The sequence below is a fragment of the Mycobacterium sp. 852002-50816_SCH5313054-b genome, from assembly GCF_001667185.1.
Classification (GTDB): Bacteria; Actinomycetota; Actinomycetes; order Mycobacteriales; family Mycobacteriaceae; genus Mycobacterium.
The window spans coordinates 1-54,875 of record NZ_LZIC01000057.1 but is presented as its reverse complement, the minus strand read 5'-3'; the positions used below and the strand labels follow the sequence as shown (position 1 = coordinate 54,875).

The window sequence follows — 54,875 nt, the reverse complement described above, 5'->3', positions numbered from 1 at the left end:
GGCGGGGGGCGGCGGGCGGGGCGGGCCGCGGCGGGGCCGCGGGGCGGGGGCCCCCGGGGCGGGCCCCCGGGGGGGGGGGGCGGGGGGGGGGGGGGGGGGCCGCGGGCCCCCCCCCCCCCCCCCACCCCCCGCACGCCCCGGGGGCCGTGCCCGCCGGCCCCGCCGGCGCCGGCGGTTCCAGTGGTGGCGTCGCCGCCGGTCCCGCCGGCCCCGCCGATGCCCGAGAAGAAGCCGGCGCGGCCGCCGGTGCCGCCGGCCCCGCCGTTCCCGGCGCCGGCGGCGGCCGCACCGGCCGCGCCGACGCCGCCGGAGCCGAGCAGTAGCGCGTTGCCGCCGGCCCCGCCGGCCCCGCCGCCGGTCCCGCCGGCACCACCGATACCGCCGTTGCCCCAGAGCCAGCCGCCGGTGCCGCCGTGGCCTCCCGCCAAGCCGGGACCGCCGGTCCCGCCCATGCCGCCGACGCCAATCAGACCGGCCGCGCCTCCGGCGCCACCGACCTGGCCGACCCCGCCCGAGCCGCCGTTGCCGCCGCGGCCCCACAAGATCCCGCCCGCACCACCGTTCTGTCCGGTCCCCGCGGCGCCGTCGGTGCCGGGGCCGATCAGCGGGCGGCCCAACAAGGTGTTGGTCGGCGCGTTGATGACGCCCAGCACGTCTTGCTGCAGCGTCTGCAACGGCGACGCGTTCGCGGCTTCGGCGGCCGCATAGCTGTTGCCCGCGGCGCTCAACGCCTGCATGAACTGGGCGTGGAACGACGCCGCCTGAGCGCTGAGCGCCTGATATTGCGCGCCGTGGCTCGCGAACAGGGAAGCGATCGCCGCCGACACCTCATCACTGGCAGCGGCCAGCAACCCGGTGGTCGGGGCCGCGGCCGCCGAATTGGCGGCGCTCAGCGATGAAGCGATACCCGCAACGTTCTCTGCCGCCGTGGCCACTGCGTCCGGCACTGCAACCAAAAACGACATCCGACAACCTCCATTGACCCGTCCGACGGGCCATCGTCACGGAAACCGCGCTACGCGGATGCTAGGCGCCGCGGGCCGCTAATTCGACACGTTTACAACAATTGACAGGAGGTTGTCAGAAGGCGAGCCGAGCGCGGATGGTCTGTTCGGAACGTCCAACGATTTAGGAGTTAGATGAGCGTCGTGGCCCCGTTGCTCACGGCCTGCAGCGGCTTCCTGCTCGCCGTCTTGTGGATGGATCTGATCTTCGACGTCCAGGTCTTCCAATACCGAAGTGCGGGTGAGGAATTGCCCGAGCCCGCGCTCGCTTCCATGGCGGATTACTACCACCGCGCGACGACGACGTCGCGACCGATGGGCCACATCATCGCCGCGGTCATGCTCATCTTGTTGGGCGCGTTGGGGTTTCAGGCCGCTCGGGGTCACGATCCGGCATGGCTGATGGGGACCTCGGCCGCGCTCGCGGGGGTGCCGGTGGTGCTCGCTCTGGCGCACACGGTCCCGAGCGCCGTGCGGCTCGGACGCCGGGCGGACGGTCCGGCCGAACAAACCAGGCTGGCGCGGGCCATCTGCCGCGACCACCTGGTCTGCTTCGCGGGCATGCTGGCGTTCCTCGTCGTGTGGACGGCCCGCGCATGCACCTGACAATGGCCTGAAACGTCGTAGTGCCGAAGAGCCGGCCGGGGGCGGCTGGCCACGTCAACGCTCTCCGTACTAAACTAGAACACGTTTCAATTCTGCGAACGCCCCAGGAGTAGGCATGCACACCGCGATTTGCGACGAGCTTGGTATCGAGTTCCCGATCTTCGCCTTCACCCACTGCCGTGATGTCGTGGTCGCTGTCAGCAAGGCCGGTGGTTTCGGCGTGCTCGGTGCCGTCGGCTTCACGCCCGAGCAGCTGGAGATCGAGCTCAACTGGATCGACGAGAACATCGGCGATCACCCCTACGGGGTCGACATCGTGATCCCGAACAAATACGAGGGCATGGACTCCCACCTCTCCGCGGAGGAGCTGGCCGAGACGCTGCGCAAGATGGTGCCGCAGGAGCATCTGGACTTCGGCAAGAAGATCCTCGCCGACCACGGGGTGCCGATCGAAGACAGCGACGGAGACAGCCTGCAACTGCTCGGGTGGACCGAGGCGACGGCCACCCCACAGGTCGAAGTGGCGCTCAAGCACCCGAAGGTGAAGATGATCGCCAACGCGCTCGGCACTCCCCCGGCCGACATGATCAAGCACATCCACGACGCCGGACTCAAGGTGGCCGCGCTGTGTGGTTCACCGTCGCAGGCCCGCAAGCACGCCGACGCGGGCGTCGACATCATCATCGCCCAGGGCGGCGAGGCCGGCGGACACTGCGGCGAGGTGGGCTCAATCGTGTTGTGGCCCCAGGTCGTTAAGGAGGTCGCCCCGGTGCCCGTGCTGGCGGCCGGCGGCATCGGGAGCGGTCAGCAGATCGCGGCCGCGCTGGCGCTGGGCGCCCAGGGCGCGTGGACCGGCTCGCAGTGGCTGATGGTCGAGGAATCCTCGAACACGCCGGTGCAACAGCAGGCGTACGTCAAGGCGGGCAGCCGCGACACCGTCCGGAGTCGTTCGTTCACGGGCAAGCCGGCCCGGATGCTGCGCAACGACTGGACCGAGGCCTGGGAGCAGCCGGACAACCCGAAGCCACTCGGAATGCCGTTGCAGTACATGGTTTCCGGGATGGCGGTGCGCGCCACCAACCGGTATCCCAACGAGTCCGTCGACGTCGCGTTCAACCCGGTGGGTCAGGTGGTCGGTCAGTTCACCAAGGTGGAGAAGACGGCGACCGTCATCGAGCGATGGGTGCAGGAGTACCTGGAAGCGACCAACAGGCTGGACGAGCTGAACGAGGCCGCCACCGTCTAGCGGCTACTCCTCGTCGACGTCGGCGTCCTCCGCGCCGGTGAAGACCTCCTTCGTGCGGTCCACCGCGTAGGTGCCGATGTCGATCGAGTTCTGGACGATGCCGCTGGCGCCGCCGGCGATGTCACCCCGGATGATGTCGCCGGCGTGCTCGACGATGTCCGAGGCCTTTTCGACGGCGTTCGTCGCGATGTCCTTGGCCGCGTCGACCGCATCCCTGGGATTGAAGCCCATCGGAGTCCCCTTTCGTTGCAACAGCTTTGATACGACTCTAGTGGCGATCGCAAGCGCGGCGTATCCGGGCGCTGCGGGTCGCCACCGTCGGCCTAGACGTGGAGCCCGGGCGTCAGTAGTTGACCAGGGTGCGCCAGTAGTCCTCGGGAATCTCGGCGCCGGACCGCAAGACGCGCGCCAGTCCGACGGCCATCGCGACGCCGAGCAGCCCCAGCCACAACCCGGCCAGCCCGATGACAGCCCACAGCACGGCGGTGACCGCCGGCCACGGCGACAGGACGGCCAGCACCGGTGCGAAGAAGAAGCCGGCCCCGATGTACCACGCCGAGCCGGCGCGATCGGAAGCCAGGACAAGGCGCAGCCAGCGCGGGATCGGCGCCTCGGGGGGCTGAGCCTGGTTCATGGGGTCATCCGGCCGGTTATCCCGACGGGGGGAAGAACCCCGCCCCGGTGAACCATCCCTCTTGCCAGCCCTGATCCCCGAGGCAAAGCATCGGGAGGCCGGCCTCCGACTGCGCGGCTGCCTGCGAACCCGGGCACTTCGCGCCGGCCTGCTGCACGCCGTACAACGGATAGGAGATGACCCAGTAGCCGGTGGTAGCCGCGGGGAATTGGTTGGGCGGCGGGAAGTGACAGGCCTCGGCCTGTCCGCTGGGGCCGCGTCCGAAGATGAAGCGCTCGTAGTTGTCGCAGGGCGCACCCAGCGAGGCCTGATAGTTCATCCCCGGCACGTCGCCGTTGTAGTGCTGATCGGCCGCGGCGGACGGCGCCATGCCGATCGTGATGCCCGCTATGGAAGCGGCGCTGAGCAGTTCCCGAATCATGTTCCACCCCACCTGTCGCCGGTGACCTGCACCAAAGCATATGGGACCGTCACTGAGGCCGGTAGGTGCAGATCAACACCCCGGTCCCGGTTGCCGTCGTCGACACCAGCTTCAGCGCGCGGGCCCGGCCGTCGCCGGGAAACAGCCGCTTGCCGCCGCCGAGCACGATCGGCTCGATCATCAGCCGGTATTCGTCGACCAGGTCGTGTTCGATCAGCTGGGCGGCCAGCGACGCGCTGCCCATCACCTGGATCGCCCGGCCGTCGCGGGCGCGCAGCTCGCGTATCGCACCGATCGCATCGTCGGGGGGTAGCAGGGCCGAGCCGGTCCAGCTCAGTTCGTCCAGGGTGAGCGTGCGGGACGCCACGTACTTGGGGATCTCGTTCATGCGGTCGGCGAACGGGTCGCCGCCGCGCGTCGGCCAGGCGGCCGCCATCGTCTGCCACGTGCGACGCCCGAACAGCAGCGCATCGGTGCCGGCCATGGTTTCGGCGACGGCGGGTCCCATCGTCTCCGGTTCGAAGTACGGCATCGACCAGCCCCCGTGCGCGAATCCGCCGTCAGTGTCCTCACCCTGGCCGCCCGGGGCCTGGACGATGCCGTCCAGGCTCATGAAGTGACTGAGAACTATGCGCATGCGCTCCCTTTTCGGTCGATCGGTGCGGTTGCTCCCCATACAGACCCGCGAGGCTCGCGAAACTCATCGCCCCGACTGAACGTGTTGCAGTTCGGGCCGTCGATCTTGCTTCAGCGCTTCCCAACCGTGGTGTAGCAATGGTTTCCTTGCACAAGGATGCCTAGAGGACTTCGTATCGAGGAGCGCGCCATGTCAACCGCAGAGCCGACGGCCAATCCGGTCCCCAATCTGCCGCCGGGGTTCGATTTCACCGACCCGGACGTCCACGCGGAGCGGCTGCCGGTGGAAGAGCTCGCCGAGTTGCGACGCACCGCGCCGATCTGGTGGAACGAGCAGCCGATCGGGGCGGGCGGATTCGACGACGGCGGCTTTTGGGTGGTCTCCAAGCACAAGGACGTCAAAGAGATCTCGCTGCGCAGCGACGTCTTCTCCAGCCTGGAAAAGACCGCGTTGCCGCGTTACAAGGACGGCACGGTCGGCGAGCAGGTCGAACGTGGCAAGTTCGTCTTGCTCAACATGGACGCGCCGCAGCACACCCGGCTGCGCAAGATCATCTCGCGCGCCTTCACGCCCCGTTCCATCGAACGCCTGCGCGACGACCTGGCCGAGCGCGCCCGGCGCATCGTCGAGGAAGCCGCCGCCGAGGGGCGCGGTGACTTCGTCGAGCAGGTCTCGTGCGAGCTGCCGTTGCAGGCCATCGCCGGGTTGATGGGTGTGCCACAGGAAGAGCGCAAGAAACTCTTCCACTGGTCCAACGAGATGGTGGGTGACCAGGACCCCGAGTTCGCCAACAACGACGCCATCACCGCCTCCGTCGAACTCATCATGTACGGCATGCAGATGGCCGCCGACCGGACGAACAACCCGGGCGAAGACCTGGTCACCAAGTTGGTCCAGGCCGACATCGACGGGCACAAGCTCTCCGACGACGAGTTCGGCTTCTTCGTCATTTTGCTTGCGGTGGCCGGCAACGAGACCACCCGCAACTCGATCACCCAGGGCATGATGGCCTTCACCGACTTTCCCGATCAGTGGGAGCTGTTCAAAAAGGAGCGCCCCGGCACCGCGGCCGACGAGATCGTGCGGTGGGCCACCCCGGTCACGTCCTTCCAGCGCACCGCGCTGGAGGACTACGAACTGTCCGGCGTGCAGATCAAGAAGGGCCAGCGGGTGGTGATGGTGTACCGCTCGGCCAATTTCGACGAGGAAGTGTTCGACGACCCGTTCTCCTTCAACATCCTGCGCGACCCCAACCCGCACGTGGGATTCGGCGGCACCGGTGCGCATTACTGCATCGGGGCGAACCTGGCGCGGATGACCATCGACCTGATGTTCAACGCTATCGCCGACGGCATCCCGAACCTGGAATCGATCGGAAAGCCCGAGCGGCTGCGGTCGGGCTGGCTCAACGGGATCAAGCACTGGCAGGTCGACTACCACACCGACGGAGCGAAATCACCTGCCGCGCACTAGCATCGATCGCATGGCTACCCATCGAGCTGTTCACGTCAAGTCGGCCGGGGCACCGTTAGAACTGGTCGATGTCGAAACCGAGCCGCCGGGCCGCGATGAGGCGCGCCTGACGGTCACCGCCTGTGGGATCTGCGGCACGGACGCACACTTTGTCGCAGGTGGCTTCCCGGGCATGACGTGGCCGTTGACGCCCGGGCACGAAATCGCCGGAACGATCGCCGAGCTCGGTGCGGGCGTCGAGGGTTTCGAGGTCGGCGATCGCGTCGCGGTCGGGTGGTTCGGCGGGTGCTGCTACCACTGCGATCAGTGCCGCAAAGGGCACTTCATTCACTGCGAGTACGGAAAGGTCCCGAGTTACCAATATCCGGGCGGATACGCGGAGTCGGTGACTGTCCCGGGGAGTGCCCTCGCCCGGATACCGACGGGGCTTTCCGACGCTGAAGCCGCGCCGATGGGCTGCGCCGGCGTTACCACCTATAACGCCTTGCGTCATACCAAGGCGGTGCCCGGCGACCGGGTCGCCATCCTCGGTGTCGGCGGGCTCGGCCACCTCGGCGTGCAGTTCGCCCGGGCGATGGGTTTTGAGACCATCGCCATCAACCGTGGCAGCGGCAAAGAGGAGGACGCCCGGAAGTTGGGCGCCCACCACTACATCGACTCCACCGCCGCCGACCCCGCAGAGGCGCTGCAGGCCCTCGGCGGCGCGGCCGTCGTCCTGGCGACCGCGGGCAACTCGGCGGCGATGGCGGCAACCGTCGGCGGGATATCGCCACAAGGCGAGCTTGTCACCATCGGCGTCACGCCTGAACCGTTGCCGATCAGTCCCATTCAGCTCATCACGCCGGGGGTGAGCATCGTCGGCCATCCCTCCGGCACGGCCAAAGACGTCGAGGACACCATGCATTTCGCGGTCCTGTCCGGGGTTCGGGCGTGGATCGAGGAGCTGCCGCTGGCGCAGGCGGCCGAGGGCTATGCCGCGCTGGAGCAGGGACGAGCGCACTACCGCACCGTTTTGACGATGTGACTACAGTCGGTCTCTGTGACCGAGCTATGGACCCTGACCGCATCCGACGGTGAGTTGTCGATCCGCACCGGCGTCACCGGCAGGGCCGCCCGGATGGGCCACCGGCTCACCATCGCGATGACGCGCTGGGAAGCCAGCGTGGCGTGGGCCGCCGGCGAACCGGTCACCGCGGAGCTGACGGTCGAGGTCGATTCGTTCGAGGTGCTACAGGGCGAGGGCGGGGTCAAAGGATTGTCCGGGCCGGAGAAGGCCCTGGTGAAGTCGAACGCGTTGAAGTCGTTGGACGCCAAGCGCTATCCCGAGATCCGCTTCGCCGCCGACACAATCGACAAGGCCGAGGACGGCTACCGCCTGACCGGGAAGCTCCACATTCGCGGCAAATCCCGCAAGCACGTCATCGACTTGCGCACAACCGATCTCGGCGAACAGTGGCGAATGTCGGTCGAATCCACCGTTCGGCAAACCGATTTCGGCGTCAAGCCCTACTCGCTGCTGATGGGCTCGGTGAAGGTCGTCGACGAGGTGTCGGTGTCTTTCACCGCGGTGCACCCCAGGGCCTGAGGTCCGCTGCCTACCGCTAGGGCATCGGCGTGTGGGGCGGCGTGGGGTCACCGGTGTCGCCGGGGATGTGCTCGAGCACCCGCGTCAAGTAGGTTTGGCGGCCGCCGGAGTCCGGCTGCGGCTCGTCGGGAGCGCCTTGCTGCTCTCCCCCGGCCCCGGACTCCGGGGCGGATTCGCCCGCCGGTGCCTTCGGCTTTGGCGCGGGCGGGACCACCTCCGGCGGCGGCGCGACCGCGGGTGCGACGGCCTCGGCGATCTGCGGGGGCGGCGCGTGTACGACGCGCTTCGCCGGCGCGGACTCACTTGCCGGGGCAAGCTGAATACCCAAAGCGAGCGACAGCGACGAGACGAAAGTTATTGCACCGGCGGCCAATGCCGTCGCGGCGCCGGTGTAGGACAACTTCCGGGGCCGCGCCGCGGGCGCGGCGACAGGCTCGCTGACGTGCGCCACCAGCTGTTCGTCGGTGAACTCGGTGCTGTTGGCCGCGGCGAGCGCCGCGCCCCGCGCGATGGTCACCTGGGCCATCGTCTGGGCGAAAACCGGGACGGGCAAAGCCTTTTCGAGCTGCCACGAGAACCCGTTGAGATCGCTGTCCGCGCCGACGACCACCACCCCGCCGGGGCGCCAGCCATTCGGTCGGTCGAACATCCCGCTCAGCCAGGACCTCAGCCCGTCGAAGCCGCCGCGCACATGCTTGACGGCCGTTTGCGTCTCGCCGTCGTGGGTGTCGACCATGACGACCGTCGCCCACTCATGCTCGAGGATGCAGACGGCGGTCTGCTCGTAGCCGATGACCGGCGCGATCGCGCGGGCGAGGGTCTCGACCGCCTCGAGCATCCGGACCGGCACGACGTTGTCCAGTCCGGCGTCGGTCAGCGCCTCCAACACCAGGGCCGCCTGAGCGGACGCTTCGTCGCTCCAGGTCAGCCCGATGACGCGCACTCGACGCTCGCTCGTGGCCGTCAACGCGTCGACCCGCAGCACCTCGTCCGCCACCAGTTCCGCGGTACTCAGGGCGCGCACCCCACGGCCGCTGGGCAGGCTCAATTCCTGATGGTCCAGGATCGTGCCGTCGGCGCCGTGTCCCTCGGCGAGGACCCACCCGACGGTGGTCGGCGTCAGTGATAGCCCCAGTACCGTGTCCAAACTTGCACCTCAATCGGCCCGGACCCGCGTCACCCTCACCCGCGATTGCGCACCAAAAGCTCGTCGGCGCGGCAGTTCGTGAGGGCCGGAACGGACCGGATGTGTGGTCTCCATCGGCTTGCTCCGTGAGAGCCTACGCGGTCCGCGCAAGTTCGGCTGCCCCGGTATTGAATTGGCGTTGAACTCGCAGGCCACGCCCGCGCGCGCCCCGGCGCTGCGCCCTTCGGCCGCCGCGCCGGGCCCCGAAATCGCCTTTTGTGGCAGCCGAGCTCGGCTGACCGGCGGCCCGCGGGGGCGTGACTCGCCATTCGACTCGCCATTCGACGAGATTCCTTTTACATCGGGCGTGGCCGCGGTCGCCGCAGCTCCTTGCGTTTGTCATCGCGGTCCCGCTGCCTGGCGTTTCGGGCGGTTGGACCGTCGACGCGCCTTTGTCCGCAATGGGAAATTCGGTCGGAAACCGATATGAAACCGAGACAACACCGCGTCCCAATCGACATTTGGCCGAATAACCCGGTAAATTCCAGCTGAGACCGCCATCACATACGGACAAGGGGCAGGTATGACAGACGTGAGCGAGAAGATCCGGGCCTGGGGGCGCCGGCTTTTGGTCGGTGCAGCTGCGGCAGTCACCCTGCCGGGCCTGATCGGTCTTGCCGGTGGCGCGGCGACCGCGGGGGCGTTCTCGCGCCCGGGCTTGCCGGTCGAGTACCTGCAGGTGCCGTCCGGCGCGATGGGCCGCAACATCAAGGTCCAATTCCAAAGCGGTGGAAACGGCTCGCCGGCGGTGTACCTGCTCGACGGGTTGCGGGCCCAGGACGACTACAACGGCTGGGACATCAACACCCCCGCCTTCGAGTGGTACTACAAGTCGGGTCTTTCGATCATCATGCCGGTCGGCGGGCAGTCCAGCTTCTACAGCGACTGGTACGGCCCGGCCTGCGGGAAGGCCGGCTGCACGACCTACAAGTGGGAAACGTTCCTTACAAGCGAGTTGCCGCAATGGCTGAACGCCAACCGGAGCGTCAAGCCGACCGGCAGCGCCGCCGTCGGCATCTCGATGGCCGGCTCCTCGGCGCTGATCCTGGCCGCCTTCCACCCGGGCCAGTTCATCTACGCGGGCTCGCTGTCGGCCCTGATGGACCCGTCGTCGGGGATGGGGCCCAGCCTGATCGGCCTGGCGATGGGTGACGCCGGCGGCTACAAGCCCGACGCCATGTGGGGCCCGTCGAGCGACCCGGCCTGGCAGCGCAACGACCCCACGGTGCAGATCCCGAAGCTGGTCGGCAACAACACCAGGCTCTGGATCTACTGCGGTAACGGCACGCCGTCGGAGCTGGGCGGGGCCAACATGCCCGCCGAGTTCCTGGAGAACTTCGTGCGCAGCAGCAACCTGAAGTTCCGGGACGCCTACAACGGGGCCGGCGGCCACAACGCCGTGTTCAACTTCGATGCCAACGGAACGCACAGCTGGGAGTACTGGGGTGCGCAGCTCAACGCCATGAAGGGCGACCTGCAGGGCACCCTGGGCGCGACCCCCGGGGGCGGCGGCTAGGCCGGCCCACCCAACCTAAGGTCGCTACTGCGCCTGACGACGACGTCAGGCGCAGTAGCGCGTTACGGGGCCCTGAGCCGGTCGGTGACGTCGACCCAGGCGGTCGAGTCGCTGCGGTGGTCATTCATGTTCCGGCACTGGCCGTAAACGCGGACGACACCCACGCTCGGCTCTTCGCTTTGCAGATAGACGATCGCCGTGGCGGCGTCCTTGGTGAGGGACTCGGCGAACGCGTGATCGTTCGGCGGCAGGCCGCGGGTCCAGCCGTGGGCGGCGAGCGTCGCCGCGATCGTCGGGAAGAAAGCGTCGGGCCGGGCGCCGGCGGGCAGCGCGAAGGTCAGATAGATCGCGCCCTGGTACGGCGGCTCGTCCCGGTTTTTGCACGACATCAGCGTGTAGCCCGCCGAGGCCGTCTGCAGCCGGGCCAGCGCGACGACCTGCTGGGCCGACTCGACCACCTGAGTCCGGGACTGATCGTCGGTGACCGGGTTGGCGGGGTGGTCCACGACGTCGGCGGGTGTCGTGTGCAGCCTGTCCACCGCCAGGAAAGCTCCGCTCAGTAGCAGCGAGGCCGTCAGCGCGGCGCCGATCAGCGCGCGAACCTGTGCCGAGCGCAACCATTCTCCGCGGTTGGCGTCGTTCTCGCGGGGGCGGCGATTCCCGGCGGCCGAAGACATCAGTGGCATCAGCGGCCAGGCTAACTCCGGAAGAGGCAGGCGTCAGGCCAGAATCATCGTCATGGGTTGCGGTCGAGCTGTCCTGATCGGCTGCTGGGCGGCGGCGACAGTGCTGGCGACGCAGGCACGAGCCGATCCCGCCGGCGCACTGACCGCCTTGGTTGACGCCGCCGCGCAGCGGCTGCAGGTCGCCGAGCCCGTGGCCGCGTTCAAGTGGAACACCCACGGCGCCATCGAGGACCCGGGCCGCTTGCAGCAAGAGCTCGCGCATGCGCGCGGCGAGGCTGACGCCGCGCGCGTCGACGCCGATTACGTCGCCCGGGTGTTCGGCGATCAGATCAACGCCACGGAGGCCATCGAATACAGCCGGTTTGCGGGATGGAAGCTGAAGCCGGCCGACGCGCCATCCGCGGCGCCGGATCTCTCGGCGTCGCGGGCGACCATCGACGGCTTCAACCGGACGATGCTGGCCCAGATCGTGGCCCGCTGGGACCTGTTGCACTCGCCGGCCTGCGGCCCAGAGCTGGACGCCGCCAGAGGCGACGTCATGCGCGCCCGCCAACTGGATGACCTTTATCAACAAGCGCTTTCGCTGGCGACCCAATCGTATTGCCAGGGCTAATTTATCTAACTCTCACGATTCTCTAAAGCTGCGAATCCGCAGCTCACAGCGGTGATTTCGCTGCTAGAGGGTATATCTCGCGACATTTTCGAATCGGTAACGCTTCGGACACGCTCCGCGAAATGCCTGACATGAGAAAACTCTGCAAGCCTCTCGTCAAGTCCGCGATGGTCGGCGGGTTCGTTGCAGCGTCGCTGACTTTCCCCTCCGGAGTGGCAGGCGCCGCTCCCGCCGCCCCCAACTGGGACGCCGTCGCGCAATGCGAGTCCGGTGGCAACTGGCAAGCCAACACCGGAAACGGCGAATACGGTGGGCTGCAATTCAAGCCGAGCACCTGGGCCCGGTACGGCGGCGTCGGCAACCCGGCGGCCGCGTCCAGGGACCAACAGATCGCGGTGGCCAACCGGGTCCTGGCGGACCAGGGTATCGAGGCATGGCCGAAATGCGGTACGGCGTCGGGCCTTCCGATCGGGCTGTATTCGCATCCCGCGCAGGGCATCAAGCAGATCATCAACGGGATCATCCAGGCGGCGATGCCCCGCTGAGAGGTTCGGGGTTGTGCTCTATGACCCGGCGCCAAGCTGTGTTTGGATCAGCCCATGGAAGGTTCGGCGACGGTTCACATGGCGGCGCCCGCGGACAAGATCTGGGGTCTCATCGCGGACGTTCGTAACACCGGACGGTTCTCCCCCGAAGTGTTTGAGGCGGAGTGGCTGGGCGACGCGACCGGTCCGGCCCTCGGCGCCAAATTTCGCGGCCACGTCCGGCGCAATGAGTTAGGACCGGTGTACTGGACGACGTGCGAGGTCACCGCGTGCGACCCCGGCCGCGAGTTCGGGTTCGCGGTGCTGCTTGGCGACCGGCCGGTGAATAACTGGCATTACCGGTTGGCGCCCAGTGATGGCGGCACCGACGTGACGGAGTCGTTCCGGCTCACCCCGGCGCCGTGGCTCGGCGTCTATTGGTTGTTCGGGGGCTTCCTGCGCAGGCGGCGCAACGTTCGGGACATGACCAAGACCCTCAACCGCATCAAAGATGTGGCCGAGGCGGGCTGACGCGTCGTGAAATCGGTCTTCATCACCGGCGCGGGCAGCGGCATGGGCCGCGAGGGCGCCAAGCTCTTCCATGCCAAGGGTTGGCGGGTCGGCGCGGTGGACCGCAATGAAGACGGCCTGGCGACGCTGCGGCAGGAGCTGGGTGACGATCGGCTCTGGACGCGGGCGGTGGATGTGACGGACAAGGCCGCCCTGGACGGCGCCCTGGCGGACTTCTGCGCCGGCAACGCCGGCGGCGGGCTCGACATGATGTGGAACAACGCGGGCATCGGGGAATCGGGCTGGTTCGAGGATGTGCCGTACGACGCCTCGATGCGCGTCGTCGAGGTCAACTTCAAAGCGGTGCTGACGGGCGCCTACGCCTCGCTGCCCTACCTGAAGAAGACACCCGGCAGCCTGATGTTCTCGACGTCGTCGTCCTCGGGCACCTACGGAATGCCGCGCATCGCGGTTTACTCGTCGACCAAGCACGCGGTCAAGGGGCTCACCGAGGCGCTGAGCGTGGAGTGGCAGCGACATGGCGTCCGGGTCGCCGACGTACTGCCGGGCCTGATCGACACCGCCATCCTCACCACCACTACCAACCACTCCGACGACGGCGGCCCGGCGATGTCCGGCGAGGAGCTTCGCGCGCGTGCGCCCAAGAAGGGCATGATGCGGCTGATGCCGGCGAGCAGCGTGGCCGAGGCGGCGTGGCAGGCCTACCACGACCCGAAGCGACTGCATTGGTACGTGCCCAAGAGCATCCGGGTCATCGACCTGCTCAAGGGGCTGAGCCCCGAGTTCGTGCGGGGCCGCATCGTCAAGTCCCTACCGGCGCTGATGCCGAAGCGGCAGTGAAGGAGATGGTTCCGTGCATAACCGTTTGCTTGCAATCGCTTTCACCCTGATCGCCGCGGCGGCCGTCGCGGGGTGCGGGCAGGCGCAGACCATGCCCCGGAAAGCCGCCCGCGTCACCGTCGACGGCACCACGCACACCGCCCGTCCGGCGGCGTGCAGCCAGGCCCAGTCGTATCGGACCCTCGACATCGGTGACGAGAATGGCCGCGTCGAAGCGACGGTGTTGCTCACCGGCTACCGCGTCATCCCGCAATGGGTGAAGATCCGCAACGTCGACGGGTTCACGGGCAGCTACTGGCAGGGCGGGGTGGGCGATGCGCACGCCGACCTCACCAACAGCGCCTACACCATCACCGGCAGCGCCTACGGCATCAACGACAGCAATCCCAATAAGACGGTGACCACGGACTTCAAGATCACAGCTGAGTGCTGAGCCTGTCGCGGCTTACCCTGGGTGAAGAGCCGAGGTTAGGGAGGCGCGGTGAAAGAACGGTTGCACTGGCTGGCGATGCATGGCTTCATCCGAGGCGTGGCGGCGTTCGGGGCGCGCCGCGGCGAACCCCAGGCGAGGCTGATCGCCGATCCCACGGTGGCCGCCGATCCGGTGTCGTTCTATGAGGAGTTGCGTGCCCTCGGTCCGCTGGTGAAAGGGCGCATCAACTACCTGACGACCGATCACGCGCTGGCGCACGAGTTGCTGCGATCCGACGACTTCCGCGTGGTCAACATGGGCTCGAACCTGCCGGCGCCGCTGCGCTGGCTGGAGCGCCGCACTCGCGACGACTTTCTGCATCCGCTGCGCGCGCCGTCGCTGCTGGCCGTCGAGCCACCCGACCACACCCGCTATCGCAAGACGGTGTCGGCGGTTTTTACGCCAAGGGCCGTCGCCGCGCTGCGTGACCGGGTGGAGCAGACCGCCATCAGTCTCTTGGACAGGCTGGCCGGCCAAGGCGGCGTTATCGACGTGGTCGACGGGTACTGCTCGCAGCTTCCGGTCGCGATCATCAGCGACATCCTGGGAGTGCCCGAGCGGGACCGGCGCCGCGTCCTGGAGTTCGGTGAATTGGGCGCACCGAGCCTGGACGTCGGCCTGCCGTGGTGGCAGTACCGGAACGTGCAGAAAGGCATTGCGGGGTTCGACACCTGGCTCACCGGCCATCTCCGCGAATTGCGGCGCGCCCCCGGTGACGCTCTCATGAGCCAGTTGATCCAGATGGCCGAAAGCGGTTCCGCCGAAACGCATCTCGATCCGAACGAATTACAGGCGATCGCCGGCCTGGTATTGGCGGCCGGGTTCGAGACCACGGTGAACCTGCTGGGCAACGGGATTCGCATGTTGCTGGACAAACCCGAGCATCTCGAGACGTTGCGTCAACGACCCGAGCTGTGGCCCAACGCAGTCGAAGAGATTTTGCGCCTGGACTCGCCGGTGCAGCTGACCGCGCGGATGACGCTTCGGGATGTCGACGTGGCGGGCATGCATATCGCGCGCGGCAATCTGGTGGTGATCTACCTGGCCGCCGCCAACCGGGATCCGTCGGTGTTCGGAGATCCGCACCGCTTCGACATCGAAAGGCCCAACGCGGGAAGGCATCTCGCGTTCTCCGGGGGACGCCACTTCTGCCTGGGGGCCGCGCTTGCGCGTGCCGAGGGGGAAGTCGGGCTGCGGACGTTCTTCGATCGTTTTCCGCAAGCGCGGGCGGCCGGCACCGGAAGCAGGCGGGACACCCGGGTGCTGCGGGGTTGGTCGACGCTGCCGGTGACGCTGGGGCCGGCGCGGTCGATGGCCCCGGTGGACGTCTAGCGACGATCGCAAGCGCGGCGTAGCCGGGCGCGGCGGGTCGTCGCCGTCAGGCTGTCAACGTCAGCGGCGGCGGTGCCGCCGCCGGCTCGGCCAGCCTCCCCTGCCGGAAGAACAGGCCGCGATGAGCGCGGTCGGGCCGGCCGTGACGCCGACGAGCGCCAGTCGCCGGATGGCCTCGCGCCGGGTCAGCAGGCCGTCGGCCTGATCGGCCGCAGTCTCCTCGGGGGTATCGCGCTGCAAGGTCACGTCGCCAAGTATGCGGCAAACTCGTGGCGAGCAGCGAGATTTCCTCGCTATTGCGCGGCGAGATAGCGGCGAACCAATCCAGCAACCGCTGCCCTCAGGAGTATTCGCCGCGGCGCCGTGGTTGACACGCGTTCAGCAACCTAGTTTATTTGCCGCTATGACAGAGGTTTCTGAGATCGCGGTCGAGGGCGTCGTCGTCGGGATGTGGCAGGCGCTATCGCGTCGCGACTGGGATGCGGTCAAGACGTTCCTGGCCGACGACTGCCTCTACGTCGACATGCCGGTCCCCGCGCTGTCGGCGCGCGGTCCCGAAGACATCGTGAAGCGGCTCAAGATGGGGCTCGAGCCGCTCGCCGGCTACGAGAACCACGACGGCGTGCTGGTGTCCAACGGCTCCGACGTCATCTACGAACACTCGGAGACTTGGACTTTCGCGACCGGCGAGCAGGGCGTGCTGAGGTTCGTCACGGTCCACAAAGTCGACGACGGCAAGGTCACGGTGTGGAAAGACTATTGGGACATGCAAAGCCTCGTCAGCTTCGCGCCGCCCAACCACTTCGAGGCGCTCGCCACGGCGGACACCAGCTGGGTGTTTGACGCGTCAAGCCTGGTCTGACCCGCAGCCTGCCGCGCCGAACCGCGAGCTCGTCAGAGGTGCTCCATGAGGCGGGACATCAGCTCCGTCTCGAGATAGCTGGCCTCATGCAGCGGGTAGAGCCGTCGCGGCTCGGAGGGGCCGAGGTGAATGTGCCCGATTGCCTTGACGAACGCCGCGCCGGGCCAGTGGTGATGAGATGACGCAGCTGGCTCGACATCGCGCGCCGGGGTAGCGGGCAGTGAATGGGGCTTGGGCAGCAAGTGCAACATGGCGGATGCCTTCGGACGGTCAGTGACCCCTACCGGAAGTCACAGCTATTAGACGCACGTTAGATAACCGTCACGACGTCGGCAATATTCCCGAATGCATCCCGTCGGGTCAGAGCCAACCGGTACGGGCCGCGGCAACCGGCTCGGCGGGGGCCGGGGCTAGTTGCCCGTCCCGCACGCCGTCCAGCATGCGTTTCGCCGCTGCGACGATCTCCGGGGCCGCGGCGGCGAGTCCGGTCACATCGGCGTGGGTGAACTCGTCGGGATCGACTCCCGCGCGCGCCAGCACGGCCGCCGGGTCCGCCAACTGATCGGCCAGCCAGGACAGTGGGTCGGCTGAGAGTTCGGGGACGAACTGCCGGCGTCCGGGTTCCCAATCGGTGAAACGGGGGTGGTGATGGGCCCGGTCCAGCGTTCCGGGCGGGCTCTCGGTCGATCCGAAAAGGTCGACCCGCCAAACGGGTCGCGTGAACGCGATCGGGATGCCGGCGTAGATCGATCCCTGCGGTGCGGCCCGGTCGATGAGGCGCAGTTCCAGCCTGACTCCCCGCTCCGGGGTCTCCTGACCGGCGAGCGGGGCCGGATCCACGAAATACATGTCGCCGACGACGACGCCTAGGGCTTCGAATCCGAACGCTGCGAGCATCGCGTGCCTTTCCCTCGTACTCCTCGAGGGTAGACCTAGGAAGCGATGGGCAGGCCGGCGGCGAGCGCGCGTGTTTGCACGGCGGCGCGCCGGTACCGCTGACATTCTGCGCGCGTTCGCGGGCCAAGGCGGGCCCGGCTAGGACTCGGCCAGCCTCCTGAGGCACTTCAGGGTTTCCGACAGGTTGCGGCCCACCTGACGCACGGCGATGCGGTCGGCGATGTAACCGATCAGGCCGCCCGGGGCCTGGTAGGACAGCCGGAACGTCACTTTCGTCCTGCCGTCGGGGGCGTCGCGCAGCCGGATCCGTCCACGCAGGGTCACGCCGGTGATGCCCACCCACGCCAGGTCGCGGCGTTCGTCGAATTCGACCACCTCGATCAGGCCGCCGACCGGCACCGACCCGATCTTCCAGTGCACGGTGTAGCGCGCACCGACGCCGGCGGGCTTGTCGTTCGACGACTCCCATCGCTCGAGGCTCGTCATGAACGACGGGTAGCAGTCGGGGTCGCCGACGATCTTCCAGACCGCGTCGCGGTCGGCGTTGATCACGCAGCGGCGTTCGACGCGCATCAGCCGATCACCGGGAATCGGCGTTCGGCGGCGAGGCGATCGACACCGCTCTGCAGGCTGGCCATCACCTTGTCGTGCACCGCCTGGTCGTCGCCGTCGACCTCGATCGGTTCCTGCACCTCGATGACGATCTTGGTCGGCAGCGGGATGTGCCCGGCCAGGTCGCTGACGTTGATGCCCCACGGCAGCGCCAGCGATATCGGGATGCTCTTGAGCCGCAACAACTTGTCCGCCATCAGCAGCTTGGCCAGCCACTGCCCGCGGTTGAGGAACAGCGCGCTTTCCTGGCCGCCGACGCTGGAGACGGGAACGATCGGCACGCCGGTCTCGCGGGCCAGGCGCACGTAGCCCATGCGCCCGCCGAAGTCGACCTTGTGGCGTTCCCACGACGGGCGGAAGACCTCGTAGTCACCCCCGGGATAGACCAGCAGCGCCGCCCCGGACTCCAATGCCAGCCGGGCGTTCTCGGGGTTGGCCGCGACGGTGCCGAATTTGCGCAGCCAGCCCAGCGGCGGCGCGGAGACGACGAGGTTGTGGGCGAGTTGGTAGAAGGGCCGCTCGACGCCGAAGTAGGAGCAGAAGGCGAGCGTGAAGACGAACGTGTCCGGCGGCACGTTGCCGCCGCTGTGGTTGCCGACCAGCAGCACCGGCCCCTCCGACGGGATCCGGTCCAGGCCCCGTACGTCCGCCCGGAAGTACAGCGACGCCAGTAGCCAGGTGCCGGGCAGCTGGTCGCGGATGTAATCAGGGTCCCGCTGGTCGAGGTCGGCTTTGGGAACCCGCGATACCACCTGGTTGCGGGCCCACTCCAGGACGTCCCCCACGGTCGCCATAGCAGCGGGTATACCCCGCTGTCACCGGGAGTCAAACGCCGTAGATGCGGGCCGCGTTCTGGTGGGCGATCAGGTCGACCACCCGGATGGCGTCGCCCTCGCTCCAGTCCCCGTTCTCGACGAATCCGCGCAGCGCGCGGTGAATCCCGTTGCGCCACAAGGCGGCACCGAGAAAATGCAGTTCCGCTGGGCCATACCCGTCCGACGAGTACAAGATCCTGCGGAACGGCGCCATCTCCAGCAGCCGGGCGAGGAACGCCGGGGCGCGCGCTCCCAGATAAGTCACGCTCAATCCGCCGTCGACGTAGACGTTGTTGAAGGCCTGCGCAAGGTAGCCGGCCTCGCGCTCGTAGGGATAGCAGTGCAACAGCACGATCGGCGTATCGCCGGACCCCCGCAGGAAGTCGAGCAGGTAAAGCGGATTGGCCTGGTGCAGGTCGGCGTCGCGGTCGCCGAAGCCGACGTGGAATTGCAGCGGCTTGCCGAGCCGCAGCGCCCGGTGCAGCCCGAAGCGCAGCAGCACCCGATCCCGCAGCCGGGTGCCGCCGTCATCGCGCCACCGGCCGGCGGCCTCGGCCACCTGCGCCGCCGACGGCTCGCTCAGGTCTGCGTTGAACCCGCCACGGTAGGCCAGAATCGATTTGGTGCCGACGGCCGTGGCCGCGCGCCGGTGCAGGATCTCGTCGAACGCCGAGGCGTAGTCGCCCGGCGCCCGGGCGGCCTGCTCGGCGACCTGCTCGAGCCGGACCACCTCGTGGGCGCGGCTACCGGACCATTCGGCCATCTCGGCTGGGCCGGCCGTTTCTGCGCCGATTCCGGTGTCGACCAGCCAGTCGCTCACCTTGGCGGCAGGCAGGAAGAGCCGCGCCAGGTCGGTCTCGCCCAGTTGCCGACGCCGTTCCCAGTAAGCTTGCGGTTCAACGTGTTTGGGTAGACCCAAGATCGGTGCGCAATGGGCGCGCACGGCGAAGCCGAGCTGGGAGTCGAATCCCGAGTCCACCAGTGGATCGGTGTTGGCCTCGTTGAGGGCGTTCTCGAACCGCTGCCGGTCCCCCGCCGTCGACCAGCATCCGTGCGCGTGCTGGTCGATCAGTGCGACGCCGTCGATGTGTTGCGCCAGCGCGGACTCCTCGGACACCCTGACCGACCCCGTCACAGGCTCCAGGCCATGCGGAACTTGTCCGCCAGTTGCTCCGCATCGAGATCGCCGTAGCGCTCATGCTCCAGGCGGCGGACCGCGACCACCATGTCGATCGCGGCGTCGCCGATGATGCGCCGCAGCAGGGCCGAATCATCAAGGGCGGCAATGGCCTCCGACTGGGACTCGGGCAGCAGCACGATGCCCGCGTCGTCGCGATCCGAATCCGACAACTTCGCCGGGTCCACCGTGATCTCCGGTGGAAGCGCCGCCCGGCGCTTGATCCCGTCCAGCGCGAGGCCAAGAATTGCCGCCGACGCGAGGTAGGGGTTGGCCGACGGATCGACGATCTTGACTTCCACGTTGGCGCCGCGCGGGGTGCCGGGACCGCCCTTGACGAATCGCACCGCCGCCTCGCGGTTCTCGGTGCCCCAGCACGCGTATGCCCCGGCCCAGTTTCCGGGCCGCATCCGCAGACCGGACACGATCGACCCGCACAGGATGCCCTGGGCTTCCGGGAGCCCACTGATGACCCCGGCGACGGCGCTCTCCCCCGCCGGCGTCATGCCCGCCCGGCCGGTGCCGTCGGAATACAACGGACCCTCTGTCGTCGTCAGCGAAAAATGCTGGTGCGCGCCGGATCCCACGCTGCCCGCGAACGGCGCCGGTGACAGGCTGACCCGCAGCCCGTGGCGGCGGGCGGATCGGCCGATGATGAGCCGGGTCAGGGCCAGCTGGTCGGCGGCGGCCACCGGCGGCAACGGCGACAACGAGATCTCGAACTGGTTGGCCCCGTACTCGGGATGAAACTGCTCGATCCCGACGCCCGCGGCCGTGGCCGCGGCGTTGACGTCGCGCACGAACGCCTCGTGTTCGAGCACGCCCGCCAGGCCGTACTGCGCCCACAGCACGGCCGGCAGGCGTCCACCGTCGGGGTCGACGAGAAGGAATTCGATTTCGTGGCCGATCGCCGCCTCGAGGCCGGCGTCGGCGAGGGCGGCCTCGATGCGCCCCAGCGTTCCCCGGCCGCACGCGGCGACGGGTGTGCCGTCCTGCTCGAAGAACGAGGCCGGCGCCCAGGCCACCCCGTCGCCGATCATCCGCAAGGCCGCCAGGTCGAGGCGCAGGCGCTGGTCGCCGACCACCCCGACGTCGTCGGTGAACGCGATGCCGCTCTGGTCGATGGCGAAGGCATGCCACGACGGGCTGGCGCCCAGGCCGGGATCGGCGAACGTATTGGTCTTGCGGATGGGGACCGTCTTGGCCTGGGTGAGCCCGGCGGCGTTCACGACGGTGCCGATCACCGTATCTACGCCTTCGGCCTCGAGCTGCGCGATCGCGGCGGCGGCGAGCGGGGTGGCTGTCATGGCTGCCATTGTGGCAACTCGATCAGTTCTGGCGGGTGATTAGCTCGGCGACGAACCGGTCGATGAAGGCGTCCAGGGGCTGCTTGCCCGCGGGCCGGATGACGAACTTCGTCAGGCCCGCGTCGATGTAGGCGTCGAGCTGCCGGTGCAGCTGCTCCCAGCCCGCGGCGATCAGCGCGCCGGGATCGACTTCCGGACGACGGCGGCGGACCGCCGCGGCGAGCTCGGCCGGCAACTCGCCGTCGGAGACGGCCAACGAGATGCCGAAGTGATCGGGTTCGATGCGTCGGCCGGCCTGCGCCGCGGCCCGTTCGATGGCCTCGCGCCCGGCCCGCGCCTCGGCCGGCGTGAGGAAACTGCCCAGCCAGCCGTCGGCCAGTGCCCCGATGCGACGAAACGCCGCCGGCGCCGATCCGCCCAGCCAGATGTCCAGCGGCGGCGCCGGCCGCGGGGCGACCGCGGCCCCGCTCACGGTGAAGTAGCGGCCGTGGTAGGTGGCCGCGTCGTCGACCAGCGCCGAGCGCAGCACGCGCAGGGATTCGTCGAACACCGCGGCGCGCTCTCCGTCGGGGACGACGAACACTTCACGCTCGGCCGGAATCGCCGGGCGCAGACCGAAGACCGGCAACACCCGCTTGGGCGCGACGGCCGCCAGCGACGCCAGCTGTTTGGCCACCAGCACCGGATGCCGCCCGGGCAGCACCGCCACCGACGTGCCCGCCTTCAACCGGGTCGTGCGGGCCAGCGTGTAGGCCATGCCGACCACCGGATCGACCGCCGGCGAGTACACCAGCTCGGAGAACCACAGCGAGTCCACTCCGCTGCTCTCCAGGTGGTCGACGACGCCGGCCAGCTGATCGGGAGCCGTGTCGGCGCCCAGCCCGACGCCGAAGCGAACCTTCACTATGTCCTCTCTGACCGCTCCTCGGTGCCCGCGAAATATAAACGCCTGCGACGCTTTCCGGCGTGTCGTCGCAGACGTTTACGTGTCGCGGTGCGGTGGCCGCTGTCGGGTGCCCGCGCGGCGCGTGACGGCTAGGCGCGGCTGGGCAGGGTCAGCATGCAGGACTGGCCGATGTCGAGGGTCCGGAGCATCCGCCCCATGCCGATCCACAGGGCGCACGACATGGCGAGGTCGGCCAGCAGCTCCTCGGAGAAGTGCTCGTTGCACCGGCTCCAGAAGTCTTCGTCGTCACGCAGCTTGGTGTGCTCGGTGCCGAAGCGGTGCGCGAATTCGGCGGCCAGGCGCTCCTGCTCGCTGTACCCCGGCCAGGTGCGCCACTCCAGCGCGTGCTCATACAGCTCCTCGTCGACGCCGGCGGCGGGCCCGTCGGCGTCGCGGGTGTTCATGCACACCGTGCATTCGTTGTCGTGGGCGATGACGGCCCGGGCCAGTTCGCGGGTGCGCAAGGGCAGCCGGTTCTTGGTGTAGACCGCCTGGCTGAAGTTGGCGATGGCGCCGCCGAGATCAGGCGACTTCGCGGCCCAGCTGTAGATGTCGTCGTCAGCGAACGTTCCGATTCGGCTCATGGCGAGATGGTACGCCCCACCCCTGGATCCAACGTCCTGATGGCCACCGTTGGCTGCTCGTCATTCCAATCGCGTTGAGCCAGAACCCGATGCGCGACGCGTTCGAGCGCGGCTTGCACCTGTCGCCGGTCGGGCCGGCCCTCGAAGGCGGGCGAGCGTTCCAGCTTGTCGACCAGCCAGGCCAGCAGCAGCGACTGCACGTAATCGACCTGCTGCGCCCCGGCTGGGGTCAGCCACATTTCGTCGCCGTCGAGCTGGACGTAGCCGGTGGCGACGAGGCGCGAGAAGGTGGGCTCCAGCACTTCGAAGGGGATGCGCAAATAGTCGCCCATGTCGGTGATCCGCGCCGCGCCGTACATCTGCCGGTAGCGGTTGATGCGTAGGACGCCCCACAGTCCGGCCACGTCGAGGCGGCAGTCGGGTCGCATGGCGATGCTGCGCAGTCGCATACCCGGCGCCCCCCGCAGCAGCCGGCCGATCGCGGTCTCCAGCATCTCGTCCGGCGACTGGCTCGTCGGCATCGCGAACGCCTCGCCGATGTCGCCGCGGTTGTTGCCGATGCCCCGCAGCGGCACCTCGCGCAGGAACAACGCCAGGATGAACCCGACCAGTGCGACGGGCACCGCCCAGAGGAACACGCGTGTGAGCGAGTCGGCATAGGCGGCCACGATCGGGGCGGCCACCGCGTGCGGCAGCCGGTGCAAGGCCTCGGGCGACGCGGCCGCGGCGGCCGGCGCGCGGCTGGCGACCATGGCCGGCCCGATCCGGCTGTGCAGGAAGTTGGTGAACAGCGAACCGAATATCGCCGCGCCGAAAGAACTTCCGATCGTCCGGAAGAAGGTGACCCCCGAGGTGGCGACGCCGAGGTCGTCGAAACTCGAGGTGTTCTGGACGATCAGGACCAGCGTCTGCATGCACATCCCGATCCCCGCGCCGAGGATGACGAGGAACAGCGACTGCAGCAGGGCCGAGGTCGACGGGTCCATGCGCGACATCAGGAGGAACGCCACCGCCATCACCGCGGTGCCGGCGACGGGGAAGACCTTGTATCTGCCGGTGCGGCCGACCAGGACACCGCTGCCCATCGAGGTGGTCAGCATCCCCACCACCATCGGCAGCGTGCGCAGGCCCGAGGTGGTCGCCGAGACGCCGTCGACGAATTGCATGTAGGTCGGCAGGAATGTCAGCGCACCCAGCATCGCGAACCCGACGATGAAGGACAGCCCGCAGCACACCGTGAAGACCGGGCTGCCGAACAGCCGCGTCGGCAGAATCGGCGCGGCGGCGCGGCTTTCCACCCAGCCGAAGACGGCCAGCGCGGCGACGGAGGTCGCGAACAGCCCGATGATCATGGGCGATCCCCACGGGTAGGTGGTCCCGCCCCAGCTGGTGGCCAGCGTCAGCCCGGCGGCACCCAGGCCGACCAACACGATCCCGGTGTAGTCGATCACCGGTTTGGTTCGGTCGGCCAGCGCCGGGATGGCGGCGGCCGCCACGAAGAAGACGACGACCGAAATCGGCACGTTGATCCAGAACGCCCAGCGCCAGGTGAAGTGGTCGGTGAAGTAGCCGCCGAGCAGGGGGCCGATCACGGTGGTGACGCCGAACACCGCGCCCATCGCGCCCTGGTAGCGACCGCGGTCGCGCAGCGGGATGACCTCGCCGATCAGCGCCATGGCGGTGACCATGAGCCCGCCGCCGCCGATGCCCTGCAGCGCGCGCGAGGCCACCAGCATGCCCATCGAGGTCGAAAGCCCGCACAGCACCGACCCGGAGACGAAGAAGACGACCGCCGCCTGGAACACCCTCTTGCGCCCGAAGAGGTCACCGAACTTGCCGACCAGGGCGGTGATGATGGTCGAGGCCAGCAGGTAGCTGGTGACCACCCACGACTGATGGCCCGCCCCGCCCAGATTGGCGACGATGGTCGGCAGCGCCGTCGCCACGATCGTCTGATCCAGCGCGGCCATCAGCATGCCGAGCAACACCGCCACGAAGATGAAATTGCGCTGCTGCGGATTGACCGCGACGTTGCCGGGTCCGGCTTCGCCGGATTGGCCGGTCGAAACCGCCGCCGGTGTCGTGCTCGTCATGCCTGCCTTTCCCTGGGCGCTCGATGCCTATGAATGCCCAGGGTTAACCGATGGCAACCAAGCGTTACCTCGGCAGGGTCAGGTCGGCGGCCGCGACACGCACTGCGCGGAGTACAGCTCCTCGCCCAGCTTTTCCATCAACTCCAACTGGGTCTCCAGATAGTCGACGTGCTTTTCCTCGTCGGCCACGATCTTTTCGAGGATGTTCGCGCTGGTGCTGTCCTGCTTCTCGCGGCACATGATGATGCCCGGCTTGAGCCGGTCCAGCACCTCGTATTCGATGGCCAGGTCGGCCTCGAACTGCTCGCGCAGCGTCTGGCCGATGCGCAACGAGAAGAGGCGCTGGTAGTTGGGCAACCCGTCGAGCAGCAAGATGCGATCGGTGATCTCCTCCGCGTGCCGCATCTCGTCGAAGGACTCTTCGCGGGTCTTTTCTGCCAGCTCGGTGAAGCCCCAGTTGTCCTGCATCTTGGAATGCAGGAAGTACTGGTTGATCGCGGTGAGCTCGCTGGTCAGCTGCTCGTTGAGCAGCCGCAGAACGTCCGGATCGCCTTGCATGATCGCTCCTACGGTGTGAATGCTGGCATGGCTCGCCGCGGCGGGTTGGGCTGAAACACCGGGCTCTAGCAGCACTTTGCCATGCCGATTTGGAATCTTCCAGGAAGGTATGGCTGTGCTCAGTGTGTCGCGTGAGTCACGCGTCAAGGGTTAGGCATCGCTAACCTACTTAGGCTAGACTTCACTAACATGCGGCTTGTTCGCTCCGCCTACGTCCGCCCCCGGGGGGTGGGCTGATGTACGTCTGCCTCTGTGTCGGGGCCACCAACCAAACCGTCTGCGATGCCGTCGCGCGGGGTGCCTCGACGTCCAAGGAGGTTGCCGAGGCGTGCGGCGCCGGCGGCGACTGCGGGCGCTGCAGGCGCACGCTGCGCGCGATCATCGCGGCCTCACGCGAATTCGAGCCGGCTCAGTAGCGGCCGGGCTTTCCGTCAGCGCCGGTTGGTGAAATCGGCCAGGGCTGCGGCGTTGGCCTGGGCACCCATCAGTTCGGCGAAGTGGGCGTTCTCGCGCGCGCTCGCCGCGGTGATCTCGGGACGGATCGGCTCCATCATCGTGTGCTTGACGGCCATCAGGCTCGAGATAGGCCGGGCGGCAAGGACTTCCGCGTGCCGACGGGCCTCCGGGAGCAACTCCTCCGGGTCGCAGACCCGCCAGACCAGGCCCATCCGCAACGCCTCCTCGGCGCCGACCCATTCCGAGGACATCAATAGCCAGGCGGCGTTCTGCCGGCCCACCAGCTGCGGCAACAGATACGACGAGGCCGCCTCGGGAGCCACGCCCAGGCTGGTGAACGGGCACTTCAGGCGGGCGGCCGACGACATGAACGCCAGGTCGGCATAGCCGAGGATGGTGGCGCCGATGCCGACCCCGACACCGTTGACGGCGCAGATGAGCGGCTTGGGGAACGCGCTGAGCGCATCGATCAGGCCGGGAAAGCCGTGCTTGCCCGGCGCGAAGCTCGGGTCGGTGATGCGCGCCTGCATCTCGGCCAGGTCGGTGCCCGCGCTGAAGCCACGGCCCGCGCCGGTGAGCAGGACGACGGCGACCTCCGGATCCTCGGCGGCGGCCAGCAGCGCGTCGGCCGTCGCGTCGTAGAGGGCCTCGTTGAACGCGTTGAGCGCCTCGGGCCGGTTCAGCGTCAGGGTGCGCACCCGATTTTGGTCGTCGATCTGCAGCGTCACCGCTGCAGCCTAACGGGTGGGGTTCAGCCGTTGCTGTAGACGCGGGTCGGGGCGATCAGCACGACCGCGCGCCGCTCCTTGGCCATCACGCGGTCGTATTCGTCCCAGTCGTCGTGGGAGCCGCCGGCGGCGGTGAAGACCTCGCGGAGCAGCAGGCGCAACTGGTCGGCGTCTTTCAGCCAGGGCCGCGCGTCCTCGGGACCGGCCAGCTCCGCGCTGCCCTCGACGGTCGCCCACTGCCAGCCGTTCTTGAACGTGGCGGCAAGTTGCGGGCGGGCCCGCAGGTTGGCGAGTTTGACCTTGCCGTAGGTGGTGAACCCCAGGGCCGGCTCCCCCGTCGCCGGGTGCGGCAGCAGGCCGACGTTGACCAGCGACGCCTGCACGGTTCCGTCGGCGCGAACCGTCGAGATCACCGCCAGACCGCTTTCCCCATTGGCCAGCGCCGCTGCCTCGTCGAGAGTTGTCATGAGCGGTCCTCAATCCCGGAATGGTGTCCTGAACACGTAGCGGCTGGTCGGCACAGTGTCGATGTTCTGATTGGCGCCGAATGCAGTTGTGCTGGCGACCATCCGGCCGAGCCGGTGTTGCAGGTCGTCGTCGTCGGCGGCACCGAAGAACGCCTTCAGGTCGGTGATCGCCTCCTCGGGGAACAACTCCTCGACGATGCCGGCGATTCCCGGCGCATCCGGGGTGAGTGCTCGTACCACCCAGTTCTGGGTGTAGCCGAACGTCGACTGGGTTTCGATGGCCACCGAGGTGTGGTCGCCCTGCCACCGGGCCAGCCAGGTCGCCTGGTCCAGCTCGGCGGGGCGGCGCAGCAATGCGATGTTGGCGAGACCCGTTGTCCGACAACCGGGTTCGGTTGGCGGGGCGGCGAGCGGAACCGACTCCGTCACCAGGTAGGCGGCGACCTGCTCGCATTCCTGGCCGAGGAATTTCAGCGCCGCTTGCGTCTGGTCGCCATAGCATTGCTGGGTCCACATGCTCACCACCGCGGCCACCGGCGGGTCCAGCGTTGTCAGCGTCATCAGCGAGTGACGCACTGCGCTGTCACGAACGTTCACCTGCAGTCCGTACAGGCCCAGTTCCAACAGCGCGTCGGCGACGTGACCCCGCTGCCGGGCACACCAGTCGTCGTCCGGCTCCGAGCGCATCAGCACCGCGATCACTTTTTCCATGCGCCGAACTTACCGCCGGAGCGGGATTATTTGACGGGCCGCACCTGGTGTTCTTGGCTGATGAGAGCCCCGATCATCGTGGCCAGCTGCCGATAAGAGTCGTCGCGGCCGCTCGAGGAGCGAAACACCAGGCCGATCCGCCGTCCCGGGCGCGGCGCAGCGAACTGCGCGAGCCCCAGCCGGCTTCTGGCGGCTTCCACCGGCACCGCGCTCTGCGGAATCAGCGTCACCCCCAACCCGCCCGCCACGCACTGCACCGCGGTCGCCAGCGATGCGGCGCGGGTGTTGGCAAGCTCGGCCTGCACGCCCGCCTTCTGGCAGACGTCCAGCGCCTGGTCGCGCAGGCAGTGGCCTTCGTCCAGCAGCAGCAGTGGCAGTTCGGCCAGCGCGGCCGCCGGCACCCGGCGTTTGCCCGAGAGCCGATGCCCGGGCGGCAGCGCGAGCACGAAATCCTCGTCGTAAATCGGTACCGCAGTCGTCCCGACGGCCGGCACGCCCGAGGCCGGCAACGCGATCAGTGCGGCATCCAGGGCCCCCTCGCGCAGCAGCCGCAGCAGCCGCTCGGTTTGATCCTCGACCACCCGCAAGGTCACCGGCGGCAGTTGCTCGGCCAGGCCGGACAGCACCGTCGGCAGCACGTAGGGCGCCACGGTGGGTATCAGTCCGAGCCGCACGCCGGCCCGCAGCGGGTCGGATGCGCCCGCGGCGGCGGCGGTGAACGCGTCGACGGCCTCGACCACGGCCAGCGCGCGCGGCAGGAGCTGCGCGCCCTCCGCCGTCAAAAAGACGCGTCGCGTCGACCTCTCGAACAGCTGGGCGCCGAGGCCGGCCTCCAGCGCCGCCAGCGCCTGCGACAACGTCGATTGGCTTACGCCGAGAGTTGTTGCGGCGCTGCTGAAATGCTGCTTTTCTGCGACGGCGACGAACGCGCGAAGCCCCGCCACGGTCGGCTGATAGCTCTTATCGGACATGGCTATAAGTATAGTGTGATATATCACCTTTACTTCAAACAGGCCGAACGGCATCATGGTTGACAGACGGCTAATCTTGAGTGATTCCAAATAAGGAGTGATATGTCCCTGCTGACCATCGGCGACCAGTTCCCGGCCTACCAGCTCACCGCGCTGATCGGTGGCGATCTGTCGAAGGTCGACGCCAAGCAGCCCGGCGACTACTTCGCGACCATCACCAACGAGGACCACCCCGGTAAGTGGCGCGTGGTTTTCTTCTGGCCCAAGGACTTTACCTTCGTGTGCCCGACGGAGATCGCGGCGTTCGGCAAGCTCAACGACGAGTTCTCCGACCGCGACGCGCAGATCCTCGGTGTCTCGATCGACAGCGAGTTCGTGCACTTCCAGTGGCGGGCGCAGCACGAGGACCTGAAGAAGTTGCCGTTCCCGATGCTCTCGGACATCAAGCGGGAGCTCGCGCTGGCCACCGGCGTGCTCAACGACGAAGGCGTCGCGGACCGGGTGACCTTCCTGGTCGATCCGAATAACGAAATCCAATTCGTCTCGGCGACCGCCGGATCCGTGGGGCGTAATGTCGACGAGGTGCTGCGCGTCCTTGACGCGCTGCAATCCGACGAGCTGTGCGCCTGCAACTGGCGCAAGGGCGACCCGACCATCGACGCCGGCGAGCTGCTCAAGGCTTCGGCTTAGGAGGGGGACATGAGTGTAGAAAACCTCAAGGCCGCACTGCCCGAATACGCCAAGGACCTCAAGCTCAACCTGGGGTCGATCACCCGCAGCACCGAGTTCAACGAGGAGCAGCTGTGGGGCACCCTCCTGGCCAGCGCCGCGGCCACGCGGAATGCCCAGGTGCTGGCCGAGATTGGCGCCGAGGCGGCCGACCACCTGTCGGCCGAGGCGTACCAGGCGGCACTGGGAGCCGCGTCCATCATGGCCATGAACAACGTGTTCTACCGTGGCCGCGGCTTCCTCGGCGGTTCCTACGACGACCTGCGGGCCGGGCTGCGGATGAACATCATCGCCAATCCGGGCGTGGCCAAGGCGAATTTCGAGCTGTGGTGCTTCGCGGTGTCGTCGATCAACGGATGCCCGGATTGCGTGGCTGCGCACGAACGCACGCTGCGCGAGGCGGAAGTGAGCCGGGAGACCATCAACGAGGCACTCAAGACCGCGGCGATCGTTTCCGGTGTGGCACAGGCGATTGTGACCACACAGACCCTGGCCGCCGTCGGCTGATCGCAGTGACGGCACCGGCCTGGGTAGAACACGCGATCTGGTGGCAGGTCTATCCGCTGGGGTTTGTCGGCGCGTTTCCCGCGCCGGAGTCGTCTGAGCCGCCGCAGCCAAGCCAACACCGGCTGCGGCGGCTCGTCGACTGGTTCGACCACGCCATCGCGCTGGGGGCCTCCGGGATCGCCCTGGGGCCGATCTTCGCCTCGCGCACCCACGGTTACGACACCACCGACCATTACCGCATCGATCCGCGGCTCGGGGACGACGCCGACTTCGATTACCTGGTGGCCGAGGCCCATCGCCGCGGCCTGCGCGTGCTGCTCGACGGCGTGTTCAACCACGTCGGCGTGGATTTCGCGCGCTATCGCGAGGCGCCGGACAACGAGGCGTCGGCGCGCTGGTTCCGCGGGCGCCCGGGCCGCTTCCACACGTTCGAGGGCCACTCGGAGCTCATCACGCTCAACCACGACAACCCCGAGGTCATCGACTACACCGTGGAGGTTATGGCGCACTGGCTCGGGCGCGGCGCCGACGGCTGGCGCCTCGACGCTGCCTACATTGTGCCGCAACCATTCTGGGTCGCGACGTTACCGAGGGTGCGCGAGCGGCACCCGGACGCCTGGTTCGTCGGCGAGCTCATTCACGGCGACTACGCCGCGGTCGTCGGGGCGGCGACGTTCGGCTCGGCCACCCAATACGAGCTGTGGAAGGCGATCTGGAGCGGCCTCAACGACGGCAACTTCTTCGAACTGGACTGGGCGCTGCAGCGGCACAACGAGTTTCTGGACAGCTTCGCCCCCATGACGTTCATCGGCAACCACGACGTCACCCGCATCGCCAGCCGGCTGGAGCGGCCAGAACACGTGGCCCACGCGCTGGTGATCCTGCTGACCGTCGGGGGGGTGCCCAGCGTGTACGCCGGCGACGAGCTCGGGTTCCGCGGTGTCAAGGAGGAGCGGTACGGCGGTGACGACGCGGTGCGTCCCGAGTTCGTTTCGCCCCCAATGGAACTGGATGCCTTCGGCAGCCAAATGTGGGCACTGCACCAGTTCCTGATCGGCCTGCGCCGTCGCCACCCGTGGCTGCACAGGGCGTCGACCAGCGCGGTGCGGCTGCAAAATCGCCACTACGTCTACGAGACCCGCAGCGGCGACAACGCGCTGCTGGTCGCGCTGAACATCGACGACGAGCCGATGCGCGTCGAGTTGTCGGAGCTCGGCACGAACCACCGCCAGGTCATCGGCGGATCGTCGGCGCCGCCGCACGAGCTGGTGGACACGCTGGTCGTGGAGCCGCACGGCTGGCGGATCCTAGGCGCGGTCTAGGCGGGCCAGCGTCCGCTCATCCGGCTCTCCGTCGTAGTACATATCGAGCACCGCGACGAACTCTTCGTTGTCGTCGGTGGCGCGGGAGAACAGCGTCATCGACGAGCGCAGCTTGAGGTCGTCCGGCGAACCGAAGATGTCCGCAGCGGAACGACCCTGCGCCTCGTTGACCAGCCGAGTGCACTCGCGCAGCCGGGGCCCGAGCAGCTCGTGCGCCAGGTACGCCCGCGCCTCCTCGAGTGAGGAGATGCCGTAGTGGACGGCCGTCGGGCTGCTGCCCAGGCCGCGAAGTTGCGGGAACACGAACCACATCCAGTGGCTCCGTTTTCGCCCGGCGCGCAGCTCGTCGACCACGTTGCGGTAGACCGGGTCCTGCGCGTCGACGAAACGCTTCAGGTCGAAGGGGTCGCTCGCCATACGACTACGGTTGCACACTGTGGAATCCAAAAGACGGGAGGCCGTCAGACGACGAGTGCCCAAAGTGCGTGACCTCGCGCCGCTGCTCCAGTTCAAACGGCCGCAGTTCGACGTGACCAAGCGCCGCCTCGACTCCGCGTTCACCATCGAAGACCTGCGGCGCATCGCCAAGCGCCGCACGCCCAAGGCGGCGTTCGACTACACCGACGGGGCCGCCGAGGACGAGCTGTCCATCCAGCGGGCCCGACAAGCCTTCCGCGACATCGAGTTTCACCCGACGATCCTGCGTGACGTCTCCCAAGTGACCGCCGGCTGGAACGTGCTGGGCCAACCCGTCGTCCTGCCGTTCGGGATCGCGCCGACGGGATTCACCCGGCTCATGCACACCGAGGGCGAGATCGCCGGCGCGGCGGCGGCAGCCCGAGCGGGGATCCCGTTCTCGCTGTCCACCCTGGGCACCACCGCGATCGAAGACCTGGTCACCGCTGTCCCCCAGGGCCGCAAATGGTTTCAGCTGTACATGTGGCGCGATCGTGATCGCTCGATGGCGTTGGTGCAGCGCGCGGCCGACGCGGGGTTTGACACGCTGCTGGTCACCGTCGACGTCCCGGTCGCCGGCGCGCGGCTGCGCGACAACCGCAACGGGATGACGATCCCGCCCACGCTGACCCTGCGCACCGTCCTGGACGCGGTGCCCCACCCGAAGTGGTGGTTCGACCTGTTGACCACCGAGCCGCTGGCGTTCGCGTCGCTGGATCGCTGGTCGGGCACCGTCGGCGAGTACCTCAGCACGATGTTCGACCCGAGCCTGACCTTCGATGACCTGGACTGGATCAAGGCGCAGTGGCCCGGCAAGCTGGTGGTCAAGGGGATCCAGACGCTCGACGACGCCCGCGCCGTCGTCGACCGCGGCGTGGACGGCATCGTGTTGTCCAATCATGGTGGGCGCCAGCTGGATCGGGCCCCGGTGCCCTTTCACCTGTTGCCCACCGTCGCGCGTGAGCTGGGCAAGCACACCGAAATCCTGGTGGACACCGGCATCATGTCGGGCGCCGACATCGTGGCGGCGATCGCGCTGGGAGCCCGCTGCACCCTGATCGGCCGGGCGTACCTCTACGGGCTGATGGCCGGCGGCGAGGCGGGCGTGGCGCGCGCGATCGAAATCCTGCAGGGTGGGGTGATCCGGACGATGGGGCTGCTCGGCGTCACCTGCCTCGAGGAGCTCTCCCCCAAGCACGTGACCCAACTGAGGCGGCTTGATCGCGTGCCGTAATCACCCGCCGCTACTGCAGGCGGGCGACCTGCTCGGTGCGGTTGCGCACCAGGTCGTTGAAGGCCTGGCCCGGCCCGATGTGTTCGAAGAGCTGCGGCGGGTAGTGGGTGACGTACATGGTGCGGCGGCCGCCGGCGCCGGTCGGCCGCGGCGAGGCGTGCATCAGGTCCTGGACGTGAACCGTGACGTCGCCGGGCGCGGTGTCGATGCTCACGACCGGTACCTGCCGCAGGCGCTGTTCCCACCGGTAATGAATGGCCTGACCGTGGCTGCCCGGAACCACCTGCAGGTTGCCGGTCGCGGAATCCGAGCCCGTGAGTTGGATCCCGACGCTGACCGCGGGGCACATGATGCCGTGTCCGCCCATGCCGCAGTCCTGATGCCAGGGGATGTTGGATAGCCCGCTGGTGTTCCCGGGGGCTTTGAGCAACACCGCGCTGCCTTCCATCCGGTCGGGGGCCGCGCGCAGCGCGGGATCGGTGAGAGTGCCGAGCCGGCGCACCCTGGGATCGTTTTCCAGGGCGGCCAGCACCGCTGAGCGCAACGTCGCATAGACCAGACGGCACAGCACGCTGGCGCCGTCTTCGGCGGTGGCCCACCAGGATTGGTCGTCGCCGGGGCGCGCCTGCGCCGCAAGGCGGTCGATCTCGCGATTGGCGGCCGCCATCTCCTCGGGAGCGAAGACGCCCGTGACGTGGAGGTAGCCCATGGTCTGCAGCTGGGCGGCCAGTTCGTCGTCGCCGGCTTGGAGCGTGAAGACCGCGTGTGGGTCGCGCCCCCGCAGGTCGGCGCGGGCCGGATCGTACGGCGGGATGCCGGCATGGAGATATCGCAGCACCGGATCCCAGTCGGCCAGCTGCTCGAATCCTCCGCGCTCGAAGACAAGGTCGTTGCTGAGCAGCAAATTGATGACCGTGCGGACCTGGTCCACCATGTCGTCCCAGGCCTGCCGGGACAGGCGCACGACGACATCGGCGTGGGTGGCCTGTCCTTCGTCGACGCGGATCGTCGACCCGTCGGCGGCATAGGTGATGGCGTCGCTGTCGACGCGGAACGTGATCGCGCCGGCAACCAGCTCTCTGGCCGCGGATTCGACGATGCCCGGGTCAATGGAGTTCGCGACCGGGCGAGACAGTGCCACGGACCGATTATGCGCGCAGCGAATCCCCGCCGGGGAACAAACCGGTGCCGAGCTGGGTTAAGCGCATCAGACTCAACTTTTGGAGGATTGATGGCTGAAGCCAAGTCAGTGCCGGTGTTGTTCACCGCCACGATCGTGCTGCCCGGAATGGTGGTGCCGATCGAGCTGGACGACGCCGCGCGGGCGGCGATCGACGCCGCGCAGGCCAGCGACTCCCGGGAGCTGCTGATCGCTCCCCGGCTGGACGACCGGTACCCGACGCACGGGGTGATCGCCAAGATCTTGCAGGTCGGGCGCATCGCGGGCGGTGGCACCGCTGCCGTCGTGCGCGGTGAGCGCAGGGCCCACATCGGGGCGGGCGCTTCCGGGCCGGGGGCGGCGTTGTGGGTCGAGGTGACCGAGGTCACCGAGCCCGAGGCGGCCGACGAGGTGCAGGCCCTGGCGGCCGAATACAAGAAGCTGCTGCTGGCCATGCTGCAACGGCGCGAGGCCTGGCAGATCGTCGACTACGTCAACAGCCTGACCGACCCGTCGGCGCTGGCGGACACCTCGGGGTACGCCTCATACCTGACCGATGTGCAGAAGCGCCAACTGCTGGAGACGGTCGACGTCGCCGAGCGGCTGCGCGTGCTGATCGACTGGACCGGCTCGCATTTGGCCGAGGTGGAGGTCAACGACAAGATCGCCGAGGACGTGCGGGAGGGCATGGAGAAGACGCAGAAGGAGTTCCTGCTCCGTCAGCAGCTGGCCGCCATCCGCAAGGAGCTGGGGGAAGGCGACGACGGGACTGGGTCTTCAGATGACTACCGGTCCAGAGTCGAGGAGGCCGACCTGCCCGAGAAGGTGCGCGAGGCCGCGCTGCGCGAGGTCGGCAAGCTGGAACGGGCCAGCGACCAGAGCCCGGAATCGGGCTGGATTCGCACCTGGCTGGACACCGTGCTCGACCTGCCCTGGGACGTCACGACCGAGGATTCGACGGACCTGAAGGCGGCGCGGGAGATCCTGGACGCCGACCACCACGGGCTGGACGACGTCAAGGACCGCATCGTCGAATACCTGGCCGTTCGTTCCCGGCGCGCCCAGCGCGGGCTGCAAATCGTCGGCGGGCGCGGCTCCGGCGCGGTGATGGTGCTGGCCGGTCCTCCCGGCGTCGGCAAGACGTCGCTGGGCGAAAGCGTGGCCCGCGCGCTGGGCCGCAAGTTCGTCCGCGTCGCCCTGGGCGGCGTGCGGGACGAGGCCGAGATCCGCGGGCACCGTCGTACCTACGTGGGCGCGTTGCCGGGCCGGATCGTGCGCGCGATCGGTGAGGCGGGATCGATGAATCCCGTTGTGCTGCTGGATGAAATCGACAAAGTCGGTTCCGACTATCGCGGCGACCCGAGTGCGGCGCTGCTCGAGGTGCTCGACCCCGCGCAGAATCACACCTTCCGCGACCACTACCTGGATCTGGACCTGGACCTGTCCGATGTGGTGTTCCTGGCCACCGCCAACGTGATCGAGAACATCCCGTCGGCGCTGCTGGACCGCATGGAGCTGGTGCAGATCGACGGCTACACCGAGGACGACAAGGTGGCCATCGCCCGGGACTACCTGCTGCCGCGGCAAATGGAGCGCGCGGCGCTGAGCGCCGACGAGGTCAGCGTCACCGACGCCGCGCTGCGCAAGATCGCCGCCGATTACACCCGCGAGCCGGGGGTGCGGCAATTCGAGCGGCTGCTGGCCAAGGCGCTGCGCAAGGTGACCACCAAGCTAGCGGAGAATTCCGAGCCGATCACCGTCGACGAACCGGAACTGGTTGAGTACCTGGGCCGTCCGCGGTTCACGCCGGAGTCGGCCGAACGCACCGCGGTGCCCGGCGTGGCCACCGGCCTGGCCGTCACCGGCCTGGGCGGCGACGTGCTCTACATCGAGGCCGGCGCCACCGACGGCGAGCCGGGCCTGCAGTTGACCGGTCAGTTGGGTGACGTCATGAAGGAGTCGGCGCAGATCGCGCTGTCCTACGTGCGCTCGCACGCCGCCGAGTTGGGCGTCGACCCCAAGTCGCTGGACCGGCGCATCCACGTGCACGTGCCCGCCGGCGCGGTGCCCAAGGACGGCCCGTCGGCCGGTGTCACCATGGTCACCGCCCTGGTGTCGATGGCCACCGGGCGCCAGGTGCGTTCCGACGTCGGCATGACCGGCGAGGTCACGCTGAACGGCCGGGTGTTGCCGATCGGCGGCGTCAAACAGAAGCTGCTGGCGGCCCAACGTGCCGGGCTGACCACGGTTTTCATTCCGTCCCGCAACGAACCGGACCTGGACGACGTCCCCGCCGAGGTGCTCGAGGCGCTAGATGTGAAACCGATGACCGACGTCGCCGAGATCGTCGCGCAGGCGCTGGAACCGGTGCCGCAGACCGCGACGATCGCCGCCTAGAGGTCTTGGCTGCTAGTTGATTGTCGAATAGCTGGGAATCTGCTGCGAACAATCGCAGCGCGCGCGTTTCCGGCTCTCGCGACCCGGGTAGCCGAAGGACCGGGGGATCACACCCCCGACCCTCGGCCCAACCAGGAGCTTGGGGAGACAACTGAACAACACCGTCAATGCTGTTGCGCTGCCTGCGTCGCAGCCAAGCTGGACAAGGAGTTCACATGAACCTCAACAAGATCGCCGCCACCGCCGCGATGGCCGGTGGCCTCGGGGCCGCGGCCTTCGGGATTGGTGCCGGTTTCGCGCAAGCCGATCCGGGACCGAACGTGCCCGGTCCGGGCCCGAATGTACCGGGGCCGAACGTGCCGGGCGGGGACCGGGATACGCCGGGTCCGGGCCAATATGTGCCCGGTCAGCCGATCTGTAACCCCGGCGCGCCGGGCGTCAACTGCAACCAGCCCGGCAGCCCGCTTCCGCCGGGACACGACGGATTCCCGCCGCCGGGGCACTACAACGACCCGGGCCGCTACGGCCTCCCGGCCACCTGGATTCCGCCGGTGGGTGACCCCGACGGGACCCAACTTCCGGTGGTGTTCAACCCGGACCTGGGCCAGTGGGGCGTCAACACATCGACTGGTTTCCAGGCGTACACGCCCGCGGGCGGGGCCAGCGGAAACGTCGGCGGCAACGTCGGTACCCCCCGCTAAAACCGGTACCTAACAGCCGGAATGTGGCAGCCGCCCCCGAAAGGGGGCGGCTGTTCCATATTTGGCCGTTGCGGCAGAATCGCACCCTATGACCGAGTTTCGCGACCTGAAACGGCAAATAGTCCACCGCGTTCAACGGCTGCTGGTCAACCCGGTCGGCCGGAAGATGCCGGGGGTCATCCTGGAAACCACCGGCCGCAAGAGCGGGCAGGCGCGGCGCACCGCCGTCGGCGGACGCGTCGTCGACAACCAGTTCTGGCTGGTCTCCGAGCACGGCGAGCATTCGGACTATGTCCGCAACATCGAGGCGAATCCCGCTGTCCGGGTGCGCATCAACGGCCAGTGGCGCAGCGGAACCGCTCATTTGCTGCCCGACGATGACCCGCTGCGGCGGCTGGGCAACCTGCCGCGGCTCAACAGCGCGGTGGTGCGACTGATGGGCAGTGACCTGCTGACCATCCGGGTCGATCTGGACTGACACCGGCGCCGAGCCTGTAAATCCGCAGCAGAAGTGCGAGTAAAGGCCTGCAAAATTACAGGCTCGGCGACTGTCGGTCTTCCGGGCTAAGGTCGCCCCATGGCCTACGACGAAGACCTGGCCAACCGGATCCGCGAGCTGCTCGGCTCCGAACGCGGCGTCGAGGAGAAGCGCATGTTCGGCGGCCTGGCTTTCCTGATCAACGGCAACATGTCGGTGGCCGCCAGCGGCCAGGGCGGCCTGCTGGTGCGGGTGCCGCCGGACGACACCGACAAGCTGCTGGCCCGGGACCATGTCAGCCCGATGGTGATGGCGGGCCGCGAGACCCGCGGCTGGCTGCGCGTGCACGCCGACGGCGTGCAAACCAAACGCCTGCTGCAGGGCTGGGTCGCCCGCGGCGTCGGGTACGCCCGCAGCCTGCCGCCGAAATGACCGCGCCCGGTTAGCTCCAACGCCGCCCGGGTACGCGGTGCGGTATGGACGAGCGCGAGCAACTGGTGCGACGCCTGCTCGAGGTCGCCGGGACGACCTACGCGGCCGAGGCCGGGATCAAGATCGGCGACAAACCGATGCCGCTGTTCCAGTTGCTGGTGCTGTGCATGCTGGCCAGCAAGCCGATCGACGCCGCCATCGCCATGCGCGCCGCCCATGAACTCTTCAAGGCGGGGCTGCGCACACCGAAAGCCGTCCTGGCCGCCCACCGGCAGACGATGATCAGCGCGTTCGGCCGCGCCCACTACGTGCGCTACGACGAAAGTTCGGCCACCCGCCTGACCGACATGGCCGAGCTCGTGCGCGACGAGTACGCCGGCGATCTGCGCGGCATCGCCGAGCGCAGCCGGCACGACGTGGCCACGGCGAAACGGATGCTCAAGGAATTCAAGGGAATTGGGGGCACCGGCGCCGACATCTTCCTCCGCGAGGTGCAGGACGTCTGGACCTGGGTGCGGCCGCACTTCGACGAGCGCGCCATCGCGGCCGCAAAGCAGCTGGGTCTGCCCACGCAGCCGGCGCGGCTGGGGGCCCTTGCGCCGCGCGCCAATGCGCGGCTGGCGGCCGCGCTCGTGCGGGCAGCGCTCGACGACGACGTGCGCCGGCGGGTGGCCGCTTGACCGTACGGATCGGCACGTCGGGATGGTCCTACAACCACTGGGCGGATGTGCTGTACCCGCCCGGCCTGCCGTCCGCGCGCCGGTTGGCCCGCTACATCGAGGTTTTCGACACCGTCGAACTGAACGCCAGTTTCTATCGATGGCCCAAGGAATCGACGTTCGCCGGATGGCGCGGCCAGCTCCCCGACGGGTTCAAGATGTCGGTCAAGGCGCATCGGGGGCTGACGCACTACCGCCGGCTCTCCTCCCCCGAGCCCTGGATCGAGCGGTTCGAACGCTGCTGGCAGCTGCTGGGCGATCGCCACGGGGTGCTGCTGGTCCAATTGCACCCCGAGCAACGGCGCGACGACGCGCGCCTGGACGCCTTCCTGGCGCTCGTGCCGGCGTCGATCCGGGTGGCCGTCGAGTTGCGGCACCCGTCCTGGAACGACAAACCCGTCTACGAGCTGCTGGAACGGCACCGCGCCGCATACGTGGTGATGAGCGGCGCCGGGCTGGCGTGCGTGCCGCGGGCCACCACCGACCTGGTGTACGTCCGGATGCACGGCCCGGATCAGGACGCGATCTACGCCGGTTGCTACTCGGACGACCAGCTGCGGCAGTGGGCCGACCGGATCACCGAATGGGACGGCGCCGGCAAGGACGTGTGGATGTACTTCAACAACGACCTCGGCGGCCACGCGGTGCGCAACGCGCTGTCGTTGCGTGAACTCCTGAGCTAAGTAACCTGGGGTTATGGCCGAGTCAACAACATTCGTCATCGTCGGCGGCGGACTCGCCGGAGCTAAATCAGCAGAAGCCTTGCGCGACAATGGGTTTGATGGCTCGATCATCTTGTTCTGCGAAGAAGGCCAGTTGCCCTACGAACGCCCCCCGCTCTCCAAAGAGTTTCTCGCCGGCAAGAAGTCACTGGTCGATTTCACGGTGCAGAACTCCGACTGGTATCGCGATAACCGCATCGACCTGAGGCTGGGCACGCGGGTGTCGTCGGTTGACGCCGCTGGCCACTCCGTCGGTCTCCCCGACGGCACCAGCGTGTCCTACGAGAAGCTCTTGCTGGCGACGGGATCCGCCGCCCGGCGCCCCCCGATTCCGGGGTCGGACGCCGACGGGGTTCACTACCTGCGGACCTATGACGACGCCGTGGCGCTGGATTCTGTTCTCGCCGAGGGATCTTCGCTGGCGGTCGTGGGCGCGGGGTGGATCGGCCTGGAGGTGGCCGCGGGCGCCCGCCAGCGCGGTGTGGAAGTGACCGTGGTCGAGACGGCGAAACAACCGCTGGTGGCCGCGCTCGGCGACACCGTCGGGGAAGTGTTTGCCAACCTGCATCGCGAGCACGGCGTGGACCTGCGGCTAGAGGCGCAGGTCGAAGAGATCACCGGCGGTGCCGCCGGCCCGGCCACCGGTCTGCGCATGCGCGACGGGTCGACGGTTGCCGCGGACGCCGTGCTGGTCGCCGTGGGCGCCAAGCCGAACGTCGAACTCGCCGAGCGGGCCGGATTGGCGGTGGATTCAGGCTCTCGAGGCGGGGTTCTGGTCGATGCGGCGTTGCGCACCAGCGATCCCGACATCTTCGCGGTCGGCGACATCGCCGCGGCCGAACACCCGCTGTTCAGTACCCGGATCCGCACCGAGCACTGGGCCAACGCGCTCAAGCAACCGGCCGTCGCCGCGGCCGGAATGCTCGGCAACCCAGCCGAATACGCCGAGCTGCCCTACTTTTTCACCGATCAATACGACCTCGGAATGGAATACGTCGGCCACGCGCCCAGCTTCGAGCGGGTGGTGTTCCGTGGCGACGTTGCCGGCCGTGAATTCGTCGCATTCTGGCTGGACGGCGACAATCGGGTGCTGGCCGGGATGAACGTCAACGTCTGGGATGTGCTCGACGACGTCAAAACCCTCATCCGTTCGCAGACATCCGTCGATGTCGACAAGCTGACGGATCCGCAGTCGCCGCTGGCCGATCTAGCCGGATGACGGTTCCGCTGCAGGCGGATCGACGGGGGTCCACGCCCCGTCGATGACGTCGGGCGGGCGCTGCGCCTGCAAGCGGTCCCGTTCGGCGCGGCGGCGCTTGATCCGCAACCGGGCATCGGCCGGCATGGTGACCAGTTCGTCGCACGTCAGGTAATACACATCGTCGACGGAGTCGAACAGATCCGTCGCGACCCGGCGAGATCCCAACTCCCGCAGGGTCATCCGCAGTTCGTGGGTGAACCGGATGGTGCTGTCGTGGGCCAGCTCCCGCGACGCGCGGGAGTTGGCGGCCATCCGCCGTGCAAGTGACCTCGGCGGGGCCGGCTCGGTCGGCGTGGCGGCGGCTTCCGCGGCTGCGGCCACCTCGGCGGCCGCCACGAGCAACATCGCCGGATTGTCGCTGAACACCCGGCCGGCCAGTTCGGCTTCACCGGGCCCGCGGTGCCCGATCCGGGAGACGGCGGCATCGAGAGCGGCGGCGGCCTCGGGCGACAACGCGCGGATGCTGCCGACGTTGCCCTCGGCGGCCAGCGCCCGTAGCGGCGGGTCACCGCGCAACGCCGCCGCCAGCTCGGCGGTTTCGGCTGCGATGCGGGTGCTTTCCACGATCATGCCGAGCCCCGAGATCCTGGACGCGGCCCGGGTGTGGTCCAGCGCCGCGGCGGTGATTCCGGAGTCGATCAGCCACAGCGCCGTGAGGATCCAGCCCTGGTGGATGCGGTCGCGTAGCAGCCGCACCCGAACCTCTAGCGCCGCGTCGGGCAGCGCCGCCAGCTGCGCGGCGTCGAGGTGTTCCACCCCGGCGGCCGCGCTGTAGGCGCGGGTGTCGGGCTTGAGCCGTCGCATCAGGGTCAGGGACCGCGCCGCGACGACGGCCTTGGCCATCGACCCGAGCGCTCCCTCCGCCAGCTTCGGCTCACCGAACGGCAGGACGTCGCCCACCTGCGGCTGGTCGGCCAGGGCGTGGCGGGCGATCGCGTCCTCGTCCCAGCCGGGCAGCTGCGCGGCGGCCACCACGTTGGCCGACACCCCGACATAGGCGCGGTGGCCGAAGACCGCGATCGCCCTGCTGCCCCACTCGTCGTCGACGACGCCGCCCAGGGCGAGCACGTGACCCAGCACCCGGCTGGCCGCGCGCAGACCGCTGAGCTGGACGTCGAGCGTCATCGGGGTGAGCGGGCCGGGCAGCGCGCCGGCGAGCCTGGCCGCACTGAACACCGGGAACCGCGGATCGATCCGGTCGTCGAACTCCCCCTCCAAGCCGTCGGGGGCCGCGCTGTGCAGGTCGTCGGACGCTCGGGGGCGCGGGAAGACCTCCACCGGGAGGGCCAGCTGGCGGTCGTGGCTGACCGCACCCGCGGCGTGCAGCCGGCGCCCGGCGAGCCCGCGTGCGGTGTCGGCGATCGCGTCGAGCGCGTGCCAGCCGAATTCGAAACCCCAATCCTCTTGCACCGCAGCGATGTCCATTGCCGGGGTCAATTGCGGCCAGCTGCGGACCCGGTTCAGCCGCGCCCGGGGGTCGACGGACCGCAGCAGACGCCAGGCCGTGACCACGTTGGTGGTGTCCGGGGTGGCCAGATCGACCACGCCGGTGCGGTCGGTGTTCACCGACGAGACCAGGAAGCGCACCAGGTCGTCGAGGTGCAGGACACGGGCCGGTTGGGTGGAGACCTTGGCGCGCAGCAGCGTGGCCACGGTGCGACACACCATCCAGTCGAGCTGCCGGCCGACCGGCGGCGCGATGCGGACGACCAGGCTGGGCGCCCAGCTGGTGGACACCAGCTCCTCGGCCGGCCGATACAGCTCCGGCCTGCCCGCGGCCTGGGAGACGAAGAGCAGCCGGGCGCCCGCGCGCGCTGCGGCGTCGGTGACGTGCGCGACGCCGTGGATGTCCGCGCTGCCGGGTGCGCTGGTGTCGATCGGGGCCAGGTGGACCACCGCGTCGGCTTCGTCGGCCAGCTCTCGCAGGATGGGGTGGCGCAGCGGCGCGCAAACGAACTCGACGCCGGGATCCAGGTAGGGGTGGGGGCGCTCAGCGATCCCGGTGACCGCATGCCCAGCAGCTATCAACTGCCGTGCGACCAGCCGCCCGACTGCGCCGGTGGCGTCGGTAACCAGGATCTGCACCTGGGTCCACCTCCCCCAACGTCCAGTCTTGACAATAGGCAAGTCGCTAGCACTTACGCGACCGTTACCCCGGTAACGGCGCGCTGGCCTGCGATGATGTACTCGGCCGGCTACCGCAGCGTCGCGGCGCCGTCCGGGCTGACGGCAACTTTGGCGCCACCGATATCTTCGCGCATGGTCGCTTCCGCGGCCGCGGGGTCGGCGATGACGGCCAGGGTGCGTGATCCGTCGGGCGTGCGCACCGAGACGAAGGCCTTCTCGGGGTTTCCGTCACGGTCGAACGGTGTCGTCCACGCTTCGACGGACCCGATGCCCTCCCACTCCACCAGGCCGTCGCGGGTGGGCTCGCGGTCGACCGCCGGTTGGGCGTCCTCCCAACGGAATTCGGCGGGCGGCTCGGTGCCGTAGACGCCGAAGCTGTGTTTGGTCAGGTAGCCGCCGTTGGCCGTGATCAGGGCCCGGCGTCCGGGATTGGCCACCAGCAACTCGGCCACGGTGGCGATCGAATGCATCACGTAGTTGCTCCACGGGCCGCCGGCGAACGTCAGGCCGCCGGTCACGGTGAGCGGGCGGGCGGGGTCGTCGACGCTCAGTCCGAGCTCGGCGGCGGCGACCTGAACGGCGGAGGGAAAGCAGGAGTACAGGTCGACGTAGTCGACGTCATCGGTGCCCAGGCCGGCCAGCTCGAGCGCCCGCGCGCCGGCGATCCGGATCGCCGCCGAGCGGTGCAGTTCGTCGCGCTCGGCGATGGCCGGGGTGTCGTGGGCGTCGGTGCCCGCGTGCGGGAAAACCCACCGCTCGGAGGGGATCTGCAGGCGCTTCGCCTGCTCGACCGACGTCAAGATCAGCGCGGCGCCCTGGTCGACCATGTTGTTGGAGTTCATCAGCTTGGTGTACGGCCAGCTGATCATCCGGTTCTGCGGCCCGGGCCGCCGGATTTCGTCGGCGGTCACCGGTTTGCGGATCCACGCGTGCGGGTTGCCGACCGCGACGGCGTTGAACCGCGCCCACAGCTCGCCGATGCGGTCGAGGTGGTCCTCGATCGACTCGCCGTTGGCGATCCGAAGCGCCTGTTCGAACAGCGGGTAGACGTAGGCCGGCCGGTCGAGCCCGATCCGGATCTCCGCGTCGCCGGCCATCGGGACGTCGTCGCCGCTGACCGGGGCCGACGGAACGGACTCGTCCTGCACGGTCCACTCGAGCTTGCCGCCCTTGGCCCTCAGCCCCCTGCGGGTGCGCCAGGTCTCGGCGCCGGCCAGCAGCACGACGCCGGCCCGGCCCCGCTGGATGTCCAGGCAGGCCTGGTTGACCAGCGACTGCGGCACGTTGCCGCCCACGGGGCTGTACAGGGTGGTGAAGTCGTTGGCACCGATCCGCTGGCCGAGCAGCAGCCCGGGATCGCGGTAGTGCGCCGACAGCACGTTCACCACGCGGATGGAGTCGACGGCCTCGAGCACCGCCGAGTCGGCGGCCTCGCGGGCCGCGGCGGCCATCAGGTCGACCGGCTCGACCGACCGCGTCGCGGGGTCGATGTCACCCCGGTGATTGACCTGGCCGTAGCCGATCAACACCGGTGTCCGGGGAGCGACGGTCATGCGACGAATTTAGCGTGACTAGGGTTTGGCCGATGCCGGGCACTAGCCGCTCGTGAACAGCACGCCCTCGTCGATCAGCCGCTCGGTCTCATCGGCGCGCATGCGGAGCACGTCTCGGCAGATCTCCCGGGTGTCCTGACCGGGCAGTGGCGCCGGGCGTTGCGGGGCGGCCGGAATGTGCTGAAACGGCGCCGGACCCGTTTCCGCCGGCAGCGGCCGCTCGATGAGCGGATGAGCCATGTCGCTGAACAGGTTTCGCTTGACCAGCTGCGGGTCCTCCAGGATGTCGGGCGGGCGGTTCATCGGCCCGGCCGGTATCCCGGACGATTGCAGCAGTTCGGCCACGCGCACCGGGGTGCGGGTGCGGGTCAGGGCGGACACCAGCTCCACCAGCTCGCGGCGGTTGGCCAGGCGCGACTCGCCGGTGGCGAAGCGCGGGTCGTCCGCCCAATGTGGGTGATCGAAAAAATCTGCCACGCAGCGCCATTCGTCGTCCGAACCGATCGAGATGACGCACCATTCGTCGTCGCCCGCGCACGGGCACACCGCGTGCAGGGTGGTGTCGTCGCGGAGCGGGCCGATGCCCGCGGCCCGCGCGGCCTCGGCGACGTAGAGCGTGTCGAGCTGATTGAGCACGACCTCGGCCTGCGAGATGTGGACGTGGGCTCCGTGGCCGGTCCGGTCGCGGTGGATCAGCGCGGCCAGCGCCGCGATCGCGGTCACCCGCCCGACCACATGATCCGGGAAGATCGTCGTCGCGTCGTAAAAGGAGTGCCGCGCGCCGTCGGCGCCCGCGTCGGGATCGTCGGACGTCCACAGCCGGGTGACGCCGGTGGCGGCGCGCACCAGCGGCCCGTAGCCCAGCCGGGTGCTCCACGGGCCGGTGTCGCCGAAGGCGCTACTGCCGGCGAGCACGATCCGCGGGTTGAGCCGGCGCAGCGTGTCGTACGGAAACCCAAGGGCGGTAAGGGTTCCCGGCTTGAAATTGGCGAATACCGCATCGGCCTCCGCGACCAGCCGGCCGAACACGTCCTTGCCCGCCTCGCTGCGCAGGTCCAGACCGAGCCCGAGCTGATTGCGGTGGGTCCACGCGAACGACTCGCTCATGGCGTCACCGGCGCGGGCCTGCCGCAGTCCGTCCGGGTAATCGGCGCTTTCGACCTTGATGACCTCGGCGCCCAGGTCGCCGAACAGCCGGCCCAGCTCGCCGCCGGCGACGATGATGCCGAGGTCGAGAATCCGCAGCCCCGCCAGCGGCTGCTCGCCGACCCTGCCCAACGGGGCCGGCACCACCACCGGATTGCCGCGCCAATACGGGTCGTCCGCACCCGCGGTCGGCGCCGGCGCGCGAAAGCCCGAGCGCTGGCCGTCGACGACGAAATAACCGGTGGGGACGCGGGTGCGCACCCCGGGGACGAGTTCGGCCTCCGTGATCGCGCCCACGGCCTGGAAATGTTCGGAACCCAGCACCCACGACGGCGGCAGCACCTCGGCGATCGGCACCCCGTGCGCCTGTCCGGCGGCCACCAGGTCCTTCATCGTCTGCTCGGCGAACAGGGCCCGCACCAGCATGCTGATCTCGGGCCAGGCCGCAAAGCGGGCGGCGATCGCGTCGTACTTGGGGTCTTGGAAGTCTCCGGGCTCGCCCAGCCAGCGCCGCAGGCCGCGCCACTGCCGCGGCGCCATGACACACAACCGGACGTAGCCGTCCCGGCACGGCAGGATCGGATACGCGTCCTGGTTTTTCGGCCGTCCCCGCCATCGCCCGGCGCCGCGGACGCCGGCGGCGGCCTGCCCGTGCGCGCCGAACGCCGGGTCGAGCGCCATCACGACGGCGTCGAACCGCGAGAAATCGATGTAATCTCCGGTGCCGCAACGTAATCGGTTGTAGTAGGCGACGAGTGCGGCCCACGCCGCCTGCACGGCGGCGGTGGACGACGCGATACCGTCGGGCGGCAACACCGGGGTGCCGGTGGCGGGACCGGATCGCGACAGCGAGCCGCACATCGCGTACAGCACCGCGTCGGTGGCGCGCCACAACGACCGCGGGCCTGTCGCGCCGAAGTCGGTGATCGAGAGCACCACCAGGTGCGGGTAGCGGGCGGCCAAGTCCGGGCCCGGCGCGCCGAACGCGGCGGCCAGCCCGTCGAGGCCACTGTCCACGACGATGTCGGCCTCGCCGGCGAGGCCGAGCAACCGGTAGCAGTCGTCCTCCTCGAGCGGGTCCAGCATGGCGCTGCGCTTGTTGGCGTTGTGCACGGCGAACGGGATGCTCGCGCCGGCCAGCGTCGGCAATTCGTCGCGTCCCAGGTTGCCGCCGGGAGGTTCCACCTTGAGCACGTCGGCGCCCAGGTCGGCGAACAGCCGCGTCACCGCGGCGGCGTCGCCGCTCGACAAGTCGAGGACGCGCACGCCATCGAGCAGCGGGTCGGCCATCCGCTCACGGTACCTGCCTGGTCAGCGGCCGGCCGCGATCGATTGTCCGGTCACCAAATGTCCAGCCGCCCAAGCCGGTTCGTGCGGGAAATGCGACCGGCTACGCTCGGTAGTTCTTGTCGATGATTCTCCAATGGAGGCAACCCCACCCATGAGTGCGCACCTGAGCTACGTCGAGGCCGTGATCGTCGGCGCGTTCCAGGGCGTCACCGAGCTGTTCCCGGTCTCCAGCCTGGGGCACTCGGTGTTGGTGCCGGCACTGGTGGGCGGCCAGTGGGCCCGCGACCTCAACGTCTCCACCCCCGAATCGCCTTACCTCGCGTTCATCGTCGGTCTGCACGTCGCCACCGCCGCCGCTTTGCTGGTGTTCTTCTGGCGGGACTGGCTGCGTATCGTGGCCGGCTTCGTCTCGTCGGTGCGGCATCGCCGGATCCAGACGCCCGACGAGCGGCTCGCCTGGCTCATCGTGGTCGCCACCATCCCGGTGGGGCTGGCCGGCGTGGCCCTCGAGCACCTGTTCCGGACCACGCTGGGCAAGCCCATCCCGGCGGCGGCGTTCCTCTTGCTCAACGGCATTGCGCTCTATGCGGGCGAGGTGTTGCGCCGCCGCGTGTCGCCGGTGAGCGGCACGGACGAGCGCAACGAGCCGCACAGCGGTGAGGCCATCGACAACCGGCTGGCCCAACTGCCGATGCGCCGCGGCCTGCTGATCGGGGCGTCCCAGATCCTGGCCCTGCTGCCCGGCATCAGCCGCTCCGGCATCGCCATGGTCGCCGGGCTGTGGCGCGGCCTGTCGCACGAGGACGCCGCCCGCTTCTCCTTCCTGCTGGCCACGCCGATCATCCTGGCGGCGGGTGTCTACAAGATCCCCGACCTGTTCGGGCCGGTCGGGGCCGGCATCCAGGGACAGGTCCTGGCCGGCAGCGTCGCCTCGTTCGGCGCCGCCTACCTGGCCGTGCGGTTCCTCACCCGCTACTTCCAGACCCGGACCCTGACGCCGTTCGCCGTCTACTGCGCGCTGGCCGGCGGCATCAGCGTGGTGGTCCTCAGCCTGCGTTAGACGGGCGCGCAGCGGTAGCGGACCTGACACACCGGCGAGTCTCCGAAAGTCGTTGTGCGGCGAGTCCCGTCGAAGCGCCACCCGTCGCGTGCGTAGAACCGCCGGGCCGGGGTGTTGCCGTCCAGCACCCACAACAACGCGCCCGCCACGCCGACCACGCGCAGCCGCTGCCGGGCGGCGGCCAGCAGCGAGCGCCCGACTCCGCGGCGCACGTGCGCGGGATCGACATACATCGCCATCAGCTCACCGAAATTCGGGAAGTCGCCGTCGCGGCACAGGCCGGTGGTCGCCAGGCCGAGGATCGCGGCCCCGTCGACCGCGACCAACGTCGACGGCATCCGCAGGCCCACCCGACCGAACGTGTACCGGTCGGCAAAGAATTCCGGTGAGAGCCCGTCGAGAAAGTCCTGGGCGATCAGGCCTCGGTAGGCCGATCGCCACGACCGCAGCTGCACCCGGGCCGCCTCATGGGCGTCCGCCGGGACGGCCGCCCGCACCTCGGTCACCGTTGCAGTATCGGCGTCCGCGGCGCCGTTTGCGCGGCGCGGCGCCGAGTGCTGTGCTTACCCCATCGCCAACCTGACACCCGTCAACTTTTCTGGGAGGACCCCGCCATGGCAGACACGGCGTCGATCGGCCTGAAGGTCCGCGACAAGGTCATCGTGATCACCGGCGGGGCGCGGGGCATCGGGCTGGCCACCGCGACCGCGCTGCACAACCTGGGCGCCAAGGTGGCGATCGGCGACATCGACGAGGTGCGGGTGAAGGAATCGGGCGCCGCGCTCGGGCTGGAGGTCTACGGGAAGCTCGACGTCACCGACGCGCATTCGTTCGCCGAGTTCCTGGACGAGGTCGAGCGGCAGCTCGGCCCGATCGACGTGCTGATCAACAACGCCGGCATCATGCCGGTCGGCCGCATCATCGACGAGCCGGACGCGGTCACCCGCCGGATCCTGGACATCAACGTCTACGGCGTGATCCTGGGCAGCAAGCTGGCGGCGCAGCGCATGGTCCCCCGCGGCGCCGGCCACGTCATCAACGTCGCGTCGCTGGCCGGGGAGCTCAACGTCGTCGGCCTGGCCACCTACTGCGCCAGCAAGCATGCGGTGGTCGGGTTCACCGACTCGGCCCGGCTGGAGTACCACTCGACCGGCGTGAAGTTCTCGATGGTGTTGCCGACGTTCGTCAACACCGAGCTCGTCGCCGGCACCCCCGGGATGAAGGGTTTCCGCAACGCCGAACCGGCCGAGATCGCCGACGCGATCGTCAGGCTGGTGGCCCGCCCGAAGCCGCGGGTGCGGATCACCAAGGCGGCGGGCGCGATGGTGATGTCGCAGAAATTCTGGCCGCGCCGGCTCGCCGAGGGTCTCAACCGCGTCCTCGGCGGCGACCACGTCTTCACCGACGACGTCGACGTGGAAAAGCGCCGCGCCTACGAGGCGCGCGCCCGCGGCGAGGAGTAGACGGGCGTCGTTCACTTCAGGCGCGGACAATCGGCCGGGTGACCGCAGACACCGCCGCAACCCCGACAACCGTCTCCCTTGCCGACGACGAACTCGCCCTCATCCATGCGTACTGGCGCGCCGCCAATTACCTGTCGGTCGGGCAGATCTATCTCCTCGACAACCCACTGCTGGCCGAACCGCTGTCGCCCGAACATGTCAAACCCCGGCTATTGGGGCACTGGGGCACCACGCCCGGGCTTAATCTCGTCTACGCCCACCTGAACCGGGTCATCCGCAACCGCGACGCCAACGTCATCTACGTCACCGGACCCGGTCACGGCGGCCCCGGGCTGGTCGCCAACGCGTACCTCGAGGGCACCTACAGCGAGGTGTACACCGGGATCGAGGAGAACGCCGAGGGGCTGCGAAAGTTGTTCCGGCAGTTCTCTTTCCCGGGCGGCATCCCCAGCCACGTCGCGGCGCAGACCCCCGGGTCGATTCACGAGGGCGGCGAGCTGGGCTACGCGCTGGTGCACGCCTACGGCGCGGCGTTCGACAACCCGGACCTGGTGGTGGCCTGCGTGGTCGGCGATGGCGAGGCCGAGACGGGCCCGCTGGCCGCCAGCTGGCACTCCAACAAGTTCCTCAACCCGGTCACCGACGGCGCGGTGCTGCCGATCCTGGCGCTCAACGGCTACAAGATCGCCAACCCAACCGTGCTGGCCCGCATCCCCCACGCTGAGCTGGAAGCGCTGCTGCGCGGGTACGGCTACCGGCCGATCACGGTCGCCGGCGACGACCCCGCCGACGTGCACCGCCAGCTGGCCGCCGCGCTCGACGACGCCTTCGACGACATCGCGGCCATCCAGAGCGCCGCGCGCGGCGGCACCCGGGCGGAGCGGCCCATCTGGCCGATGATCGTGCTGCGCACCCCCAAGGGCTGGACCGGCCCGAAGGTGGTGGACGGCAAGAAGGTCGAGGGGACCTGGCGCGCGCATCAGGTGCCGTTGTCCGAAACCCACGACAACCCGACCCACCGCGCGCAGCTGGAGGAATGGCTGCGCAGCTACCGGCCCGCGGAATTGTTCGACGCCGGCGGCGCGCTGCGCCCCGAGTTGCGGGCCCTGGCGCCCCGCGGCGATCGCCGGATGAGCGCCAACCCGCACGCGAACGGCGGGCTGCTGCTGCACGACCTCGACCTGCCCGACTTCCGCGACTACGCGGTGACGGTGTCGCGCCCGGCCGCGGAGACGCACGAGGCCACCCGGGTGCTGGGCACCTTCCTGCGCGACGTGATCGCCCGCAACCCCGACCGGTTCCGCCTGATGGGTCCCGACGAGACCGCCTCCAACCGGCTCGACGCCGTGTACGGGTCGACCGCCAAGGTGTGGATGTCGGAGATCGAACCCGACGACGAGCACCTCGCACCCGACGGCCGGGTGATGGAGGTGCTCTCCGAGCACCTGTGCCAGGGCTGGCTGGAGGGCTACCTGCTGACCGGCCGGCACGGCCTGTTCAACTGCTACGAGGCGTTCGTCCACATCGTCGACTCGATGCTCAACCAGCACGCGAAGTGGCTCGCCACCAGCCGGGAACTGCCGTGGCGGCGGCCGATCGCGTCGCTGAACTACCTGCTGACCTCCCACGTGTGGCGCCAAGACCACAACGGCGCGTCGCACCAGGATCCCGGTTTCATCGACCTGGTCGCCAACAAGCGGGCCGAGCTGACGCGGGTGTACCTGCCCCCGGACGGCAACACGCTGCTGTCGGTGGCCGACCACTGCCTGCGCAGCCGCAATTACGTCAACGTCATCGTCGCCGGCAAGCAGCCGGCGCTGGCCTACCTCGACATGGACCAGGCCATCGCGCACTGCGCGCGCGGGCTCGGCATCTGGCCGTGGGCGAGCACCGCGACCGCCGAACCCGACGTGGTGCTGGCCTGCGCGGGCGACATCCCCACGCTGGAGGCCCTGGCCGCCGCCGACATCCTGCGCCGCGAACAGCCCGGGCTGGCCGTGCGGGTGGTCAACGTCGTCGACCTGATGCGGCTGCAGCCGGAGTCCGAGCACCCACATGGATTGCCGGACAAGGAGTTTGACGCGCTGTTCACCCGGGACAAGCCGGTGATCTTCGCCTACCACGGCTACCCGTGGCTGATCCACCGGCTCACCTATCGGCGCACCAACCACCCGCACATCCACGTGCGCGGATTCAAGGAGCGCGGCACCACCACGACGCCGTTCGACATGGTGATGCTCAACGACCTCGACCGGTTCCACCTGGTCATAGACGTCATCGACCGGGTGGACGGGCTGGCCAGCCAGGCCGCGGTGCTGCGCCAGCGCATGGTCGACGCCCGCCTCGCCGCCCGCGCGTACACCCGCGAGCACGGCGAGGACGATCCGGCGATCTCGGGCTGGACCTGGGCCGAACGAAATGGGTGATCCGCGCGCAACGCTTACCTGAAGTCCCTCGGCTTCTCGGCGTCGATGCGCCAGATCCAATTGCCGTTGAGGGGCCTGTCGAAGGCAAGCGCGCCCAACGGGGCGATGACAAATATCGAGAGCAACGTCCATACCGTTGTCGCCATTGGTTGCTCCTCGCGTGCGAGCCAATCCGTCTGACTGCGTAACCGTCCTGGATAGTTACATCTTGTCTCAAGAGATGAAACCTGTCAAGATGGTTACATGAAGTTCAAATTCGTCGGCGGGCGGCTGTGCCTGGACTTCGTGGGCACGCTGCGATATCGGGCCTCGACGCGCGAGGAAATGCTGACCGACCCGCAACGGTTGTCCGACTGGGCGGTCGAGGCCGCGCTGGTGGACGCGGCGATCGAGGTCAGCGCCGATGAACTGGCGGCCGCGATCGCGCTGCGCGAAGCCATCTACCGCGTCGTTTGCGCACGCCTCGAGGGTGGCCGGCCCCACGCCGCCGACATCGACCTGCTGAACGAGCACGCGTCCCAACCCCAGCTCACGCCGGTGTTGCACCCGGACGGATCTGTGCGCCGCGACGGCACCGCGCCGCAGCTGCTTGCCAGGCTGGCCGCCGACTCGCTCGACCTCTATGCCGGACCCGACATCGAGAAGGTGAAGGAGTGTTCCGCGGCCGGCTGCACGCGCCTCTACATCGACGCGTCGCGCGCGCGGAACAGGCATTGGTGCGGGATGAGCACTTGCGGCAACCGCGCCAAGGTCCAGGCCTTCCGCGCCCGCCAGCATGCCGTCGCTGGCGCGCCTGAGGTTCCTGAGCCGACTGAGCTGGGCGAACGCTGACCGCGGGTAAGCTTGCCGGATGCCCGACGCCATCGCTGCCGCCCAGCCGTCGGTGCTGCATCGCTTCCACGTGCACCTCGACATCGTCGTGGTCGTCGCCGTGCTGGTGCTGACCAACCTGATCGCGCACTTCACCACGCCGTGGGCCAGCATCGCCACCGTCCCGGCCGCCGCCGTGGGCCTGGCGGTGCTGATGCGCGCCCGGGGTCTGGACTGGGCCGACCTCGGCCTGGGCCGCGCGCACTGGAGGTCCGGGCTGGGGTACGCGCTGGGCGCGGTGGCCGTCGTGGCGACGGTGATCGCGGTCGGGATCCTGTTGCCGATGACGCGGCCGATGTTCCTGAACAACCACTACGCCACGATCTCCGGCGCCCTGATCGCTTCGATGATCGTCATCCCGCTGCAGACCGTGATCCCCGAAGAGCTCGCGTTTCGCGGCGTGCTGCACGGCGCGCTGAACCGCGCCTGGGGTTTTCGGGGCGTGGCGCTGGGCGGGTCGCTGCTGTTCGGTCTCTGGCACGTCGCCACGTCGCTGGGGCTCACCAGCAACAACGTCGGGTTCACCCGGCTGTTCGGCGGCGGGTTCGCTGGGATGCTGGCCGGGGTGACGTTGGCGGTGCTGGCCACCGGCGCCGCCGGGTTCGTCTTCAGCTGGCTGCGCCGGCGAAGCGGCAGCCTGATCGCGCCGATCGCGCTGCACTGGTCGCTCAACGGGCTCGGCGCCCTGGCCGCGGCGCTGGTCTGGCACCTGTCGACCTGAGCCCCGGCTACACGAGCAACACTGCGGCGCCGGCGATGCGCCCGGCGCTGAGGTCGGTCAGCGCCTCGTCGGCCCTTCCCAGCGGGTACTCCGGCGTGGTGACCTCGATGTGGTGCTGCCCGGCGAAGTCGAGGAAGGCCCGCGCATCGGCCCGCGTGTTCGAGGTGACCGACCGGACCTGGCGCTCCTGAAACAGGTGGCGCTGGTAGTTCAGGGTCGGGATGTCGGAGAGGTGAATCCCCGCGATCGCCAGCGTGCCGCCCCGGTCCAGCGCCTCCAGCGCGGGCAGTACCAGCTCGCCGACCGGCGCAAAGAGGATCGCGGCGTCCAGCGCAACCGGTGGCGGATCGGCGGCGCCCTGTGCCGACGCCGCGCCGAGCTCCAGCGCCAGCGTGCGCGTCTCGGCGCCGCGGGTCATCACGTGCACCTCGGCGCCCTGCGCCAACGCCACCTGCGCGGTGATGTGCGCGCTGCCGCCGAAGCCGTAGAGCCCCAGCCGCCCGCCCGGCGGTAGCTCGGCGCGCAGCAGGGAGCGGTATCCGATGATGCCGGCGCACAGCAGCGGGGCCAACTCGCTGTCGCTGTAGCCGCTCGGCAGGTGGTGCGCGAATGCGGCTGGGACGGTGGCGAATTCGGCGTATCCGCCGTCGGCGTCCCAGCCGGTGTACCGGGATTCCGGGCACAGGTTCTCGTTGCCCCGGCGGCAGTATTTGCACACGCCGCAGGTGTGGCGCAACCAGGCGATACCCACCCGGTCCCCCGGTTTGAACTCGTCACCCGCCTCGGCGCCGACCTCGACGACCTCGCCCACCACCTCGTGCCCGGGCGTCACTCCCTCGCGGTGCACCGGGAGGTCGCCCTCGGTGACGTGCAGGTCGGTTCGGCACACGCCGCACGCGCGAACCGCGACCAGCAACTCCGACGGTTCCGGCCGCGGCACCTCGGCGGTGACGTGCTCGAGTGGGCCGGTGTCCATCGGCCCCGGGCGGCGCACCCGCCACGCGCGCATCGTCGTGGTCGCCGCCGGGGCCATCACTACATCATGCCGGGTTACGCGGCTATGTCCGGTGCCGCACCATGCCGACGACCCACAGCAGGATCACCGCACCGAGGAGCGCGGTGAAGAAGGTGAAGATGATTCCGCCGCCGGCGGTGTTGACGAAGAAGCTGAGGATGAAACCGCCGATCAACGCGCCGATGATGCCGATCACGATGTCCATCAGGATGCCGGCTCCGCTACCCCTGATGATCCTGCTGGCGAGCGCGCCCGCCAGACCGCCGATGATGATGTAGCCGATCCAGCCGACGCTGGTCAGCGTGGATGACCGGGCGAGAAATTCGGTTGCTGCGATGACGTCCATGCGGGTCTCCTTGCAATCGCTGGCAAAGCCCAGCGGGACCGCTGGGCCGTGCTGTGGGAGTACCCGATTTCCGCCTATGAAACATGTGCCCAATTGACCATGGTGGGGCGCCCGGGCCTACCCGGGAAAGAGCGTCCCCCCGATCAGGACCGCTGCGGCGTCGGGGCGGCGGTGGGGGTGACGTCGCCCGCGGGCGCCTGGCCCGGAGCGGGAGCGGGAGCCGGGGCCCCCGGGGCCGATCTCTTATACAC

Annotated in this window: 61 protein-coding genes; 30 read left to right on the top strand and 31 right to left on the bottom strand. The window is 68.9% G+C overall.

Annotated elements, in window-relative coordinates; all coding sequences use genetic code 11:
- A partial coding sequence (locus tag A5787_RS12245; RefSeq protein ID WP_156763907.1) for a PE family protein occupies positions 1-965 on the bottom strand: 965 nt, incomplete at its 3' end.
- Between the two features lie 183 nt (positions 966-1,148).
- Here A5787_RS12245 and A5787_RS12240 point away from each other — a divergent pair.
- Together A5787_RS12240 and A5787_RS12235 are read left to right on the top strand one after the other, a co-directional pair.
- Positions 1,149-1,610, top strand: a complete 462-nt coding sequence (locus A5787_RS12240) for a hypothetical protein (protein WP_066966662.1) — start codon at positions 1,149-1,151, stop codon at positions 1,608-1,610.
- 115 nt (positions 1,611-1,725) lie between these two features.
- On the top strand, positions 1,726-2,856 hold the full coding sequence (locus A5787_RS12235; RefSeq protein ID WP_066966648.1) for a nitronate monooxygenase: 1,131 nt from the start codon (positions 1,726-1,728) through the stop codon (positions 2,854-2,856).
- A gap of 3 nt (positions 2,857-2,859) precedes the next feature.
- On the opposite strand, the gene A5787_RS12230 is transcribed toward A5787_RS12235, so the two are convergent.
- The 4 genes from A5787_RS12230 to A5787_RS12215 form a co-directional block, all read right to left on the bottom strand.
- Positions 2,860-3,087, bottom strand: coding sequence for a hypothetical protein (locus A5787_RS12230; protein WP_066966647.1), 228 nt, complete (start codon positions 3,085-3,087; stop codon positions 2,860-2,862).
- Positions 3,088-3,199: 112 nt separating this feature from the next.
- Positions 3,200-3,490 (bottom strand): hypothetical protein, encoded by a 291-nt coding sequence (locus tag A5787_RS12225; protein ID WP_066966646.1) that lies wholly within the window; start codon positions 3,488-3,490, stop codon positions 3,200-3,202.
- Positions 3,491-3,506: 16 nt separating this feature from the next.
- Entirely contained in the window at positions 3,507-3,911 is a 405-nt protein-coding gene (locus A5787_RS12220) for a hypothetical protein (RefSeq protein ID WP_066966644.1), read from the bottom strand.
- 49 nt (positions 3,912-3,960) lie between these two features.
- On the bottom strand, positions 3,961-4,548 hold the full coding sequence (locus A5787_RS12215; protein WP_066966641.1) for a dihydrofolate reductase family protein: 588 nt from the start codon (positions 4,546-4,548) through the stop codon (positions 3,961-3,963).
- Positions 4,549-4,737: 189 nt separating this feature from the next.
- Between A5787_RS12215 and A5787_RS12210 the strand changes: the two genes are divergently transcribed.
- From A5787_RS12210 to A5787_RS12200, 3 genes are read left to right on the top strand one after another with little or no spacing between them, the layout of a single operon-like run.
- Entirely contained in the window at positions 4,738-6,021 is a 1,284-nt protein-coding gene (locus A5787_RS12210) for a cytochrome P450 (RefSeq protein ID WP_066966638.1), read from the top strand.
- Between the two features lie 10 nt (positions 6,022-6,031).
- Positions 6,032-7,045 carry an alcohol dehydrogenase catalytic domain-containing protein gene (locus A5787_RS12205; protein WP_066966634.1) on the top strand — a complete coding sequence of 338 codons (1,014 nt, stop codon included), beginning with the start codon at positions 6,032-6,034 and terminating at the stop codon, positions 7,043-7,045.
- A gap of 15 nt (positions 7,046-7,060) precedes the next feature.
- Complete coding sequence (locus A5787_RS12200) at positions 7,061-7,606, top strand: YceI family protein (protein WP_066966631.1); 546 nt, start codon at positions 7,061-7,063, stop codon at positions 7,604-7,606.
- A 16-nt stretch (positions 7,607-7,622) separates the two neighbouring features.
- On the opposite strand, the gene A5787_RS12195 is transcribed toward A5787_RS12200, so the two are convergent.
- The gene (locus tag A5787_RS12195) at positions 7,623-8,753 is read right to left on the bottom strand and encodes a hypothetical protein (RefSeq protein ID WP_066966627.1); all 1,131 of its coding nucleotides are present in this window, start codon (positions 8,751-8,753) and stop codon (positions 7,623-7,625) included.
- A gap of 562 nt (positions 8,754-9,315) precedes the next feature.
- Between A5787_RS12195 and ag85B the strand changes: the two genes are divergently transcribed.
- Positions 9,316-10,308, top strand: a complete 993-nt coding sequence (gene ag85B, locus A5787_RS12190; RefSeq protein WP_066966624.1) for a diacylglycerol acyltransferase/mycolyltransferase Ag85B — start codon at positions 9,316-9,318, stop codon at positions 10,306-10,308.
- 62 nt (positions 10,309-10,370) lie between these two features.
- Here the strand turns inward: ag85B and A5787_RS12185 are convergent, their stop codons facing one another.
- Positions 10,371-10,994, bottom strand: coding sequence for a hypothetical protein (locus A5787_RS12185; protein WP_231993943.1), 624 nt, complete (start codon positions 10,992-10,994; stop codon positions 10,371-10,373).
- 43 nt (positions 10,995-11,037) lie between these two features.
- On the opposite strand from A5787_RS12185, the gene A5787_RS12180 reads away from it, so the two are divergent.
- The 6 genes from A5787_RS12180 (at position 11,038) to A5787_RS12155 (ending at position 15,306) form a co-directional block, all read left to right on the top strand.
- Positions 11,038-11,607 (top strand): chorismate mutase, encoded by a 570-nt coding sequence (locus A5787_RS12180; protein WP_369829110.1) that lies wholly within the window; start codon positions 11,038-11,040, stop codon positions 11,605-11,607.
- A 122-nt stretch (positions 11,608-11,729) separates the two neighbouring features.
- On the top strand, positions 11,730-12,152 hold the full coding sequence (rpfC, locus tag A5787_RS12175; protein ID WP_066966616.1) for a resuscitation-promoting factor RpfC: 423 nt from the start codon (positions 11,730-11,732) through the stop codon (positions 12,150-12,152).
- Positions 12,153-12,188: 36 nt separating this feature from the next.
- Positions 12,189-12,662: an SRPBCC family protein gene (locus tag A5787_RS12170; RefSeq protein WP_156763906.1), complete on the top strand. Its 474-nt coding sequence runs from the start codon at positions 12,189-12,191 to the stop codon at positions 12,660-12,662.
- 6 nt (positions 12,663-12,668) lie between these two features.
- Positions 12,669-13,502 (top strand): SDR family oxidoreductase, encoded by an 834-nt coding sequence (locus A5787_RS12165; protein WP_066966610.1) that lies wholly within the window; start codon positions 12,669-12,671, stop codon positions 13,500-13,502.
- 13 nt (positions 13,503-13,515) lie between these two features.
- The gene (locus tag A5787_RS12160) at positions 13,516-13,935 is read left to right on the top strand and encodes a lipoprotein LpqH (protein ID WP_066966607.1); all 420 of its coding nucleotides are present in this window, start codon (positions 13,516-13,518) and stop codon (positions 13,933-13,935) included.
- A 48-nt stretch (positions 13,936-13,983) separates the two neighbouring features.
- On the top strand, positions 13,984-15,306 hold the full coding sequence (locus A5787_RS12155; RefSeq protein ID WP_066966604.1) for a cytochrome P450: 1,323 nt from the start codon (positions 13,984-13,986) through the stop codon (positions 15,304-15,306).
- Between the two features lie 60 nt (positions 15,307-15,366).
- Here A5787_RS12155 and A5787_RS12150 read toward each other — a convergent pair whose 3' ends face one another.
- Positions 15,367-15,552: a hypothetical protein gene (locus tag A5787_RS12150; protein WP_066966599.1), complete on the bottom strand. Its 186-nt coding sequence runs from the start codon at positions 15,550-15,552 to the stop codon at positions 15,367-15,369.
- Between the two features lie 157 nt (positions 15,553-15,709).
- Between A5787_RS12150 and A5787_RS12145 the strand changes: the two genes are divergently transcribed.
- A complete protein-coding gene (locus A5787_RS12145; RefSeq protein ID WP_066966596.1) occupies positions 15,710-16,168 on the top strand; it encodes a nuclear transport factor 2 family protein in 459 nt (152 codons plus the stop codon).
- A gap of 32 nt (positions 16,169-16,200) precedes the next feature.
- On the opposite strand, the gene A5787_RS12140 is transcribed toward A5787_RS12145, so the two are convergent.
- The 10 genes from A5787_RS12140 to bfr form a co-directional block, all read right to left on the bottom strand.
- Complete coding sequence (locus A5787_RS12140) at positions 16,201-16,419, bottom strand: hypothetical protein (RefSeq protein ID WP_066966593.1); 219 nt, start codon at positions 16,417-16,419, stop codon at positions 16,201-16,203.
- A gap of 109 nt (positions 16,420-16,528) precedes the next feature.
- Positions 16,529-17,065 carry a hypothetical protein gene (locus A5787_RS12135; protein ID WP_066966590.1) on the bottom strand — a complete coding sequence of 179 codons (537 nt, stop codon included), beginning with the start codon at positions 17,063-17,065 and terminating at the stop codon, positions 16,529-16,531.
- A 138-nt stretch (positions 17,066-17,203) separates the two neighbouring features.
- Entirely contained in the window at positions 17,204-17,638 is a 435-nt protein-coding gene (locus A5787_RS12130) for an SRPBCC family protein (protein ID WP_066966587.1), read from the bottom strand.
- Positions 17,638-18,471, bottom strand: coding sequence for a lysophospholipid acyltransferase family protein (locus A5787_RS12125; RefSeq protein WP_066966585.1), 834 nt, complete (start codon positions 18,469-18,471; stop codon positions 17,638-17,640). The genes A5787_RS12130 and A5787_RS12125 overlap by 1 nt, the downstream gene beginning before the upstream one ends.
- 31 nt (positions 18,472-18,502) lie before the next feature.
- Complete coding sequence (locus tag A5787_RS12120; protein WP_066966655.1) at positions 18,503-19,609, bottom strand: amidohydrolase family protein; 1,107 nt, start codon at positions 19,607-19,609, stop codon at positions 18,503-18,505.
- 14 nt (positions 19,610-19,623) lie between these two features.
- A complete protein-coding gene (locus tag A5787_RS12115) occupies positions 19,624-20,976 on the bottom strand; it encodes a glutamine synthetase family protein (protein ID WP_066966582.1) in 1,353 nt (450 codons plus the stop codon).
- Between the two features lie 22 nt (positions 20,977-20,998).
- Positions 20,999-21,880 carry a TIGR03854 family LLM class F420-dependent oxidoreductase gene (locus A5787_RS12110; RefSeq protein WP_066966580.1) on the bottom strand — a complete coding sequence of 294 codons (882 nt, stop codon included), beginning with the start codon at positions 21,878-21,880 and terminating at the stop codon, positions 20,999-21,001.
- A gap of 131 nt (positions 21,881-22,011) precedes the next feature.
- Positions 22,012-22,506, bottom strand: coding sequence for a carboxymuconolactone decarboxylase family protein (locus A5787_RS12105; protein WP_066966577.1), 495 nt, complete (start codon positions 22,504-22,506; stop codon positions 22,012-22,014).
- Positions 22,503-24,599, bottom strand: coding sequence for an MDR family MFS transporter (locus A5787_RS12100; protein WP_066966572.1), 2,097 nt, complete (start codon positions 24,597-24,599; stop codon positions 22,503-22,505). The genes A5787_RS12105 and A5787_RS12100 overlap by 4 nt, the downstream gene beginning before the upstream one ends.
- 78 nt (positions 24,600-24,677) lie before the next feature.
- Positions 24,678-25,157 (bottom strand): bacterioferritin, encoded by a 480-nt coding sequence (gene bfr / locus A5787_RS12095; RefSeq protein ID WP_066966570.1) that lies wholly within the window; start codon positions 25,155-25,157, stop codon positions 24,678-24,680.
- 236 nt (positions 25,158-25,393) lie between these two features.
- On the opposite strand from bfr, the gene A5787_RS12090 reads away from it, so the two are divergent.
- Positions 25,394-25,573 (top strand): bacterioferritin-associated ferredoxin, encoded by a 180-nt coding sequence (locus A5787_RS12090; protein WP_066966567.1) that lies wholly within the window; start codon positions 25,394-25,396, stop codon positions 25,571-25,573.
- A gap of 15 nt (positions 25,574-25,588) precedes the next feature.
- Here the strand turns inward: A5787_RS12090 and A5787_RS12085 are convergent, their stop codons facing one another.
- The 4 genes from A5787_RS12085 to A5787_RS12070 are packed head-to-tail and all read right to left on the bottom strand — an operon-like array spanning position 25,589 to position 28,490.
- The gene (locus tag A5787_RS12085) at positions 25,589-26,341 is read right to left on the bottom strand and encodes an enoyl-CoA hydratase/isomerase family protein (protein ID WP_066966564.1); all 753 of its coding nucleotides are present in this window, start codon (positions 26,339-26,341) and stop codon (positions 25,589-25,591) included.
- Positions 26,342-26,364: 23 nt separating this feature from the next.
- A complete protein-coding gene (locus A5787_RS12080; protein ID WP_066966561.1) occupies positions 26,365-26,808 on the bottom strand; it encodes a TIGR03618 family F420-dependent PPOX class oxidoreductase in 444 nt (147 codons plus the stop codon).
- A gap of 9 nt (positions 26,809-26,817) precedes the next feature.
- Positions 26,818-27,519 carry an EthD domain-containing protein gene (locus tag A5787_RS12075; protein ID WP_066966558.1) on the bottom strand — a complete coding sequence of 234 codons (702 nt, stop codon included), beginning with the start codon at positions 27,517-27,519 and terminating at the stop codon, positions 26,818-26,820.
- Between the two features lie 26 nt (positions 27,520-27,545).
- Complete coding sequence (locus A5787_RS12070; RefSeq protein WP_066966555.1) at positions 27,546-28,490, bottom strand: hydrogen peroxide-inducible genes activator; 945 nt, start codon at positions 28,488-28,490, stop codon at positions 27,546-27,548.
- A 102-nt stretch (positions 28,491-28,592) separates the two neighbouring features.
- Here A5787_RS12070 and A5787_RS12065 point away from each other — a divergent pair, with 102 nt between their 5' ends.
- From A5787_RS12065 to A5787_RS12055, 3 genes are read left to right on the top strand one after another with little or no spacing between them, the layout of a single operon-like run.
- Entirely contained in the window at positions 28,593-29,180 is a 588-nt protein-coding gene (locus A5787_RS12065; RefSeq protein ID WP_066966552.1) for a peroxiredoxin, read from the top strand.
- A 9-nt stretch (positions 29,181-29,189) separates the two neighbouring features.
- Positions 29,190-29,726 carry an alkyl hydroperoxide reductase gene (locus tag A5787_RS12060; protein ID WP_066966549.1) on the top strand — a complete coding sequence of 179 codons (537 nt, stop codon included), beginning with the start codon at positions 29,190-29,192 and terminating at the stop codon, positions 29,724-29,726.
- Positions 29,727-29,731: 5 nt separating this feature from the next.
- Positions 29,732-31,048, top strand: coding sequence for an alpha-amylase family protein (locus tag A5787_RS12055; RefSeq protein WP_066966547.1), 1,317 nt, complete (start codon positions 29,732-29,734; stop codon positions 31,046-31,048).
- Here the strand turns inward: A5787_RS12055 and A5787_RS12050 are convergent.
- Positions 31,034-31,465, bottom strand: coding sequence for a DUF1810 domain-containing protein (locus A5787_RS12050; protein ID WP_066966544.1), 432 nt, complete (start codon positions 31,463-31,465; stop codon positions 31,034-31,036). The two genes, A5787_RS12055 and A5787_RS12050, sit on opposite strands and share 15 nt — an antisense overlap.
- Before the next feature lie 19 nt (positions 31,466-31,484).
- Here A5787_RS12050 and A5787_RS12045 point away from each other — a divergent pair, with 19 nt between their 5' ends.
- Positions 31,485-32,738: an alpha-hydroxy acid oxidase gene (locus A5787_RS12045; RefSeq protein ID WP_156763905.1), complete on the top strand. Its 1,254-nt coding sequence runs from the start codon at positions 31,485-31,487 to the stop codon at positions 32,736-32,738.
- Positions 32,739-32,748: 10 nt separating this feature from the next.
- Here the strand turns inward: A5787_RS12045 and A5787_RS12040 are convergent, their stop codons facing one another.
- Positions 32,749-33,879 carry a phytanoyl-CoA dioxygenase family protein gene (locus A5787_RS12040; protein WP_066966542.1) on the bottom strand — a complete coding sequence of 377 codons (1,131 nt, stop codon included), beginning with the start codon at positions 33,877-33,879 and terminating at the stop codon, positions 32,749-32,751.
- A 90-nt stretch (positions 33,880-33,969) separates the two neighbouring features.
- Here A5787_RS12040 and lon point away from each other — a divergent pair, with 90 nt between their 5' ends.
- The 7 genes from lon to A5787_RS12005 all read left to right on the top strand — a co-directional run bounded on the left by lon (position 33,970) and on the right by A5787_RS12005 (position 40,565).
- Positions 33,970-36,294, top strand: coding sequence for an endopeptidase La (gene lon / locus A5787_RS12035; protein WP_066966539.1), 2,325 nt, complete (start codon positions 33,970-33,972; stop codon positions 36,292-36,294).
- A 215-nt stretch (positions 36,295-36,509) separates the two neighbouring features.
- Positions 36,510-36,995, top strand: coding sequence for a hypothetical protein (locus A5787_RS27715; RefSeq protein ID WP_197507087.1), 486 nt, complete (start codon positions 36,510-36,512; stop codon positions 36,993-36,995).
- Positions 36,996-37,083: 88 nt separating this feature from the next.
- A complete protein-coding gene (locus A5787_RS12025) occupies positions 37,084-37,473 on the top strand; it encodes a nitroreductase/quinone reductase family protein (protein ID WP_066966536.1) in 390 nt (129 codons plus the stop codon).
- A 99-nt stretch (positions 37,474-37,572) separates the two neighbouring features.
- Positions 37,573-37,905 (top strand): TfoX/Sxy family protein, encoded by a 333-nt coding sequence (locus A5787_RS12020; RefSeq protein ID WP_066966533.1) that lies wholly within the window; start codon positions 37,573-37,575, stop codon positions 37,903-37,905.
- A gap of 44 nt (positions 37,906-37,949) precedes the next feature.
- The gene (locus A5787_RS12015; protein ID WP_066966530.1) at positions 37,950-38,585 is read left to right on the top strand and encodes an endonuclease; all 636 of its coding nucleotides are present in this window, start codon (positions 37,950-37,952) and stop codon (positions 38,583-38,585) included.
- Positions 38,582-39,307 (top strand): DUF72 domain-containing protein, encoded by a 726-nt coding sequence (locus A5787_RS12010; protein ID WP_066966527.1) that lies wholly within the window; start codon positions 38,582-38,584, stop codon positions 39,305-39,307. Before A5787_RS12015 ends, A5787_RS12010 begins: the two co-directional genes overlap by 4 nt.
- Positions 39,308-39,320: 13 nt before the next feature.
- The gene (locus A5787_RS12005) at positions 39,321-40,565 is read left to right on the top strand and encodes an NAD(P)/FAD-dependent oxidoreductase (RefSeq protein ID WP_066966524.1); all 1,245 of its coding nucleotides are present in this window, start codon (positions 39,321-39,323) and stop codon (positions 40,563-40,565) included.
- Here the strand turns inward: A5787_RS12005 and A5787_RS12000 are convergent.
- From A5787_RS12000 to A5787_RS11990, 3 genes are all read right to left on the bottom strand, one after another.
- Positions 40,554-42,692, bottom strand: coding sequence for an NAD(P)H-binding protein (locus tag A5787_RS12000; RefSeq protein WP_066966521.1), 2,139 nt, complete (start codon positions 42,690-42,692; stop codon positions 40,554-40,556). The genes A5787_RS12005 and A5787_RS12000 overlap by 12 nt on opposite strands.
- A gap of 110 nt (positions 42,693-42,802) precedes the next feature.
- On the bottom strand, positions 42,803-44,287 hold the full coding sequence (locus tag A5787_RS11995) for an acetyl-CoA acetyltransferase (RefSeq protein WP_066966518.1): 1,485 nt from the start codon (positions 44,285-44,287) through the stop codon (positions 42,803-42,805).
- Positions 44,288-44,329: 42 nt separating this feature from the next.
- Complete coding sequence (locus A5787_RS11990) at positions 44,330-46,723, bottom strand: CoA transferase (RefSeq protein ID WP_066966515.1); 2,394 nt, start codon at positions 46,721-46,723, stop codon at positions 44,330-44,332.
- A 151-nt stretch (positions 46,724-46,874) separates the two neighbouring features.
- On the opposite strand from A5787_RS11990, the gene A5787_RS11985 reads away from it, so the two are divergent.
- Positions 46,875-47,783, top strand: a complete 909-nt coding sequence (locus A5787_RS11985) for an undecaprenyl-diphosphate phosphatase (protein WP_066966511.1) — start codon at positions 46,875-46,877, stop codon at positions 47,781-47,783.
- On the opposite strand, the gene A5787_RS11980 is transcribed toward A5787_RS11985, so the two are convergent.
- On the bottom strand, positions 47,780-48,289 hold the full coding sequence (locus A5787_RS11980) for a GNAT family N-acetyltransferase (RefSeq protein WP_066966508.1): 510 nt from the start codon (positions 48,287-48,289) through the stop codon (positions 47,780-47,782). The genes A5787_RS11985 and A5787_RS11980 overlap by 4 nt on opposite strands.
- Positions 48,290-48,397: 108 nt before the next feature.
- Between A5787_RS11980 and A5787_RS11975 the strand changes: the two genes are divergently transcribed.
- Entirely contained in the window at positions 48,398-49,246 is an 849-nt protein-coding gene (locus tag A5787_RS11975) for an SDR family oxidoreductase (protein ID WP_066966505.1), read from the top strand.
- A 38-nt stretch (positions 49,247-49,284) separates the two neighbouring features.
- Positions 49,285-51,672 carry a phosphoketolase gene (locus A5787_RS11970; protein WP_066966502.1) on the top strand — a complete coding sequence of 796 codons (2,388 nt, stop codon included), beginning with the start codon at positions 49,285-49,287 and terminating at the stop codon, positions 51,670-51,672.
- Positions 51,673-51,686: 14 nt separating this feature from the next.
- Here the strand turns inward: A5787_RS11970 and A5787_RS28485 are convergent, their stop codons facing one another.
- Positions 51,687-51,818, bottom strand: a complete 132-nt coding sequence (locus tag A5787_RS28485; protein ID WP_255361720.1) for a hypothetical protein — start codon at positions 51,816-51,818, stop codon at positions 51,687-51,689.
- Positions 51,819-51,915: 97 nt separating this feature from the next.
- Here A5787_RS28485 and A5787_RS11965 point away from each other — a divergent pair, with 97 nt between their 5' ends.
- Both A5787_RS11965 and A5787_RS11960 read left to right on the top strand, forming a co-directional pair.
- On the top strand, positions 51,916-52,503 hold the full coding sequence (locus tag A5787_RS11965; RefSeq protein ID WP_066966499.1) for an ABATE domain-containing protein: 588 nt from the start codon (positions 51,916-51,918) through the stop codon (positions 52,501-52,503).
- A gap of 19 nt (positions 52,504-52,522) precedes the next feature.
- Complete coding sequence (locus A5787_RS11960) at positions 52,523-53,263, top strand: CPBP family intramembrane glutamic endopeptidase (RefSeq protein ID WP_066966496.1); 741 nt, start codon at positions 52,523-52,525, stop codon at positions 53,261-53,263.
- A gap of 7 nt (positions 53,264-53,270) precedes the next feature.
- Here A5787_RS11960 and A5787_RS11955 read toward each other — a convergent pair whose 3' ends face one another.
- Both A5787_RS11955 and A5787_RS11950 read right to left on the bottom strand, forming a co-directional pair.
- Positions 53,271-54,299, bottom strand: coding sequence for a zinc-binding alcohol dehydrogenase family protein (locus A5787_RS11955; protein ID WP_066966493.1), 1,029 nt, complete (start codon positions 54,297-54,299; stop codon positions 53,271-53,273).
- 22 nt (positions 54,300-54,321) lie between these two features.
- Positions 54,322-54,624 carry a GlsB/YeaQ/YmgE family stress response membrane protein gene (locus A5787_RS11950; protein WP_066966490.1) on the bottom strand — a complete coding sequence of 101 codons (303 nt, stop codon included), beginning with the start codon at positions 54,622-54,624 and terminating at the stop codon, positions 54,322-54,324.
- Positions 54,625-54,875: the final 251 nt, after the last annotated feature.

Excerpts from the sequence above, each read along its gene's own strand:
- A5787_RS12235 (WP_066966648.1), top strand. The coding sequence starts at position 1,726 with ATGCACACCGCGATTTGCGACGAGCTTGGTATCGAGTTCCCGATCTTC.
- A5787_RS12230 (WP_066966647.1), bottom strand. The coding sequence starts at position 3,087 with ATGGGCTTCAATCCCAGGGATGCGGTCGACGCGGCCAAGGACATCGCG.
- A5787_RS12225 (WP_066966646.1), bottom strand. The coding sequence starts at position 3,490 with ATGAACCAGGCTCAGCCCCCCGAGGCGCCGATCCCGCGCTGGCTGCGC.
- A5787_RS12220 (WP_066966644.1), bottom strand. The coding sequence starts at position 3,911 with ATGATTCGGGAACTGCTCAGCGCCGCTTCCATAGCGGGCATCACGATC.
- A5787_RS12215 (WP_066966641.1), bottom strand. The coding sequence starts at position 4,548 with ATGCGCATAGTTCTCAGTCACTTCATGAGCCTGGACGGCATCGTCCAG.
- A5787_RS12210 (WP_066966638.1), top strand. The coding sequence starts at position 4,738 with ATGTCAACCGCAGAGCCGACGGCCAATCCGGTCCCCAATCTGCCGCCG.
- A5787_RS12205 (WP_066966634.1), top strand. The coding sequence starts at position 6,032 with ATGGCTACCCATCGAGCTGTTCACGTCAAGTCGGCCGGGGCACCGTTA.
- ag85B (WP_066966624.1), top strand. The coding sequence starts at position 9,316 with ATGACAGACGTGAGCGAGAAGATCCGGGCCTGGGGGCGCCGGCTTTTG.
- A5787_RS12185 (WP_231993943.1), bottom strand. The coding sequence starts at position 10,994 with ATGCCACTGATGTCTTCGGCCGCCGGGAATCGCCGCCCCCGCGAGAAC.
- rpfC (WP_066966616.1), top strand. The coding sequence starts at position 11,730 with ATGCCTGACATGAGAAAACTCTGCAAGCCTCTCGTCAAGTCCGCGATG.
- A5787_RS12145 (WP_066966596.1), top strand. The coding sequence starts at position 15,710 with ATGACAGAGGTTTCTGAGATCGCGGTCGAGGGCGTCGTCGTCGGGATG.
- A5787_RS12140 (WP_066966593.1), bottom strand. The coding sequence starts at position 16,419 with ATGTTGCACTTGCTGCCCAAGCCCCATTCACTGCCCGCTACCCCGGCG.
- A5787_RS12135 (WP_066966590.1), bottom strand. The coding sequence starts at position 17,065 with ATGCTCGCAGCGTTCGGATTCGAAGCCCTAGGCGTCGTCGTCGGCGAC.
- A5787_RS12130 (WP_066966587.1), bottom strand. The coding sequence starts at position 17,638 with ATGCGCGTCGAACGCCGCTGCGTGATCAACGCCGACCGCGACGCGGTC.
- A5787_RS12125 (WP_066966585.1), bottom strand. The coding sequence starts at position 18,471 with ATGGCGACCGTGGGGGACGTCCTGGAGTGGGCCCGCAACCAGGTGGTA.
- A5787_RS12115 (WP_066966582.1), bottom strand. The coding sequence starts at position 20,976 with ATGACAGCCACCCCGCTCGCCGCCGCCGCGATCGCGCAGCTCGAGGCC.
- A5787_RS12105 (WP_066966577.1), bottom strand. The coding sequence starts at position 22,506 with ATGAGCCGAATCGGAACGTTCGCTGACGACGACATCTACAGCTGGGCC.
- A5787_RS12100 (WP_066966572.1), bottom strand. The coding sequence starts at position 24,599 with ATGACGAGCACGACACCGGCGGCGGTTTCGACCGGCCAATCCGGCGAA.
- bfr (WP_066966570.1), bottom strand. The coding sequence starts at position 25,157 with ATGCAAGGCGATCCGGACGTTCTGCGGCTGCTCAACGAGCAGCTGACC.
- A5787_RS12090 (WP_066966567.1), top strand. The coding sequence starts at position 25,394 with ATGTACGTCTGCCTCTGTGTCGGGGCCACCAACCAAACCGTCTGCGAT.
- A5787_RS12080 (WP_066966561.1), bottom strand. The coding sequence starts at position 26,808 with ATGACAACTCTCGACGAGGCAGCGGCGCTGGCCAATGGGGAAAGCGGT.
- A5787_RS12075 (WP_066966558.1), bottom strand. The coding sequence starts at position 27,519 with ATGGAAAAAGTGATCGCGGTGCTGATGCGCTCGGAGCCGGACGACGAC.
- A5787_RS12070 (WP_066966555.1), bottom strand. The coding sequence starts at position 28,490 with ATGTCCGATAAGAGCTATCAGCCGACCGTGGCGGGGCTTCGCGCGTTC.
- A5787_RS12065 (WP_066966552.1), top strand. The coding sequence starts at position 28,593 with ATGTCCCTGCTGACCATCGGCGACCAGTTCCCGGCCTACCAGCTCACC.
- A5787_RS12060 (WP_066966549.1), top strand. The coding sequence starts at position 29,190 with ATGAGTGTAGAAAACCTCAAGGCCGCACTGCCCGAATACGCCAAGGAC.
- A5787_RS12050 (WP_066966544.1), bottom strand. The coding sequence starts at position 31,465 with ATGGCGAGCGACCCCTTCGACCTGAAGCGTTTCGTCGACGCGCAGGAC.
- lon (WP_066966539.1), top strand. The coding sequence starts at position 33,970 with ATGGCTGAAGCCAAGTCAGTGCCGGTGTTGTTCACCGCCACGATCGTG.
- A5787_RS27715 (WP_197507087.1), top strand. The coding sequence starts at position 36,510 with ATGAACCTCAACAAGATCGCCGCCACCGCCGCGATGGCCGGTGGCCTC.
- A5787_RS12025 (WP_066966536.1), top strand. The coding sequence starts at position 37,084 with ATGACCGAGTTTCGCGACCTGAAACGGCAAATAGTCCACCGCGTTCAA.
- A5787_RS12020 (WP_066966533.1), top strand. The coding sequence starts at position 37,573 with ATGGCCTACGACGAAGACCTGGCCAACCGGATCCGCGAGCTGCTCGGC.
- A5787_RS12015 (WP_066966530.1), top strand. The coding sequence starts at position 37,950 with ATGGACGAGCGCGAGCAACTGGTGCGACGCCTGCTCGAGGTCGCCGGG.
- A5787_RS12005 (WP_066966524.1), top strand. The coding sequence starts at position 39,321 with ATGGCCGAGTCAACAACATTCGTCATCGTCGGCGGCGGACTCGCCGGA.
- A5787_RS11995 (WP_066966518.1), bottom strand. The coding sequence starts at position 44,287 with ATGACCGTCGCTCCCCGGACACCGGTGTTGATCGGCTACGGCCAGGTC.
- A5787_RS11990 (WP_066966515.1), bottom strand. The coding sequence starts at position 46,723 with ATGGCCGACCCGCTGCTCGATGGCGTGCGCGTCCTCGACTTGTCGAGC.
- A5787_RS11985 (WP_066966511.1), top strand. The coding sequence starts at position 46,875 with ATGAGTGCGCACCTGAGCTACGTCGAGGCCGTGATCGTCGGCGCGTTC.
- A5787_RS11975 (WP_066966505.1), top strand. The coding sequence starts at position 48,398 with ATGGCAGACACGGCGTCGATCGGCCTGAAGGTCCGCGACAAGGTCATC.
- A5787_RS28485 (WP_255361720.1), bottom strand. The coding sequence starts at position 51,818 with ATGGCGACAACGGTATGGACGTTGCTCTCGATATTTGTCATCGCCCCG.
- A5787_RS11965 (WP_066966499.1), top strand. The coding sequence starts at position 51,916 with ATGAAGTTCAAATTCGTCGGCGGGCGGCTGTGCCTGGACTTCGTGGGC.
- A5787_RS11960 (WP_066966496.1), top strand. The coding sequence starts at position 52,523 with ATGCCCGACGCCATCGCTGCCGCCCAGCCGTCGGTGCTGCATCGCTTC.
- A5787_RS11950 (WP_066966490.1), bottom strand. The coding sequence starts at position 54,624 with ATGGACGTCATCGCAGCAACCGAATTTCTCGCCCGGTCATCCACGCTG.